This is a genomic window from Acinetobacter sp. CWB-G5 (genome assembly GCF_019209785.1).
GTDB classification, from domain to species: Bacteria; Pseudomonadota; Gammaproteobacteria; order Pseudomonadales; family Moraxellaceae; genus Acinetobacter; species Acinetobacter johnsonii.
Map to the genome: position 1 here is coordinate 173,015 of NZ_JAHUTF010000003.1, position 57,671 is coordinate 230,685.

Genomic DNA, 57,671 nt, shown 5'->3' on the forward strand with positions numbered 1-57,671 from the left:
ATGCTTCTAAATTGGGTAAAATGCCATTCCCTGTCGTGCCCATTACAGCACAAGACTGACCTTGCAACATCAACAGTTCAGCGACCAAACGAGAAATGGTGGTTTTACCATTGGTTCCCGTCACCGCTAAAATGCGAGCAGGCTGTACTTGGCTAGTGGTCAACAAAAATTGCTTTTGCCAGCCTCCCATCAAGTGGCGTACATTCGGCACCACAATACTGTTTTCAAGTGCAAGCTCAGTTTCACTCACCACCGCTAAAGCCCCTTTGTCCAAGGCTATTTGCGCAAACTGCTCTGTTTTCTCAGGTTGTGAAAGTGATGTCAGCGCAATAAAAATTTGCCCTACCTGTACTTTACGACTATCAAGAACAAAACCTTGAAATGGCTGTGCCATCCATTCAGCGTTTTGGTTAGCGGTGTAGAGTTGTTGAAATGTAATGGACATTCATCACCTATCTCTTGATTACAGGAGCATCTAAAGGTTTATCTAAAGGCACGTTCATTAAACGTAAGGATTCTTGCATAACACGGGCAAATACAGGCGCAGACACCGTACCACCATAGTAGGTCCCTTGCGGATTTTCGACCACAACCACCATCGCTAAACGCGGGTCGCTAACGGGTGCAACACCAGCAAAAAGTGCACGATATTCATTGGTTGAGTAGCCTTTACGGTCAGCACGCAACTTATGTGCGGTTCCTGTTTTACCCCCCACACGGTAACCCGGAATAGTCGCACGCGTCGCAGTACCACCTGGTAAGGTTGCTGTTTCCATCATCAACAAAACTTGATCCGCAATTTTTGGATCAATCATTTGTTCACCACGGGGAGGCGCATCTAACTTATACAAACTCAAAGGCATTTTCACACCTTTGTTAGCCAACATGGCATAAGCATCCACCATTTGCAGCACAGTCGCATTTAAACCGTAACCATATGCCATGGTCGCCACTTCCGATACATTCCATTTACTTGGCGGAAGAATTAAACCACCACTTTCACCCGGGAATTTAACCGCAGAACGCTGACCAAAACCGAGACGTTTATAAAAAGTCGGTAAAGTTGCATAAGGGAGAGACAAAGCAATTTTAGCCACACCCACGTTAGACGATTTTTGAATAATTCCACCCAAAGTCAGTGGACCATAGTTATGCGTATCTCGAATGGTGTGGTTACCGACCCGCATTGAACCCGGAGTGGTATTGACCACAGTATTCGGCATATATTTGCCGCTTTCCAAGGCCATTGAAATGGTCAAAGGCTTCATGGTTGAACCCGGCTCGAAAGAGTCAACCGCACCACGGTTACGCATGGCGTCTTTATTGGACAAACTGTTTTTATCGTTCGGGTTATACGACGGCCACGACGCCATCGCTAAAATTTCACCCGTTTTCACATCGACCGCAATCGCTGTTGCAGAACGAGCATTATTGGCTACACCCGCAGCGGTCAGTTCACGGTACATAATGTATTGAAGGCGCGAATCAATACTGAGCGTAATATTTTCGCCTGGCTCAACTTCTTTAACCACCTCGGCATCTTTAAAACGATTGCCCTTTTTATCTCGAACAATTTGCTGCTCACCATCAATACCCGACAGGCGTTGATTCAGCTGCATTTCTAAACCTTCAATGCCCGAACCTTCACTGTTGGTCAAACCAATAATTTGCGCATTCGGTTGTGGCTGCGGATAGTAACGCTTGTAGTTCTTTTCGGTATACACCCCTTGGAACTCACGTTTCGCAATCAGTTCAGCTTGCTGAGGTGGCACTTCTTTTTTCAAAACCAAGTAGCGCGAACGCGGACGTTCATTCAGTTTCCGCTTCAGTTCCGCACGATCCATGCCCACGGCATCAGCCAGTTCATCCAGATTTAAGTTTTTGTCTGGTAATTGACGCTTCAATTTACGATTGTGTGGATCTTTGGCTAATTCAGCAGTAATTTCATCAAACAGTTTTTTATTATCAAAATAATCACGTGGATCAATCACCACTTTCATAATCGGCGTACTGATCGCCAAAGGCACACCATGACGGTCATAAATCACACCACGCATGGCTTTAATTTTTTCGGTTCTTAAAATATTGGCATTGGCTTTATTTTGCAAAAACTCAGTATTAATAACCTGTACGTAAAAAGCACGTCCAACCAAAGCAATAAAGCAAGCTAAAACCACCGCCCACATGAGATAAAAGCGCCACATTTCAACCTGTAGAGCCGATTTTTCAGTCACCGCTTGCTGTTTTTTACGAGTGGGTTTACGCTTTTCTACCATGTTACAGCGGCCTTATTTTTTGTCTTCTGAAGTCGTGGGTAAAGAAATCACTACGGTTTGCGCCGCAGGTGGTGAATACATCCGCAGTTGCGTCACCGCGCGCGTTCCAATTTGTGCAGTTGCGCCAAAAGTTTGCTGTTCAATCAGCAAACGGCCCCACTCTGCATTTAAGTCATCACGCTCGCGCATAAAAGAGCTCATTTCGCGATAGTCATGGCGGTATTCAAACACTTGGAACACCACCATCATGGCACTGATAAACACCAGCACCAATAAAATGACATAGGCAATCAGCTTCTTAAACTTTAACTTTGTTGGAATTTTTTCAACGACTTCAGTTTTCATTATTCGCCTTTAAGTGCTAAGCGCTCTGCAACTCTAAGCCACGCACTACGTGAACGTGGATTGGCTTTAACCTCGGCATCACTTGCTTTCACACGTGATACTTTCTTTAAACGACGTGTATCTGGTCGTTGTTGTGGCATACCCCAACCCATATCTTCCTCAAGTGTCGACTCTTTTTGAATAAATTGTTTAATTAATCGATCTTCTAGCGAATGGAAGCTAATCACAGCCAAGCGACCATTCGGTTTTAATACGTCTACCGCTTGCGGTAGGAAAACTTCAATATCTTCTAATTCTTTATTAATGGCAATACGAATTGCTTGGAAAGTTCGTGTTGCGGCATGTTTATTTTTTTCCCATTTCGGGTGCGCTACTTTCACAATTTCAGCCAACTGCGCTGTGGTTTCAATCAACCCAGCCGCTTTAATGGCTTTGGCAATACGACGGCTATAACGCTCTTCACCATATTGGAAAATAATATTGGCTAACGCCTCTTCTTCAATATTGACCAACCACTGCGCTGCGGTTGGACCTTTTGAATTGTCCATACGCATATCCAGTGGTCCATCTTTCATAAAACTAAAGCCACGCTCCGCCTGATCAAGCTGCGGTGAAGACACCCCCAAATCGGCCATGACCCCATCGACCAAGCCAATGCCGCGTACTTCTAACTCATGCTTAAGGTCAGCAAAGCTGGCATGGATAATTTTAAAACGTGGATCTTCTTGTTCTAAAATCGCGGCTGTTTCCAGTGCTTGCGGGTCTTTATCAAAACCATAGACACGTGCATTTTCATCCAGCTTAGACAACAGCAAGCGTGCATGTCCGCCACGACCAAACGTCCCATCAATGAAAATCCCTGTATTGCGATCTGCTACCAAAGCATCAACAGTTTCGTGAAGTAATACAGAAATATGCGACATAAAGACTCAATATGATCGGAAGGAAAAATGTAACTGCACATTATTACCTTGTTTTAACAAAGCTCCAAACGACTTTTTGTAGGGAAATATTACTTTTCATAGACAAAACCGTTTTTAAACGGCATTCATTATCAAAAAAGCCTCCCAAGGGAGGCTTTTTAAGCAGCAGCTGAAATAATTAACTGGATTATTTACGGCTATTATAGATTTGGTCGAAGGTCGCCCCATTCACAAAGTGGGTCTTTTGAGCATTGGCCCAACCACCAAACACTTCATCAATGGTGAAGGTTTTTAACGGTGGAAATTGCGCTTTATATTTTTCTAAAACCGCAGTATTACGTGGACGATAGAAGTGTTTCGCCGCCATTTCCTGACCCAGTGGTGAATATAAATAGTTGATATAACCCTGTGCTAACCACTTGTTGCCATTTTTCGCCACGGTCTTATCCACGATTGCCACCGAAGGCTCAGTTAAAATCGAGATCGATGGATAAACAATATCGAATTGATTTTTACCTAAAGTTTTTTGTGTCACTAAGGCTTCATTTTCCCAAGTCAACAACACATCACCAATGCGACGTTCTGCAAAGGTGGTCATAGACGCCCGTGCCGCAGAGTCCATGACTTTCACGTTATGATACATTTTACCCACGAACTCTTTGGCTTTGGCCTCATTGCCACCTGGTTGTTTCAGTGCATAACCCCAAGCAGACAGATACACCCAACGTGGTAGACCGCCTGTTTTAGGATTAGGCGTAATAATTTGTACACCCGGTTTGGTTAAATCAGACCAGTCCTTAATTTTTTTCGGGTTGCCTTTGCGTACCATGAACACAATGGTCGACGTATAAGGTGCAGAGTTATTTGGGAACTCTTTTTGCCAACCCGGCTGGATTTGACCCGATTTGACAATTTCTTCAATGTCATTGGCTAGGGCCAAGGTCACCACATCCCCTTTTAGACCATCAACGACCGAACGGGCTTGTTTACCTGAACCCCCGTGTGACTGTTTAAAATCGACCGTTTGTCCTGTACGACTTTGCCAATAAGCACCAAAGGATTTATTGAACTCATCGTAAAATTCACGTGTTGCATCATAGGAGACATTGAGCATAGTACGATCAGCCGCTTGAGCTGATGTCATACTGAATGTCAGACCTGTTGCCACTACGGCAGCAGCCCAGAGAGATTTCAAATGCATTTTCATGGCGTATTAAATTAAATATCAAGAATTATGCTAAATATATGAAACAAAATCATAAATCGCAATTCACTTTTGTTTTTTAAATACTCGTTACTTTAGAATCACTGAGACTTAATGAATTGTTTTTATTTAAAATAATAGCAAACACTTTACTTATTCTTATTATATACATTTTTATGCTTAAAATATAATAAAAGTGGATATGCGTATATCCACTTTTATGTTCGAACGTGATCTCATTAAACCACAGCACGTTTATTTTTCAGCATAAATTTGATCAAAAATCGCACCATTTACAAAGTGAGTTTTCTGCGCTTTGGCCCACCCTCCAAAGACATCATTAATATTAAAGGTTTTTTGCTTTGGAAATTGCGTAAGGTATTTGTTCGCCACTTGTTTATTTCGTGGACGGAAGAAATGCTTCGCCGCCAACTCCTGCCCTTTTGGCGAATACAGATAATTTAAATAGCCCTTGGCCAAATTTCGATTGCCGTTTTTGTCGACGGTTTTGTCCACAATCGCAACCGATGGCTCCGCTAAAATCGAAATAGACGGATAAACAATATCGTATTTGTCTTTACCGAGGCCTTGGGTTGCCAGTAAGGCTTCATTTTCCCAAGACAACAACACATCTCCTATGCTTCGTTCAGCAAACGTGGTCAATGAACCTCGCGCACCTGAATCAAGGACCTTGACATTTTGATAAAGTTTTTTCACCAATTCTTTGGCTTTCGCATCATTACCTCCCGGTTGTTTTAATGCATACCCCCAAGCCGATAAATAGATCCAACGCGGCGCACCGCCTGTTTTTGGATTTGGGGTAATGATCTCAACCCCCGGTTTGGTTAAATCATTCCAGTCTTTAATTTGTTTCGGATTACCCTTACGCACTAAAAAAACAATGGTTGACGTATAAGGTGCAGAATTATTTGGAAATTCTTTTTGCCAATTTTTATCAATTTGTCCAGTATTCACAATTTCATCAATATCATTGGCCAAGGCCAAGGTCACCACATCTGCTTGTAGACCCGTTGCAACGGCACGTGCTTGCTTGCCCGATCCACCATGAGACTGTTTAAAGTTGACCTCCTGCCCAGTTTTGCTTTTCCAATACTGTCCAAAGGCTTGGTTATATTCTTGATAAAACTCACGGGTCGGGTCATAAGACACATTTAAAAAATCTTTTGCCGCATAAGCACTGGCTGCCAAGCCCCCAAGTAATACTAAAATAGATGTCGCTAATATTTTTTTCATTGCTTTATACTCGAACTGAATTTGCTTACTATATAAACAACAAAAAATCAACACAATCATCTAGTTATAATTAATTATGGCTTTTATATCTGATAAAAAGATATCTCTAAAAGGACTATTTTTTGCACTTTTAAGGATAACCCCATATCCATCCTCCACAGATCAAGCTCAAAATCTCCATGCTATCTCCACAGTTATTTGGTACAAAAAGCCAAATGATTTATATTTGATGTTTAAATGTCAATTTAGCCCAAATTTGTTTATAATTTTGTAAATTGTGTGACACAGTTCTGCTTTTTTATTTGTAAAATCGGTTAAATTGAAACTAGATTACCAATGACTTTAATAAAAATCTGTTCCAATACCATGTTGAGAGGGGGAAAAGGACATGAAAGCAACATTTTTACATACCGTTACATTGAGTATCGGCTTGGCTTGTTTTAGCCAACTGGGACATAGTGCAGCCATTCAAAGCAATGACAAAGCGACGATGCCCACTGAGAAAACATCGTTGATCGAAAAAGCGCTCAGCCAACAAAAAGGCAGTGACCGAACCACGATGACGGATAATGATTTAAAAATCATGACTTCAATCAAAGTTGCACCGACACAAAATTTCTTTGCTACACAAAACCAGCGCTTTAGCCGTTTTGTGCAATCATTGTTCCTCTAAACTAAAAATAGGCAACAGCGTCATAACCCCTCTCAAGTTATGACATTTGCACATAAAAGCCTGATCACTGAATGTTGAATTAAGCATTAAGTGGTCGGGCTTTTTCGTTATAATAGACCTCAATTTACATTCTGAATCATAATTGGCTATGACTGTTCGTACTCGTATTGCACCCTCTCCAACTGGCTTCCCGCATGTGGGCACAGCGTATATTGCGTTATTTAACTTATGCTATGCCAAGCAACATGGTGGTGAATTTATTCTGCGGATTGAAGATACCGACCAACTTCGTTCGACTCCTGAATCTGAAAAAATGATTTTAGATTCATTGCGTTGGTTAGGATTGAATTGGTCTGAAGGTCCAGACATTGGCGGGCCACATGCACCGTATCGCCAGTCTGAACGCATGCATATTTATAAGCAATATGCACTGGATTTGGTTGAAAAAGGTCATGCGTTCTACTGCTTTGCAACGAGCGAAGAGTTGGATCAAATGCGTGCAGAACAACAGGCCCGTGGTGAAACACCAAAGTACGATGGCCGTGGTTTAAAATTATCTGCTGAAGAAGTCCAAAGTCGTCTTGCCGCAGGTGAGCCACACGTGATTCGTATGAAAGTACCCGAAGAAGGCATTTGTACAGTCAATGACTTACTGCGCGGGGAAGTGGAAATTCCTTGGGTGCAAGTGGACATGCAAGTGTTGCTTAAAACAGATGGTTTACCGACCTATCACCTTGCCAATGTAGTCGATGACCATTTGATGCAAATCACCCACGTTTTCCGTGGCGAAGAATGGTTACCTTCTGCACCTAAACATCAGTTGCTGTATCAATACTTTGGTTGGGAAATGCCTGTACTGGGTCATATGCCATTATTACGTAACCCAGACAAATCAAAACTGTCGAAACGTAAGAACCCAACCTCTATTAACTACTACAAAAATATTGGTGTCTTGCCTGAAGCCTTGTTGAACTACTTAGGCCGCATGGGCTGGTCGATGCCAGATGAACGCGAAAAATTCACATTGGCCGAGATGATTGAACACTTTGACATTCAACGGGTATCCCTCGGTGGTCCAATTTTTGATGTGGAAAAATTGAATTGGCTCAATGGTCAATGGATCAAAGGCTTAAGCCCTGCTGAACTGTTAGATACTTTATTGGCATGGAAAGCAGATCGTAAGATGCTCGAAGACATCGCCGCAGCGATTCAACCTCGTATCAACTTACTTTCAGAAGCGGTGAATTGGTCTGCACATTACTTTAACCAGTTCCCAAGCTTGACCAAAGAACAGTTTGAAAGCAAGAAACTGAGCGAAGAACAAGTTCGCCAAAGCCTTCAATTTGCAATTTGGCGTTTGGAAAGCATGTTCACATGGAACAATGACACTGTAAGTCAAACCTTGATGGACTTAGCCAGCCAAATGGAAATTAAGCTCCGTGACTTTATGCCAGCGTTCTTTATTGCGATTGCCGGTTCGACCGCTTCGACCCCTGTGATGCAAACTATGGTCACCATTGGCCCTGACTTAACCTTCGCACGCTTACGCCATGCCCTTGAAATTGTGGGTGGTCCAAGCAAAAAAGAAGCAAAAGTTTGGGAAAAACTCAATGAAAGTCTAAAATTGCCGAAAAATGACGCAGTTGATGAAGCTTAATTGATTTTTTAGTTGACGCATGAGCGTTATATCCCTAATATAGCGCTCACACAGAGAGACGGTGTTAACCACTCAACGTGATGCCTCAATAAGTCCCTATCGTCTAGAGGCCTAGGACATCGCCCTTTCACGGCGGTAACCGGGGTTCGAATCCCCGTAGGGACGCCATATTTAAGATGACAACATCTAGTAAAAAACCCAAGCATTATGACTTGGGTTTTTTATTGCCTCAAAATTATCAGCACTTCATTACCACGCTTTTTTGGCTTTCTGCTCCAATCCGATTAGAATACAGCATAGATTCGAATTTTGGAGTTGTAATGCAATATCGTTGTCCTCAATGTCAAAGCCCAAAAATTATGCCTGTTGCTCAAGCAGGGGCTCCAGCAACACGCCCTGTTGTGCCTAAAAGCCTAGTTTTTTTGGTTCCAGCCATTTTTGTATTATTACTTTTGGTGCTCATTAGCATCGCAATGTGGCTGTTCGGGGATGGCGCTGGCTCAACATTACAAATTGCAACGGTTGTGGTTTTCATCGTGTGTGTAATTGCAGGCTTCCTATTTTACCGCGACCTTCCTGATTTTAAGATTTCAATGCAAGGCTTCATGCAGTCTCAGAAAAAATGGAAATGCCGTGAATGTGACCATGAGTGGGAAATCTAAGCCTTGACTTAGAACCCGCATCCAAAAAGGGAGTCTATGCACTCCCTTTTTATCTACTCAAATAATAAATAATAATTATTATCACCTGTTAGTTTTTCTCGATATAATCAAAAACCTCATCTTACGAAATATTTTTAGGCCTAGTCTCTATGAAAAACGCTCTACTCTGCACACTTTTATTCTGTTCAGTGGCTCAAGCACATGAACCCTATGTCGCTCCACTGGCGTATCACACTGAAAATACCCAAGTCCCTGTATTGAGCGCCTATGCAGAACAAGCCTTTCATCCTGAATATGCCCTAAAAGATATTTCATTCAGCGTTTTCCAACCAAACCAAACACAGACGACGATTCAAGCACAGAAGCACTTAGAATCTGCAACTGCATTTGATCTTAAGCTACCAGAAAAAGGCACCTATACCATTTTTGCCAAGACCTCATATCCAATTGAATATGTACAACATAATCGTCAATGGAAAATCTTTGTTGATGTCGCAGCAGATAAAGTCCCTACTCTAAGCGAGCGTGACTATGTCATACCAAGTGACTTTAAAGGAAAAGTACCAAGCAAGGTCTCTACGGTTCGCGAATGGAGCATTCAAAGCTATGTGAGCAAAGACAGCACCACACCTGTCGCTGTAACGCCAGCCCCAATTCAAGTCAAATTCAAAACCCATCCAAACCAAATCACGGTGCAACAGCCTGTACAACTGCAAATTACTCAAGCAGGCAAAGCCCTTGCACACGCAGAACTCATGGTTCGCGCTCAAGGTGAGCTTGAGCAACAAGCGAAAAGCACACCTGTCGATGCACAAGGCAATGCCACACTCACGTTTGCACAAGCTGGGCAATACCTGATTGAAGTGAGCGAAAAAGTCGATGCCAAAGCAAAACCTAAAAATCAGTATTACACCATTATCAGCTTACAAGTGAATGCCCCTAAAATGCCTTAAGCGGCAATTGCTAAGCATAAAAAAACCAGCCCGAAGGCTGGTTTTCTTATGCGGGAAAATTAACCGCCAATTTTCTTGTATTTGGTACGTTTTTGAACCGCAGCATCACCTAAACGCGCTAAACGATAAGCTTCATACTCAGCATAGTTACCTTCGTAGAATTCAGGCTGTTCGTTCTCAAACGACAAGATGTGCGTTGCAATACGGTCAAGGAACCAACGGTCGTGCGACACCACCATTACCGTACCTGGGAATACAAGAATTGCATCCTCAAGTGCACGTAAGGTTTCGATATCCAAGTCGTTCGATGGCTCATCCAGTAAGATGACGTTTGCGCCCATTTGCAGAATTTTCGCCAGTTGTAAACGGTTACGCTCACCACCTGACAGCTCCCCTACACGCTTCTGCTGGTCTTGACCTTTAAAGTTAAAGCGACCGATATAAGCACGTGATGCAATTTCATAATCGCCAATTCTTAAGATATCCAAACCGCCAGAAACTTCTTCCCAAACGGTTTTATTGTTATCTAAGGTGTCACGAATCTGACCCACATACGCTACTTTAACCGACTCACCCAAAGTCACCGTACCTGTATCTGGCTGTTGTTCACCAGTCATCATACGGAACAGTGTGGTTTTACCCGCACCGTTTGGACCCACGATACCCACAATTGCTGTAGGCGGTACGGTAAAGCTTAGGTTTTCGTACAGTACGCGACCATCAAATGATTTGCTGATGCCTTCCACTTCTACGACTTTATTCCCTAGACGTGGGCCAGGTGGAATATAGATTTCAGAAGTTTCGTTACGCTGTTGGAATTCGCGTGAGTTAAGCTCTTCAAAACGCTCCATACGCGCTTTGTTTTTCTTTTGCTGACCTTTGGCATTTGAACGAACCCATTCAAGTTCTTTCTTCAATGCTTTAGCAAAAGATTCTTCTTGCTTGTTCTCTTGTTCTAGACGCGCATTCTTTTGCTCTAACCAAGAAGAATAGTTGCCTTGATATGGAATACCCATACCGCGGTCAAGCTCAAGAATCCATTCCGCTACGTTATCCAAGAAATAACGATCGTGCGTAATCGCCACAATCGTGCCAGCAAAGTCTTTCAAGAAACGCTCTAACCAAGACACAGATTCTGCATCCAAGTGGTTCGTCGGTTCGTCTAGAAGCAACATGTCTGGCTTAGATAAAAGCAAACGACACAATGCAACACGACGACGCTCACCACCGGAAAGTAGTGTGACATCTGCATCCCAAGCTGGTAGGTTCAAGGCAGCTGCAGCTTGATCCATTTGGTTGCTCAGGTTATGCGCATCCCATGAATGGATAATCGCTTCAAGTTTTTCTTGCTCTTTTGCCAATGCATCAAAGTCTGCATCTTCTGCTGCATATTCAGCAAATACTTCATCCAAACGCGCCAAAGCATCCAATGGTTCACGTAAACCATCTTCTACGTTTCCACGCACATCTTTATTTGGATCAAGTGGCGGCTCTTGCTCTAAATAACCGATTTTGATACCCGGTTGCGCACGAGCTTCACCAGAGAAATCTTTGTCTACGCCCGCCATAATACGAAGCAAGGTCGATTTACCTGCACCGTTTAAACCAAGTACACCAATTTTTGCACCCGGGAAAAATGACAAAGAGATGTCTTTTAAGATTTCGCGCTTAGGCGGAACCATCTTAGACACTCGGTTCATCGTATAAATATATTGGGCCACGTAGGACTCCTCAATAGAAAAACCAAAAAATCGCAAGAAGCGAAAAAATATTTGCGGGCATTATACGATGAATACGTTGAAAAAATAAGGCATGAAACCGATCTTCAATGCAATGTTACAACTTTCAGTGCGGTTGTTTTTTAAACACCCTCTTTATCTCACTTTTCCGCAGACAAGTAGCTGATCGCAGCTCATCTTTATGAATTTTTTAGATAAATATTCATTATTTTCACACTTTCACTCATATTCATTGATGGTAGACTGTGCAATATTTAACTCACGCAGATGAAGTCCCATGACCTATAAAGATGAAACTTTGGCTATCCATGCTGGTTATAGCCCCGAAGCCACCACCAAAGCAGTGGCCGTACCGATTTATCAAACCACGTCTTATGCCTTTGATAATACGCAACATGGTGCGGATCTATTTGACCTAAAAGTTCAAGGCAATATTTATACCCGAATTATGAACCCGACCACTGCGGTGCTAGAACAACGTTTGGCTGCACTCGAAGGCGGTATTGGCGCGTTGGCCTTAGCCTCTGGCATGGCAGCCATTACTTATGCGATTCAGACGATTACCGAAGCAGGTGATAACATTGCTTCCGTCTCGACCTTGTACGGTGGCACTTATAACCTATTTGCCCACACTCTACCGAAGCAAGGCATTGAAGTCCGTTTCTTTGATTATCAAGATCCAGAAGCCCTACGTGGTTTAATTGATGAAAAAACCAAATTGGTCTTTGTTGAATCGATTGGCAACCCACTCGGCAATATCATTGACCTAGAAGCGATTGCCAAAATCGCACATGAGTATGGCGTGCCTGTGGTGGTCGATAATACCGTCGCAACCCCTGCGCTGCTGAAACCCTTTGAATATGGGGCAGACATTGTGGTGCATTCATTAACCAAATATATTGGCGGGCATGGTAACTCGATTGGTGGAGCGATTGTCGATAGTGGTAAATTTCCTTGGGGCCAATATCCTGAGCGCTTTAAAGTGCTAAATACGCCAGACCCAAGCTATCACGGCGTGAACTATGTCGAAGCTTTAGGCGAAGCAGCTTATATTGCACGTGCCCGCGTGGTGCCATTACGCAATACCGGAGCTGCGATTAGCCCTTTAAGCGTGTTCTTGATTCTACAAGGCTTAGAAACGCTAAATCTGCGTATGGAACGTCATACTGAAAATGCGCAGAAAGTCGCAGAATATTTACAAGCCCATCCCAAAGTGAAATGGGTCAACTATGCTGGCCTGAAAGTTCACCCTCAGCATGGCTTAGCGCAAAAATATGTCAAAGGAAAACCTTCGGCAATTTTATCCTTTGGGGTACAAGATGGCCGTGAAGGTGGCACCCGCTTTATTGATGCTCTGCAACTCTTCACTCGCTTGGTCAATATTGGCGATGCCAAAAGTCTGGCCTGCCACCCCGCCACCACCACACATCGCCAACTGAATGAAGCGGAATTAAAGTCTGCTGGAGTAAGTCTTGACATGGTGCGTTTATCTGTAGGCATTGAACATATTGATGATTTGATTGCAGATTTAGAGCAGGCCTTGGCTCAAGTCTAAAATACAGACCACTAAACTTAAAACCTCAATCACATGATTGAGGTTTTTTATACGCTTGTCTTTTATATTTATAGCCCTTTCACTTCGCTTGAATTCATGGTAAAAACAAGTCATTAGAACCAATAAAATAGAGTTTTTGCTCTAAAATTATTTATTATTTCAATAACTTATGCCGTGATATTTTTAAGCAGTTTAGGTATTATACCGTGAAGGAAAGCCGCTACATTTCTCCGAAAATGCAGCCTAAATAATCGAATACAAAAACAGCCATAACCCTCAAATATTTGACTTAGATCAGGAATGATAACGTGAATTCAAGAATAGATAGACTTTTTAAAGAACGTGTAAATGGAAAAACCGTCTTAATTACAGGCGCTTCAAGTGGTATTGGTTTAACCGTTGCACACAAACTGGCTGACGCAGGAGCACACGTCCTTTTAGTTTCGCGCACCAAAGAAACATTAGAAGAAGTTAAAGCAGAAATCGAAGCCAAAGGGGGTTCAGCTTCTGTTTTTCCATGTGACCTAAATGATTTAGACTCGATTGATGAAGTTTCTAAGCAGATTTTAGCTTCAGTCGATCATATTGATATTTTAATTAATAACGCAGGCCGTTCAATCCGCCGCGCGGTGCACGAGTCAGCGGAACGCTTCCACGACTTTGAACGCACCATGCAGCTCAATTACTTTGGTGCGGTACGTTTAGTCATGAACATCCTGCCACAAATGATGATTCGTCGTGATGGGCATATTATTAACATTAGCTCGATTGGCGTATTGGCAAATGCCACTCGTTTCTCGGCTTATGTGGCGTCTAAAGCGGCATTAGATGCATTCAGTCGCTGTCTTTCTGCCGAAGTGCATTCACATAAAATTGCGATTACCTCGGTGTATATGCCTTTGGTACGCACCCCGATGATTGCACCGACAAAAATTTATAAATACGTCCCGACTCTTTCGCCTGAACAAGCAGCAGATCTGGTTGCTTATGCGATTGTGAAGCGTCCGAAGAAAGTGGCAACTAACTTAGGTCGTTTGGCATCGATCACTTATTCAATTGCACCAGACATCAACAATAAGCTGATGTCGATTGGTTATAACTTATTCCCAAGTTCTACCGCGTCTGTGGGTGAACCACAAAAACTTAACTGGGTACAAAAAGCGTATGCACGCTTATTCCCAGGTGAACATTGGTAAGTTTTCTTACAATTTACCCAACCTTTGATTAAAGGTTGGGTAGCTAAATTTTTCGCAACTCTTTTATAGTTCTTAATATTCGCTTAAGAAAAAAAGTCCACCATAAGAGCAACAATAAAAGGGGAAAAGAAATGCAGGCACTTTATTTATTCAAGCTTTTTTGCTTCATCTTTGCTGCAATCACTGCTTTTAATCTGTATACAGAACTCACCCTCTCTCATATTTCAATCTGGCAAGTGCTGATTCATGGTGGTTTGCTGATGATCTTACTCGAATTTGGCTTTAAGAGCCAACGCGCATCTCAACAGCCTACCCCACTGACGAGTGAAATATACTCGCTAGAAACAAAAAATAAGCCAACCTCACAATCAGCAAGCATGTATTGCAATATTTTTTCAAAAATAGGTTTAGTCTCCATTTTTTCCAGCCTAATTGCACAAAGCCTAATCAGTTAAGACTCATACTTTTTTTGTGGACAAAAGATAAAGACGACGTGACCCTTCTACTTTTTGTGTTATAAACAGCCGTCTTTTTTTATTTTGTGAATTTATGCGCGCTTTTACTTTCGTACTGCAATATGTGTGTATCGCTTTTGCGATTTATCTCTGCTACCGAGTAGGCAGTAGCCTGTATTTACAAGATTATGTGATGATGGATATCGTGGCCAATGTCGGGACGATTCTAATCTGTATCGATCTTGCTGTTTTCCTGTGGCATAGCCGCAGCACCCAAGCCATAAGCCTCAAAGATTATGCGACGAGACTAGAACAACCCGCTCCAACTTTTGTCAAAGTTTGCCGAAAGCTTGGGCACTTTGGCATTATGCTGATTATCACCAGTTGGATCGTGCCCATCATCAACGGATAAAAGTAACCATAAAAAAACCTCCCACTTGGGAGGTTTTTTTTATTCAAATCTTAAAGATTATTTCGAACCTTTAATCCCTGCTTGAAGTAACAATGCACCTAAACCACCAATTTTATTTTCTTGAGGTTTAGCCGTTTGCGGCTTCTTGTTTGTTTGAGCACGCTCGCCTTGCAAACGTGCTTGTTGTGGACGTTTACCTTGTGGTTTACGTTCACTACGCTCTGTATTTTCACGACGTGGTTGACGCGGAGCTTTAGGCGCTTCAGCACCTTCAGGGCGCATCGACAAATTCACACGATTACGCTCAGCATCTACAGTGAGTACACGTACTTGCACAATTTGCCCCGGCTTTACCACTTTATGCGGATCTGCAACGAATTCATTGGCCAATTCTGAAATATGGACTAAACCATCTTGGTGTACACCCACATCCACAAAAGCACCGAAGTTCGTCACATTGGTCACGACGCCTTCAAGCTGCATGCCTTCAGTCAGTTGCGCAACTTCCGTAATGTCTTCACGGAATTTTGCTGTACGGAACTCTGGACGCGGATCACGACCTGGTTTTTCCAGTTCAGACAGTACATCTTGAATAGTTGGTAAACCAAATTTCTCATCTGCAAATTCTTCAGCATTCACTTGGCGAATGATTTCAGAGTTACCAATGATATCTTTCACCGTCGTCGCTTTCGCTTCAACAATTTTACCCACCAGCGCATAAGACTCTGGGTGAACAGCAGAAGCATCCAGTGGCTCTGAACCATCTTGAATACGTAAGAAACCTGCCGCTTGTTCAAAAGTACGCTCGCCTAAACGTGGCACTTTTTTCAAATCTTGGCGGTTGTCAAAACGGCCATTTTCTTTACGAAAATCGACAATTTGCTGCGCAATCGACTTATTCAAACCTGCGATATAACCCAAGATAGCAGATGATGCAGTATTAACATCCACACCCACTGAGTTCACACAGTCTTCAACGACTGCTTCAAGGGTTTTCGCTAAACCAGTTTGGTTCACATCATGTTGGTACTGACCTACACCAATCGATTTTGGATCGATTTTCACCAGTTCAGCCAATGGGTCTTGTAAACGACGTGCAATCGACACTGCACCACGAATCGACACATCTAACTCTGGTAACTCCGCAGAAGCCAATTCAGATGCTGAATAAACCGATGCACCCGCTTCTGATACAGAAACACGTGTCAGTTTTAAATCACTGTTTGCAGCCATCATTTCAGCCACAACGCTTTCTGTTTCACGGCTTGCTGTACCATTGCCAATGGCAATCAGGTCAACATTAAACTCGCGGCATAAACGGGCAAGTTCTGCAATTGAACCCGCTTTATCATCTTTGGGTGCAAATGGATAAATCGTGCTATGTGTAAGTACATCACCCGATGCATTCACCACAGCCAATTTCACCCCTGTACGGATACCAGGGTCCACACCTAGGGTTGTACGTGCGCCCGCGGGTGCAGACAACAGCAAATGACGTAAGTTTTCAGCAAAAACATCCATGGCTTCAGATTCAGCTGCAAGACGTTTTTCGGTGAGCAACGAATGTTCGATACTTGGACGAACCTTGCCTAACCAGAACAATTTAGCCGTTTGTTTTAAATAGTCTTGACGTGCTTGCGGCTGTGCAGTTTCAAGGCTGTATTCTGTTTCAATACGCGCCAATGGTGCATCATCTTCGCCATCAACTTTTAAACCTAAAACATTTTCTTGACGACCACGTAACATAGCCAATAAGCGGTGTGACGGGACTTTATTTAAATTTTCAGAAAAGTCGAAGTAATCGCGGAATTTTTTGCCAACTTCTTTTTTCTCATCACTTGCCACTAAACTTTTTAAAGTGGCCGTTTTTGCAAACGTGGCCTTAAGTTCAGTGGTCAGTGCAATGTTCTGCGCCCAGTCATCAATTAGAATATGTTGGATCGCATCCAACTGACTTTCTAGATCTTGATAATCTTCATGGCTAAAGTCTGCCAATGCTTCAGCTGGATCAACCGCTTCTGCAAAGATTTTTTCTGCAATCGGGCCTAAGCCTGCTTCTTTGGCTTTAAATGATTTACTGGTCCGTTTTGGACGGTATGGTGCGTAAATTTCTTCTAAGGCATTTTTAGTTTCAGCAGCATTTACACGTGCCAATAAATCATCAGACAATTTGTCTTGTTCTTTTAATGATTCGATTACCTTGTCGCGACGTTCAAATAAGTCACGTAAATAAGCCAAACGTGTATCGAGCTGACGTAACTGCGCATCATCTAAGCCTTGCGTGACTTCTTTACGGTAACGCGCAATAAATGGAACGCTAGCACCCTCATCAATCAACTTGATGGCAGCCTCGATTTGATTTGGACGTACGGCAATTTCTTTTGCCAACTGCTGAACTAAGTCAGTCATCGTATGTGATCCCACAAGGATATGTACTAAAAGCCATGATTATAAAGACCAAGACTATAAAATCCACAACTGTTTTTATTAATTTAATGGCTTAAATGTGACATATTTCAGGCAAATTTCATAAATCCATCTCATTTTCAGTGTTAAATCTTATTTTTAGGTATTCTTTGCCATTTTTTTCTATGGGCTAAGATGTATACATTTGGTATCTATGTCTTGATTTTACCTGCAATATTTGTTGCTTTAGAGCATAGTAAAGACATACAAATGAGTCGTATACTCAAGACTATCCCGACTTTTGTTTACGATGACAATAAAGAATAAAGGAGCACTTCAATGAGTTTAGTTGTACCTGCTGAAAAAACAGATGCTGTACATAGCGATGCAGATCGCGTTGAACGCATTTTAGTGGTAGATGACGATGTGCGTTTACGTACGCTACTTCAACGCTTTTTAGAAGATAAAGGCTTTGTGGTGAAAACAGCGCATGACGCAACTCAAATGGATCGTCTCTTACAGCGCGAACTGTTTTCACTGATTGTGCTCGACTTCATGCTCCCTGTTGAAGATGGTTTAAGTATCTGCCGTCGTCTACGCCAATCCAATATTGATACGCCTATTATTATGCTCACCGCACGTGGCAGTGATTCAGACCGTATTGCAGGTCTAGAAGCGGGTGCAGATGATTACTTACCGAAACCATTTAATCCAAATGAGTTGTTAGCACGTATTCGCGCCGTACTGCGCCGCCAAGTGCGTGAAGTTCCAGGCGCACCAAGCCAACAAATGGAAGTGGTCAGCTTTGGGCCATGGTCACTTGATTTATCAACACGTACCCTAACGCGTGAAGGTCAAGTCGTAACCCTAACTACAGGTGAGTTTGCGGTACTGAAAGCCTTGGTACAACATCCACGTGAGCCTTTGACTCGCGACAAATTGATGAACCTTGCACGTGGCCGTGAATGGGGTGCAATGGAACGTTCGATTGATGTTCAGGTATCGCGCCTACGTCGTCTTGTAGAAGAAAACCCTGCTCGTGCACGTTATATCCAAACGGTTTGGGGTGTGGGTTATGTGTTCGTTCCAGATGGCGCGGAATAATTCAAAACTAAAAAATACGGCTTCGGTCTTTTTAAGCTGAGTAGCAATAATCAGCACGACGGAGTCCTAAAATTAAGCTCAACTTTATCGATTAACCTGCGGTTCGCCTTACTTTTGTTTCGACAAAAGTAAGCAAAACCATTGTCATCTGCAAAACTCGGCATATTTCTGCATTTCAACATCATGCTCGCAGAAACTTTATAACACCCAGACCTCCTGCCTCGAACAATTGCAGATGACTTTTCGCGTATCGCATACCTGTCACCATTGAACTATGTCTCTTACATAGAAACAGGAAATCACGTGAAACTCGAACCCATCGACCCTCAAAAATTTACAGATTACGAAGCGTATTCAGAACGGAAACGCACGCGTTGGGAACGCTTTTTAGATAAAATCAAGCCGCGTTCTGCTGCCATGCGCACCACCGTACTGGTACTCTTCATTGTATTTTTCAGTTTATTTATGTCTTTGTGGTTCTTTTGGCGAACTCTATATCTTCCAGAAATCCAGCAACATGCTCGCTATCTTGCTGTTGAAATAGAAATTCTCAACAACCCCGATTTACGGATTTATCATCAAAATACTGAAGTCGATGTCGATGACTGGCTAAGAAGCCGCGTCGGGATTGAATACGTCACCGATCCCAAAGAATATCCCAATGTTAAAGATAAGGTGATTGCCGAGTTCTTTACCAACCAAATTGAAGCTAAGCTGGCCAAAGAATTAAAAGTCGAACATGCCACAGTATATTTCCAATTTAAACCTAGCCCGCGCATTTGGATTCAAACGCCTGAAATGAACGGCAACTGGGTACGGGAACCACTAAAAACCTATGCCAACTACAGCCCTGAGTTAATTTTCGGTTGGCTGCTTGGCGTACCCCTTATTGCAGCAGCCATTATTTTAACCTTGGTTCGTCAGCTCAATCGCCCACTGCGTCGTCTGCAAAATGCTGCCAACAGTTATAGTAAAACAGGCACAGCGCCGTATTTAGAGACCAATCACGGCCCCCAAGAAATTCGTGAGGTCAACCAAGCGTTTAATCATATGATCTACACCCTAGATCAGACTGAACGTGACCGCCGGATTATGTTGGCGGGGATTTCACATGACTTACGCACCCCACTGACCCGTATTCGACTCAGTGCAGAAATGATGCCCGATGATGATTTTTTAAAAGAAGGACTGATTTATGACGTTGAAGATATGGATGCGATCTTAAATCAGTTCATTTCCTATATGCGTGATGGTTCGGATGAGGAAATCCAAGACACCGATTTAAATATGCTGTTACAAGAATTGGTGGTGCAATTCAAACCGCTGGATATTCGTTTTGAACCTGCTGAATTACCGATTATTCAGGCACGTAGTCTGTCTCTTAAACGCCTGATTGGTAACTTGATTAATAATTCAAAACGCTACGGTGCTGAGCCGATTGAACTTTCCGCAACAGTGGAAAATGAACATATTTTAATTAGCGTAGCAGACCATGGTGAAGGCATTCCTGACGATCAAATTGAAGAACTTATGCAGCCTTTTGTTCGTGGCAATGAAGCCAGAACAGTCCAAGGCAGTGGTTTAGGTCTCGCCATTGTAAAGCGCATTGTCGACATTCACCAAGGTCAACTGACTATTCATAATCGAGAACAAGGCGGTCTTGAAGCAATTATTTCGCTGCCTCTTCATCACAATCAAGATGCTGAAATTTCCAGCAACAACCCACTCGAAAAATTAAAGCAAACCTTGGTTGAGCATTTTTAAACTTTGTACAATAGTTGATCAAACGATTTTGTTCAACTATTCAACAATTTAATTTTACCAAATATATTTCAAACACTTACAAATCATCAGAATCCCTTATACCCACATTTTTTCAAAAAATTAGACCTTAGCCTAACAGGTATGCACAATGTCGTTCTTGATCGGTACAATCGGTGCCAGATCCAGAATATTAACGAGAGTAAACCATGTCTTTAGATCGTATCCGTTTAGCTTCACTTCACGATAAAGTCATCAGTGCAGAAGAAGCGTCTGCTTTTATTGAAGATGGCATGACTGTAGGTATGAGTGGCTTCACTCGTGCTGGCGAAGCGAAAGCTGTACCTTTGGCATTGGTTAAACGTGCGCACACAAATCCTTTAAAAATCACATTAATCACTGGTGCTTCTTTAGGTAATGACCTAGACAAGCAATTGACTGAAGCGGGTGTATTGGCACGTCGTTTACCGTTCCAAGTGGACAACACTTTACGTAAAGCCATCAACAATGGCGAAGTGATGTTCATTGACCAACACTTGTCTGAAACTGTTGAGCAAATGCGTAACCTTCAGTTGAAAAAGCCAGATGTAGCGATCATTGAAGCGGTTGCGATTACTGAAGATGGCGGCATCATTCCAACAACGTCGGTAGGTAACTCTGCAAGCTTCGCAATTTTCGCAGAAAAAGTGATTGTTGAAATCAACACCAACTTAAGCCCTGCATTTGAAGGCTTACACGATATTTACATCCCAACTTACCGTCCAACACGTCAACCGATTCCATTGACTCAAGTGGATGAGCGTATTGGTACGCACGCGATCAATATCGATCCTGCAAAAATCGTCGGTATCGTCATCAACAATGACTTGCACGACTCTCCATCAACTGTGACAGCGCCAGATGATGAAACTCAAGGCATTGCAGATCACTTAATCGCATTCTTTGAAAAAGAAGTGGCGGAAGAGCGTTTACCGAAAAACTTAGGTCCACTACAAGCAGGGATTGGCTCAATTGCCAATGCTGTACTCACAGGCCTTAAAGATTCGAACTTCGAAGACCTCGTCATGTACTCAGAAGTCCTGCAAGACTGTACGTTTGAATTGATCGATGCAGGTAAAATGAAGTTTGCTTCAGGTTCATCAATTACCCTTTCTGCAAAATACGGCGAGAAAGTATTTAATAACCTTGAAGCGTACAAAGATAAATTGGTTTTACGTCCACAAGAAATTTCGAACCACCCTGAATTGGTTCGTCGTTTAGGTATTATCGGCATCAATACTGCGCTTGAATTTGATATTTACGGTAACGTAAACTCAACTCACGTTTGCGGTACGAAAATGATGAATGGTATCGGTGGTTCAGGTGACTTCGCACGTAATGCACACTTGGCGATCTTCGTAACCAAATCAATTGCGAAAGGTGGCGACATCTCTTCAATCGTACCGTTTGCATCGCACATCGACCATGCTGAACACGATGTTGACATTCTTGTGACTGAACAAGGTTTGGCTGACCTGCGTGGTTTAGCACCGCGTGAGCGTGCTCGTGCGATTATCGACAACTGTGCACACCCACTTTACCGTGATGCATTAAATGATTACTTTGATCGTTCATGTGCAAAAGGTGGTCATACTCCACACTTACTTCGTGAAGCGCTTTCTTGGCACTCTAACTTCGAAGAAACAGGTCACATGCTTCCTGTTCAAGCAGAAGCGAAATCTGCTTAATTTAAAGTTTTAAAAAACGCCCGATTGGGCGTTTTTTTATGGTTGATGAAAAGTGTAAGAAAACACTTATCAAAATAAAAAAACTCAATTAATCTAAAGGCATCCAAAAAATAAAAATGCCAAGCTCATGTTCATTATTCGCCCCTATCTCGAAACAGATTTAGAAGACGTCATTGCACTTTGGGAGGTATGCGACCTCACTCGCCCTTGGAACAACCCTGAAATTGATATTTTTAGAAAAACCGCACAAAAAGATGGTTTATTTTTACTGGCCGTTAAAGATGAACAACTCATCGCCACGTTGATGGGTGGTTATGATGGCCATCGCGGCTGGATTAATTATTTGGCGGTACATCCACACTTTCAACGCAATGGGGTCGCAACTGCACTCATACAGCAGCTCGAGAAGCGCCTGATTGCGTTAGGTTGCCCCAAACTACAACTGCTTGTACGTAAAGAAAATATCGACGTGCAAAGCTTCTATGAGCAACTGGGCTATGAGGAAATCGAAGTCGTATGCTTTGGTAAACGTCTGATTGCCGATTAAGCTCAGACACTCAATGCGCCGATCCAGGTAGACGACCCAATCTTAAAAAAATTGGAAATTTAAGCGCAAAAACTTGGTTCGCGTGATCATCCAACGCAAAGAATGCTTTGAACTCATATAAGGGGTCATCTGAATTTTTTGCTCGATAATGTTTCAGTGCAGACCATGTATTTAAATAATCCAACAATTGAGCAGCAGACCATTGAAATAACATCGACAATTCAGACGTCGCTATTTCCTCAAAGGGAAAAGGAATGGTTTGATAGGCCTCGTCGATATAACGACGTTCGGCATCCCAATAGCCTTTCAAAGTCTTAAAATAAAGTCGTTCAATACAGCCCTGTAACTCAGGTTGCTGCAGCTGAATTAAACCATAACCAATGACCGCCAAAATGCCGTCAGGTCGTAAAGTCCGCCGCACTTCTGCATAAAAACCATCAAAATCAAACCAATGAATGGCTTGAGCCACCGTGATTAAATCAAAACTCTGCTCGGCAAAACTGGTGTGCTCTGCAGACTGAACTTGATAACTAACATTTTCAAAATAAGGTGCATGTTGTAACTGATGCACACTGATATCTGTCGCCACCACGGCATCAAAATGCGGCGCCAACAATTGAGTTAATTGCCCCGATCCTGCACCACAGTCCCACGCAAATTGAGGAGTTACTACATGCTTGAGTATTTCTTGAATCAAACTCGCTGGATAACTCGGACGTGCGAGTTGATAAAGCTGACTTCCCGATGAAAAGCGGTCTTTCATAAGCCATTCTCAGTCTTATTTTTGACTCAAAATTAGCACATTTTCCATTAACTAAAGCATGATGTTGTCCAACATCTTATACAATCGCACTTTTCATGGGACAAAAAAAAGCCCCAAACATTGTTTGAGGCTTTTTTGAATATGGTGGCGAGACCCAGGATCGAACTGGGGACACACGGATTTTCAATCCGTTGCTCTACCTACTGAGCTATCACGCCGATGCCGTGTATTAAGCCGTATCTCGGATGAATAGTCAATAAAAATCATCACTTTTTTATTTGATCGGATAAATTTCAGACAAAAAAAATCCCTGATGGGATCAGGGATTGAAATCTTTAAATAAGATTTTGAATATGGTGGCGAGACCCAGGATCGAACTGGGGACACACGGATTTTCAATCCGTTGCTCTACCTACTGAGCTATCACGCCGATGTCGCGTATTAAACAGTTTAAGCGAAGCAGCGTCAAGTCCGTTTTCAAAAAAATCATTTGAGTGTTTACTTTTACAGCAAACCCAGCACCCTTCGTACATTTTTTGAGTCATTCTTTGTACTTAGAGCGCATCACCATGGCTATTAATGAATAAAAGCAGCCCAAAGACTGCTTTAAAAAAGCTTAAATTTTACCAATGTGCTCTAAGCAACGGTGAATCGCACCACAACCCGGCTCGAATACTTTGACACCTTTGGCTTCTTCCATACGACAGACTTCTTCAACCAGCCGCTCCGCAACCCCTCGTCCACGGTTAGCAGGATGTACTACGATGTATTCTAAGGTTTTATTTTCACCCTGCCCACTACACCAAATGGCGCCAATGACTTTAGTATTAAATTCTGCGGTGTAAAGTAAGGTATACTGAGCTAGATTTTGCTCAAGTTGTTCTACGGCATCATGCCCATCGCCAAATTCAGGACTGGTGTCGTACAGTCGCTCTAGCTGGCTGCGCAACTCTTCTTTTTCCACTGAAGTATAAGCGTGTACGGTAATAGGCATTGATAAACCCTCCTGAGCAATCTAATATGCGGTGACTTCGTTACGGCGAAACATTTTACATCAATTATTTGACGTCTTTGAGGAACGTGTCTATGACAGAACGTATCAGTGAAGTGGTAAGAAATACCAACGAAACCAAAATTCGAGTTCGTGTAAACCTCGATGGTACGGGTCAAGGCACGCTCAACACAGGTATTCCCTTTTTAGATCATATGATTGATCAAATCAAGCGACATGGCTTATTTGATATTGATATTGAATGTGATGGCGACTTGGAAATTGATGATCACCACACGGTTGAAGACTGTGGTATCACGCTTGGACAAGCTTTTGCCAAAGCTTTAGGTGACAAAAAAGGTTTACGTCGTTATGGTCATTTTTATGCACCGTTAGATGAATCTTTAAGCCGTGCTGTGGTGGACTTATCGGGCCGTCCGGGTTTGTTTATGGATATTCCATTTACCCGTGCCATGATTGGTCGTTTTGATGTGGATCTATTCTCTGAGTTTTTTCAAGGCTTTGTGAACCATGCACTCATGACAGTACACATTGATAACCTCAAAGGTAAAAACAGCCACCACCAAATTGAAAGTGTGTTCAAAGCGTTTGCGCGTGCACTACGCATGGCCTGTGAAATTGACCCACGTGCAACCAACACCATTGCTTCAACCAAAGGTAGTTTGTAATGACCCGTATTGCCCTTCTTGACTATGGTATGGGTAACCTACACTCAGCAGCAAAAGCGCTTGAGCATGTTGGTGCAACAGTCGATGTGACCAATGATCCCAAGTTAGTGGCTCAAGCTGACAAAATTGTATTCCCCGGCGTAGGTGCTATGCGTGACTGTATGCAAGGCATGCATGAAGCAGGGATTGATGAAGTCGTTCGCCATGCGGCATTTAATAAGCCTGTATTAGCAATTTGTGTGGGTATGCAAGCGCTAATGCAACGCTCTGAAGAAAATGGCGGAGTCGATGCTCTCGGTATTTTTGAAGGCAGTGTGAAACGCTTTCCTGATGTAGACGGCTTGAAAGTCCCACATATGGGTTGGAACCAAGTTCATCAGGCTGATCCGAGTCATCCAATGTGGAAAGACATTGAGCAAGATGCACGTTTTTACTTCGTACACAGCTTTTATGTTGAACCGAAGAACTCTGGCATTGTGGCTGCAACTTGTGACTATGGTTTAGAGTTTTGTACCGCGATTCACCAAGAAAATTTGTTTGCGACACAGTTCCACCCTGAAAAAAGTCATACCGCAGGTTTGCAACTGCTGAAAAACTTTGTGGAATGGAAAATTTAATTTATTCCTGCTTCTTTTTGATTGAAAAAGCTCAACTTCGGTTGGGCTTTTATTTATCCAAAATTGATGCATCTAGACTCAAAATAAATCAGAAACAGCTTAAGTAAATAAGGCATGTGACCCTACTCCTGTGTCTTTCAATGTATAAAATCTTTGCTTTACAGCACACTACTACACTCAAGATGACTACCATGCCTTTTCATTGTCACCAAATTTGATTATGATTTGCCTGCTTTTTAGACATTTTTATTTATAAAAAACTTAATTTACAACGATAAGGTAAGTCATTATGACTCAATATGCACAAGAATCTGCGCTGAATGCCGCAGGTCGTTTCGGACGTTTTTCATACCTAGCATGGAACTGTCTACTTGCCATTGTAGCGTCAATTATTCTTGGTATTTTCATCGCCATCTTTCCTAATACATTTGTGAACTTGGAAACAGGTAACTTCGGTGGCGGCATGATTTTTATCGTCCTGATCTATGTTGCGCTGATGTACTTCACGTTTGTATTTACTATTCGTCGCCTACATGACCGCAACCATACGGGCTGGTTATCACTGTTGATGTTGGTGCCTCTTGCCAACGTGATCTTAATGCTTTACCTGATTTTCGCACCAGGCGATGATCGTAGCAACAGCTATGGCTCACCACGCCCAACCGCAGGCTGGGAAGCCGTTTTGGCATGGATTTACATCGTGATTTTCGTTTTAGCAATTATCGGCGGTATTGCGGCTGGTTTTATGTCCTAAAATCACCTGTGTAAAACAGCCTGCCTAGGTCGGCTGTTTTGCTAAATCAACGCAAAAGCTTTAGGCTTAAGCAACAATGGCATAGTCAAAGCATGATGGATTCTTCTTTTCAACACATCCTTCCCAGCAAAGTCGAAATTCAACAATTTCCTCGTTTTCAAAATTTGCCAAAACAAGCAATTCATGTCATTCAAAACTTAGAACAGTGTGAAGCAATCCGCGCTGAACTGGAACAGGTTTCCATCTTCGGTTTCGACAGCGAGTCCAAGCCGACCTTTCAAGTGGGAGAAGTTTCCACGGGTCCGCATTTAATTCAACTGGCCAGCGTCGAGCGTGCTTATTTGTTTCAAATGAGCCCACCCATTTGGAGCTTCCTTGCGCCATTTTTGGCGAATCCCGCCCAGCTCAAAGTGGGTTTTGGTTTAAAAAATGATGCCCATCTGTTCCGTAAAAAAGGTTTTGAGCTCAAGGGTTTGGTTGAGCTGTCAAAATGCTTTGCCAGCTTTGGTTTATCCAACCCTGTCGGCATTAAAAATGCCATCGCCCTGCTGTTTCAACTCAACTTCCCCAAAAGCAAAAAAGTCAGCACTTCAAATTGGGCGAGGAAAGTACTCACGCCTGAACAAGTTGACTATGCCGCTGCCGATGCCTATGCGGCGCTGTTGGTTTTTGAAGAATTGCGGCGTTTAGAGCGACTCCCAAAAGATATTTCCAAAGAATTAGAAAAAACAACAAAACCTTGTCGTCATGAAAAGCTGTAACAGATGCTTAGAAAATTGCCAATACTTTGCTAAGATGACGGACATTGATTTTATTTAAGATTTGGCTAGGAGCGAAAGCATGCTGATCATCCCTGCAATTGACCTGAAAGATGGCAAATGTGTTCGTTTAAAACAAGGTCGTATGGAAGACGATACGGTTTTTTCTGATGATCCTGTTGCAACTGCACAGCACTGGGTAAATGAAGGCGCGCGTCGCTTACATTTGGTCGATTTAAATGGTGCTTTCGCTGGTACGCCAATTCATAAACCTGTGGTTGAAGCCATTGCTCGCGCACAACCTGAACTGCCAATTCAAATTGGCGGTGGTATTCGCTCACTAGAAACCATTGAACACTACTTAGAAGCGGGTGTGTCTTTTGTCATTATTGGCACCAAGGCAGTTCAAGACCCTGAGTTTGTTGAAGAAGCTTGTAAGAAATTTGCAGGTCATATCATTGTCGGTATCGATGCCATGAATGGCATGGTGGCCACCGATGGCTGGGCCAATGTGACCGATGTGAAAGCAACCGATTTGGCCAAACGTTTTGCCGATGCGGGCGTATCGAGCATTGTCTATACCGACATTGCACGTGACGGGATGATGCAAGGTGTGAACGTTGAGCAAACTGTTCAACTGGCACAATACTCTGGCCTACCTGTGATTGCGTCAGGTGGTGTGACCAACCTTGATGACGTACGTAACCTCAAAGGTCAACCGGGTATTTTGGGTGCAATTACCGGTCGTGCAATTTATGAAGGCAGTTTAAACCTACGTGAAGCACAATTGCTGTTAGATGAACAATCGCTCTAATTGTAGAAGTTAAAAAAGAGGTCTTTTGACCTCTTTTTTATGCGCTAAATATCAGTATGTAAGATCTGCATCTTATTTAATAAATCGCATTACGAATAAACTTTAACGGTACAGTTCCACGGTTGATATATTGGTATTCGATGGCACTCGAAAACACAATCGACTCACCTACACCTAAGACTTTCATGTCACCCGCCAAATCCAAAGTTAACTCCCCCTCCATCACATAGAGCATCTCACGCCAACCGACTGGGTCGGGTTCTGCACTATAGTGCTCATTTGGGGCAAGTACCCATGTCCACAGTTCAACTTTTTGTGTTGCTGCCGCCGAGGCCATTAATTTTGCTTCACTGTGTGCTTGTGTACCCTGCCAAGCCAAAATATTGACCACCGCTTGCCCTTGCTGTTCAGGCGCAGCAATAATCTGTACAAAATCGACCTCAAGCACATCGGCAATCAAGCTGAGTTTCGCCAAACTAATATTGTCCTGCCCTGATTCAACTCCAGCCACCATACGACGGCTTAAACCAGCCAAATCCGCCAGTTGTTGCTGGCTCAAGCCTTTTAAACTTCGATAATGACGCACATTTTGACTGACGTGTTGTAGTACCGCAGGAGACTTCATAGAGATAAATCAAAAAAACATTGAGCAATATATTGCACATAAAAACAAAGCATGACAAGCTATGTGCAATATATTGCACACCAATTCTTTTATGTTGAATACTCAGCTCGGCTCTAAAGCACCTGTCATTGCACTGATTTTAATTACCTTTATTTGGGGCGGTACCTTCTTGGCCGTGAAATACGCCTTAAATTACAGCGCCCCCATGTTCTTTGTGGGCTGTCGTTTCGCCTGCGCCGCGACAATTATTGGCTTATTTTCCTATCAACATTTAAAACACATTACCCGACAGGACTTGTGGGCAGGTGCACTCATTGGCTGTATGGTCACTATTGGCTATGGCACACAAACGGTCGGACTACAAACAGTCAGTAGCAGTGAGTCTGCCTTTTTAACTGCACTGTATGTACCCCTAGTACCCGTACTATTATGGTTAATCTTTCGTAAAGTGCCCCATTTTATGATTTGGATTGGTGCGCTCTGTGCGTTCATGGGCTTAGTCTTACTTACAGGCAATAGCCTGAATTCAATTTCACTGAACTTTGGCCAGACCTTAACCCTACTCGGTGCAATTGCTATAGCGATGGAAATTATCCTAATTGGTTATTTTGCCCCAACAGTCGACATTGGTCGAGTGACGGTCATTCAACTGGCAGTTGCCTCTGTGCTCGCCTTTGCAGCCATGCCATTGGCAGGTGAACACCGCATTCCAGACTTTTCATGGCCTTTACTGAGTATTGCACTCGGCTTGGGGCTTGCCAGTGCCGTGATTCAATATGTAATGAATTGGGCACAGCGCTCAGTCAATCCATCTCAAGCAGCGATTATTTACGCAGGAGAGCCTGTATGGGCAGCACTGTTTGGGCGTCTTGCAGGAGAACGCTTAGCACCACTGGCTTTGTTGGGCGGGCTTTTGGTGGTGTTTGGCATTATGATCAGTGAATGGAAACCGAAACTGCTGAAGTCGAAAAAGAACCTCGAACAACTTTAGCCGATCTCCGAAACGAAAAAACTGCTGAATCGAGTGATCAATGGTCACCAATTCAGCAGTATGGTCAGGTGGTTAGAATGACACCATCTTGCCCGGATTAATCATTGCTCCAATTCCATACATGCTTTTGGCTATTGGAATGACCAACGGCGCCAGTGCACGACCAAAAGGAATGTTCTGATGTTGAATACGGGTCAACATATTAAAGTCATCACTTTGACCGCAGAAATCATCCGCAATGGCTTTACCAATACGCACTGTTTGCGCAACACCATGTCCACTCCACCCCTGAACAGCATAGATTGGGTATTGGCTACCAAATTTGCGACTATCCGCGGCACCATTAACGGTTAAATCTGTCGTTCCACTCCACACAAAATCAAGCTGGACTTGCTCTAACTGAGGAAAGACGTGTTGAATACGTCCTAGCAAATAGTCATGAGTTTGTTCAGGACTCCAACACGAACCCGTGCCTTCACCGCCAAATAACAATCGGTTTTTTGAGACCCCGCGGTAGTAGTCAATTTGAAACTGGGTGTCGTATACAGGCAGATCCGTCGGCAAAAGTTCTTGCAAATCTAATGCTAAAGGCGCAGTGGTACACACATAAGTATAAAAAGGAATGGTGGTTTGATTGCGTTCTTCTAAGAGTTTAAATGAGGCATGGTGTACACCCATTACCACACTTTTACGTGCTTTAATCATCCCTTGGGCTGTGGTCACATAAATACCATCGGCACGTTCTTGGATTGACTGTACTTCCGTCTGTTCATAAATCGTGCCGCCGTTTTGGCAAAAGCCATAAGCCAAACCTCGCGTCAGGGCTAAGGGATGAATATGTCCCCCGAGCTGATCCAACTGACCGCCAAAATAGTTGTCGGATTGCACATGCTCACGTAATTCATCCTGGGTCAACATTGAGGTATTTTTTTCATCTAAATACTGACGTGCTTTCATCCCTTCACGCAGTGCATCTAAATGTCCAGGGTGTACCGCAGCCGTCAAGTGTCCATGTTTACGTTGCACATCTAAGTCATATTTTTCAGTGATGCTATCAATCAAAGCCATCGCTTCCGTTGAGGTAAAGTGCCATAACTTTTTAGCCTCTTCAAAGCTGAAGTGCTCAATCATGGTTTCGGCTTCCCAACGTGCCAATCCCGGTGTGAGTTGCCCACCATTACGCCCTGAGGCAGCACTGCCCACTCGGTTTTTTTCAACCAAGACTGTATCAACACCCTGCTCCGACAAATGCAGTGCAGCCGATGCTCCCAGTAAGCCACCGCCTATCACGACCACGTCACATTCGATATCCGCATTTAAAGGCTCAAACTCATGCCATGCTTGTAACGAACTTTCGTAGTAATTGGCTGGATGACTAAACGCAGCACACTGCGGGTTCAACCAATTCCACTCTTTACCACTTTGTGCCGCAGAACTGGCTTTGTATTCAACGTCATCTAAAAATGTCGGTTTATTCATCTTCATTTCATTCACACTCAATATTTATCTCATTTTCATGCAGGTTTTAATATGCATTTCCAATCACAATGTTTTGTCTTTTCAATTTCTTATAAATAAATAGGCCAATGCCTATCGCCAGCCAAGAGCAACCAAAAATTAGCGCATTTCGTTCTAAATTGACCCAAAGGCAAAGCATCACCAATACAGATAACAAGGGAAGAATCAAATTGAGGCATTTGTTTTTAATGCCTTGGGTTTGTTTTTCCAACAGATAGAACTTCACAAAAACTGAGAAATTCACCGCCGTAAAGGCAATCAAAGCACCGAAGCTAATCATGCTGACCACCGTCGCAAGATCTAGAAAAATGGCCGATAGCGAAATCAAGCCAATACTTAAGACGGCATAAAGTGGCGTACCTAATTTTGCATGGAGCTGCCCAAAGGTTGCTTTGGGAAAAATGCCATCTTTCGCCATAATATGAATCAGACGTGAAGCGCTGGCATGGGTGGCTAAACCTGAAGCGAAGGTATTCATGATTTGGGCACATAAAAATACGGCTTGGAAAAGTGCTCCTCCCACATAGAGGACAATTTCAGGTAAGGCTTCGTCAGGGTTGTTAAAACGCACATTGCTTGGAAAATACAGCTGGATAAACCATGAGGCACTAATAAAAATTCCTCCCCCGAGCAACGTGGTAAGCAGCACGGCACGTGGAATATTCTTTTGGGGATCTTTGGTTTCATGGGACATGGTCGTGACCGCATCAAAACCCAAAAATGAAAAACATAAAATCGATGCACCCGCAATCAAAGGCAAAACAGAACTGTCTCCATTAAACAGAGGGGCTAAAGTCAGTACATGATCATAGCCTTGTTCAGAACCCACGCCTTGAATGACTAGATAGATAAATAAAACCATCAGCAGTAAGGGTAAAAGTACAAACAACAGACTTAAATTCGCCAAAATATTGATTCGGAAACAGTTAATCAGCGTAACCAAACCCGTGAATACAACCACCCATAGCCAATACGGCACATTCGGGATCACAGCTTCTAAGTAAATACTTGCCAGTAAGGCATTCACCAAAGGCAACAAAATATAATCTAGCAGTGAACACCAGCCGACAAAAAAGCCTGCTTTGGCTCCACACGACTGTGCCGTGTAGTTATAGGCAGAACCTGAGTCACCACTGATTCGGCTAAAACGTGCATAACTAAATGCGGTCAGTAACATTGCAACCAACGCCAAAATATAAGCCAATGGCACACGACCATCGGTGATCCCAGACACAATCCCAAAGGTATCAAACACGACCATCGGGGTCATATAGGCCACACCAATAATGACCACTTGCCATAGTGACATTTTCTTTAAAGAAAAATCTGCATTTTTCACCGAAATCACCATCTTTCATTTTTTAATCTAGTGATTTTGGTTTTTGCAACAACTATGCCATATAATAACAGATTCGCTATTTTAAAAATATTGAATTAAATGCCAAAGTACGATTTAGAAACTCGAAAAGCAGCGATTCAACGCTATAAACTCACGGATTATAAGGTTGCCGTTTGCAAGGAATTTAACATCTCTCGTGTGACCTTAGACGCATGGATTAAGCTCGAAGAGGAAACAGGCGGCTTGTCTCCAAAAGTAGCCAACAGCCGTGGAGCACCCAGCCATATTAAAGACTGGAGTGCATTTCAAACCTTTGTTAAAAATACAAAATTTCAAAATATTAGCGATTTAGTTCCACTTTTTGAACAACACTTTGGCTATTCGGTTTCTTATGCAGTTTTGGTTCGTGCCATCCATGTTTTGGGGCTAAAACGTCGTCGAGGAAGATTCTACGCTTAGTCAAAAAAGGACTATTTTTTATAATATTCTCTACGCATTAATTCATATAAATAACTGTACATTAATGTAAAGTTAATTTATTAAAAATGTAAATTAAAATTATTAAAAAAGTAATTATTTATAAACAAAAATGTAAGTTATAAATATTAAAAAAGTAAATTTATTAATATAAAAAGGTAAATATTGAAATTCAATTTAGTAAGGTGCTTTTTAAAAGCCTGCGCAAAAATAGAGACTCTGCTGCATCAGCTTGGTTCATCTCGGTGCATAAACCTTGTTATGAAAAAATAAAGTCATAAAAAAAAGGGCACACTGCCCTTTTTAAATCCCATCACTTGTTATTGATACATCGGTTGATTGTCATTTAAACGAATAATGCCTTTAATGGCACGATACACAATCCACACCCATGACAACCCAATCACAGACACGCAGAAGGTTGAAGCACCGAGTGCGACACCTGCGAAAGCGGTGGCATTTTCACCCGTAAAGAATAAGAAAATAAATGGCACAAAGGCAATCACGTTCCAAATCAAATACCACCAAAAGGTGCGAATCTGCCAAGTAAAATGGCTCTCAAAAATGGAACCACGCACAGAGCCACGCTTCACATAATTAATCACTAAAGCAATGATGGCTAAAATCCCTGCGGAAAAAATCGCAACGATATACAAAATATAAAGAATAAAAGTCAGACTACGATTCGGATCTTGATCGACTGAATAATTCATATTGTCCCTCATAAAGTGGGCTTGAACTTTAAATAGGCAAACTATTGAAAGGAGAAATAAGCCATAAAATTAAAAGAATATTGAATAGAATTGTACAAAAGTAAATCTTTCTAAACGGTTGTTTTTGTGTTTTATGTCGTAGCTTTTGCTGCGCTAACCATGCTGCAGGCCAACCGCCCAAAAATGAAAGGAGATGCAACGTGTTTTCAGGTACACGGCGCTGTCCATTTTGCGCAGCCTCTTTGTCTTGTGCATAGAACCAATAACTGGCCGCATTCATCACACTAATCAACAGCAGCACCAATCCACTCAAACGCCCCAGCAATACCAATAGTGCCAAAAACACGATGTATGCCACCGACGCAATTTGCATTGGACTCCAGCGTTGACCCTGTTCGGTCTTTTTCGGTGAGACTTTTGAGGTACGACTCTTTTGGGTTTGTGATGCTTTTAAATAACTGACTTGCTGTGCACGATAACGCCCTTGCGCATCCACAAGCACGTTGTATTCCAACGCACAGCCCAAAATAGGACGAGGACCTTGCCGTGCAAAGTCCTTGATATGTAAAAACACGCGATCTTTGCTGTCATCGTTGGGCTGAATAAAGCCATAGCCTTTTTCATCAAACCATTCAACGAGTCGTCCTTGGTCACGCATTTTTCTTTCCTATTTAAGCAGTTACAAACTTTAAGCGGTCAATCACCATATTACGCATTTCGGCAGGATTTTTCTGCAAAATGTCATCCCCAGTACGGCCTTGTTCTGCATTTTTTTGTGCCACTTGTAAACGCATCATCCAAAAACGCGCAGCGGCCATTGCAAGATACAACTCTAAGCAAGATTTTTCATCAGTCGTCAAAGGACGAATGCTTTCATAGGCGTTTAAGAATGCGATGGCCTTGTCTTCATTTAAATGCACACTTGGATATTCGGTACAGAAGTCATTTAGCGTAATCGCAATATCAAACAAGAACTCATCTTTATTCAGTTCATAAAAGTCTAAAATGCCTTTGAGCTGATTGTCCTCAAACAAAGTGTTGTCACGGAATAAATCCGAGTGGATAAAGCCCTTTGGACGATTCGGATAAACCGCCGATAATGCATCATATAACCCCAACAACTTATTGAGTAGTGCTTGATCCGCCTCACTTAATGTCGGTTTCATTTGTAACGCTACAGCAAGCCAGTAGTCATGGTCACGGTATTCTGCACGCTCCAATGGAAAATCTTGCAGTGCGACATGCATTTGCGCTTGCGCAACCGCAATCGCCTCGGCTTGCTCAAGGGTCGCAGGCATAGGGTGTTTGCCCATCATCCGTGGGGCAATTTGCGCAGGTTTATCTTTTAAACTATGAATGGCTTTGCCTGAGTGACTTAAAGGTACAGGAACCGCTAAACCAGCCTGACCTAAATGCTCAAGTACAGGAACTAACTCGCCTGCGCCCTGCTCATCCATTTCTTCAAATACAGTCAATACATACTGCACAGCATTTTCACACACAATAAAATAGTTCGTATTTTGAATACCGCCTTGAATTGGGATCAGATCGATTACCTCAAGTCCATAAGGTGCTGCAAACGCCTGAACTTCCTGTAAAGTCAAAGTGGTATAAACCGACATATAAAACCTGCAAAAAAACTTACATAAGTTTGATAGAATACCCGCTCCGACTATTAAGGTGTAGCATCTAAGTCGCGAAGTTTCATAATCGGCTGTTATTTTTGGAAAAAATTATGCTAGCTAAACGTATTATTCCTTGCCTCGACGTAGACAACGGTCGTGTAGTGAAAGGTGTTCAATTCCTTGATATTCGTGATGCAGGTGACCCAGTAGAAGTAGCACGTCGATATAACGAACAAGGTGCTGATGAAATTACCTTCTTAGACATTACCGCAACTTCGAATGGTCGTGACACGACTTATCGTACGGTTGAACGTATGGCTGAAACGGTTTTTGTTCCCTTAACGGTCGGTGGTGGCGTTCGCAAAGTTGAAGACATTCGCCTCTTACTCAATGCTGGCGCGGATAAAGTGAGCATTAACTCAGCAGCGGTGTTTAACCCAGAATTTGTACAAGAAGCATCGCAACGCTTTGGCGCACAGTGTATTGTGGTTGCCATTGACGCAAAAAAAACGGGCGAGAATAAATGGGAAATTTTTACCCATGGCGGCCGTAAACCAACGGGTATTGATGCAATTGAATGGTCCGTGAAAATGGCCGGCTTTGGTGCAGGTGAACTGCTGATTACTTCGATGGATGCCGATGGTACCAAAGCAGGTTATGACCTTGAGCTGATGCGTCAAATCAATGACCGCGTGACTATTCCAACCATTGCTTCGGGCGGTGTCGGAAACTTACAACACTTGGCCGATGGTATTTTAAAAGGTGGCGCAGACGCTGTACTGGCTGCTTCGATTTTCCACTTTGGACAACACACCATTCCTGAAGCGAAGAAATACCTTGCAGAGCAAGGCATCGAAATGCGTCTATAAACAGACCATAACCGTAAAACCTATGAAAAGAGTGCTTTCGAGTACTCTTTTTATCATTTTAAAGATGAGAAAAAATGTATCACTTAGAACTAATCTTATTTATTTGTGGTCTATTGATCTGTTTTGTTTTCATCCTTTTGATGAAGAAATATGTTGACCGCCCTTTCGGTATGCTGGCTGTACTGCTACTCCTCGGTTTATGTCTGTTTAGCTATATCAGCTTCTGCAAATACCAGTTTAAACACTATTATGAAAAAGCGCTGATTGCACCTGATCAAATTCGGGCTTGTGGTATTTTTACACAATGGTCGGAGGTCACCCATTATCGACGGCACAACATCAGCACTGAAAAAGTGTTTTACTTTCAGAGTGATCAAGAAGCTTTTTTATTTAGCAATAGTCCGCGTGCCAGACAAAGCTTCCCTGATCTCAAAACCTTAAACATCAACGAGCATGTTTGCTTTCAGTTTTCCCCAAAATATAAAGATGAAATGGATCGCTATATTTTAACCGACTTTAAAAAGCAGGCGAATTAAAAGACTCAATTACGCTGTACTTCGGCACAGCTGAGCTAATGCTGAGTTGAACAGTACTATCGATTATGCAGCAGATGTTAAAGTTTAGAATGCTCGTTGGCTCTTGACCGAACTTATGCTCTCAATTTTTGAGATAAAAAAAGGGAGTCTTGCGACTCCCTATAAACCTAGAATAACTACAACATTGACTTGTTAAACTGGAAAATGAAAAATGACGTACTAGTGCTCATGAGATGATTTCACCTCATCAACAGCTTTACTATAGAATGTTCAAATGACGAAATATTGACAATACATACCAATATTATTGACAAATCACGACAAAAATACCTATTCCGTTATCCTGCAACCGTTTCAGTCGTCTGCGCTGAGTTCAGTGGAATCGCTTCAGGCGCCTTAACCCATTTTGCAGGGAAGACCTGATTGACCCACTGGGTGAGCTTTTTCGACACCACTTGAGGTAAAGCAATACCCAACGGATTTTGCTCTTGCAAATCCAATGAGGAAATGACCCGCGTTCCTAAAATATAATCAAACCACGGTTTGGTCACACACCAGTTGGCATCCTGATTGGAGTTCATATGATGATCATAATGCCAAGGAATCTTACGCATTGCCCAGTCTGGCTCTAAGTGCGCACGGCGGTGGATATAATAATAATTTCCTGCACTGTACAACACAGACAACGTCATGCCTTTGGAGACAGGATAAAATAACGTCCCAAACACACCCGCCACGACAGCGAGTGATACGATTTCATTTTTAGTGCGCCAATTGCTCCAACCTTCAACATAACCATGATCATGAAATGTGGTTTTCCGCACTTCTCGGTGATGCTCCCAATGCGATTTCATACTGTCAGGCACGGGGCTATAGCGTGGCTTTCCAGCACGGTGTGTTCCATGCAAAATATATTTATGTGCAACCCACTCAAACGCATTGGCAACCACTAGTCCTGCGACAAAACCCTTCCACATGGCAAATTCCTCCTATATTCAGATTGAATATAATGTGGAAACTATGCTAAATATTGACCCTAGCATTCAAATTCATTGACAAATTACGACAAGAACAATAGAGCCAATAAATGCAACATTTCAAAGACTACACAGGTTCTGTCTACGGTGGACTGGGGCATTTACTCTATGCCTATTGCCAAGCCGTGGGCTATCCAATTTCTGAACAACTTGAAAAAGCACAGAACTTAGAACGTTTTGATTATGCCCTGTGGTTAGAGTTACTGAATGATCTTGACAGCCATCTGCACATCCCTGCGCTCGGACTTGAGATTGCAAAGTATGTACAGCCCAAGCATTTAGGCATTTTGGGCTATATTGCGCTGTCCTGCGAAAATTTAGGCGAGGCGCTCACCCGTTATCATGACTTTCACCGCCTCATTTATGATGGCAGTTCACTATATGTTGCAATTGAAGGTGAAAATCTATGCTTTGGTTGGGTGGAGATGCCAATTGAACTGACCACACAACTCAGCAATGAAGTGGCAATGGCGCTGATCATTCAGTTTATGAAACACTTTGTCGCCCATGATGACATCCAGCTCAGCGAGGTTCATTTTACTCACCCTGCCCCGAAAAATACGGCACTGTATGAGCAGTACTTTAATTGTAAAGTTCGCTTCTCTCAAAGCCGGCCAATGATGATGATTCCCCTCAGCGAATTATCCATGCCCTTTCAGCAAGGTGATCAAACCCTGCAAAAACTGCTCTTACAACAAGCAGAAGCCTTACTGGAAAAACTTCCCAACTCTACTCACATCGACCAGCGCTTACAGCATGCGATTTTAACGGGCCTACAAAAAAACCAATATCAAATTGAACATATTGCACGGCAACTGAATTTTTCAGTCCGACAGCTGCAACGTTACTTACAACAACAAGGCACGACCTACCAACAGCGGATGCAAGAAGTCCGACGTATTTTGGCGGAGCAATACTTAAAAGACCCACACCTCAGCTTACAGGAAATTGCACTGTTGCTGAGTTACTCTGAACAAAGTGCTTTTCAACGTGCCTTTAAACACTGGACCCAAGTCACACCTCAGCAGTGGCGTATCCAGCATTTTCACTAAAATCTGATCTGTTTGATCCACGTCATCAGGATGTCATGCTTTTTTTGTTAAATTGATTGAAAAACGAGCATTTTCTCGTTAAATATAAAGTTCTACGCGAATAAAACATCAATAACTACAAAAGGCGCATTATGAATAAATATCTTGCTGAATTTATCGGAACGTTTTGGTTGGTCTTCGGAGGCTGTGGCAGTGCCATTTTTGCAGCAGCTTTTCCCGAGTTAGGCATCGGCTTTCTTGGCGTTGCACTTGCCTTTGGTTTAACCGTTTTAACGGGTGCCTTTGCACTTGGACATATCTCTGGCGGGCACTTTAACCCTGCGGTCAGTGTTGGCTTATGGGTCGGTGGACGCTTTGATACCAAAGATCTGATCCCTTATGTGGTCTCCCAAGTGGTCGGTGCAGTTTTAGCCGCTTGGGTGCTATACCTGATTGTACAAGGCCAAGCGGGTTTCGCCGGTACAGGAGGCTTTGCGACCAATGGTTATGCCGAGCTGTCACCAGGAAAATACTCCTTAATCTCTGCTTTAATGATTGAAATTGTACTGACCGCAATGTTCTTGATCGTGATTATGGGCGCCACAGATAAACGTGCGCCTGCTGGTTTCGCACCGATTGCGATTGGTTTAGCCCTAACCTTGATTCACCTGATCAGTATTCCTGTGACCAACACCTCGGTTAACCCTGCACGAAGTACAGGTGTTGCAATATTTGCTGAAACAGCCGCGTTAAGCCAACTCTGGTTGTTCTGGGTTGCTCCGATCGTCGGTGCCATTATCGGCGCAATTATTTATAAAATTTTAGAAAAAGAGGATTAATTTTTTCTATATCCATTAAATAAAAAAGCCCACAATCTGTGGGCTTTTCTTATTGTTCCACATGGAACATAGATAGGCTTATGTTATAAAAATGGATTGTCAATTTCACCCGAATGCGGATGTTCAATTTTCTCAGGAAGCTGAGCTTCACTTTCAAGCTGTTGCACAATGGCATTCAGATACGCCTGCAATGCTTTGGCCGCAGCTAAACCGGCTTGATCTTTGGTGAGTTGTAAATTGCCATAAATACTGACGCAGTCCGTGTCATTTTCAAGGGTCAAATCATGGATGGCATGTGACTCGTTACCTTGTACAAAAGGTTTAAACATTTTATTTTTTACTCTTCTTTATTTTTCAGGCATTGGGCACTGCAGTCGAATGTCTATACATCCAACTGCCTAGAACTTTAACGTAACAGCTGCAAAATATATTGCAATAAGGCGTCGACCAATTGTTTCACAATCGCATCTTGATCCGCCGCATCAATACCTGTGCCCTTTGTGACTGTGCTACCACTACTCGACTGAGTAGAACCCGATTTAAAGTTTTTTTGTAAGGCTTTGAGCTGCTCGGATGAAACCTCTTCTGCACACTGACTTTCCGCATCCCAATGTGAGTATTGAATTGCGCTATTGGCTTTTACCGCCGTTGCTGTCAACGGTAGTTTATAGGTATTACGTTTTTGCTCTTCTGTCAGTTGCGGAAATAAATTCACACCCAACTGCTCTTCCAAATAGCAGACACTGACAATTCTTACTTGCTGTGAATTATCATTCGGTGCGTAATAAGCGCCGATTGCACCCGTTTTTGGCATATAGACCGCTTTGTACACCGCACTCGGAACAATCACTCCCTGACCAATGGTCTTGAGCTTTTTGCCCTGAAATACAGGCCCAGTTACCACAAAAACATCCAGCTTTTGCTTGGTCACAAGCGCCCGTGTGGCTTCTTCCAATTCACGCCACACTTGCTGATTATTTTTAGGGGCCTGTGGCACCATGTTGGCCAAAGAAAAACTGTCAAATTGTGCGGCTTTATTGGGCATATCAGCATTCGGTGCCATATGTCCACGGTCATAGCCTGAACCACGGTAGTCCGACAATGTCGCTCGATGTTCGGTTGCAACATTATTTTCTTCGTGAAAACTATCTTCACGTGGAATTTTTTGACTCAGGCGCTGCGGCGTCAGAGCCTCTGCAACCCAGAGGGGGGTTTTCGAAACGCCCGAATACATCACATTAAAACCGTTAAAGCACAGTGCATAGCTGTGTTTACTTAAACTTTCTTTGAGTAAATAAGGCGGAATTTCCCGATAAAATTGTTCTAAACAGGCTGAATTTGAGCTTGGGCTTAAAGACACGTATTGCTGAATTTTTTCTTGACCAAAGGCAATCGCAAAACTTCCCGTTGCCACCAATCCTAAAATCACTTTCAGGCCATTTTGATTAAACATGTTAAAGACTGACTTACCTGAACTACTTTTCTTCTTCGCCATCACAACTACAATAAACATCGGTTTTTCACGAGCTTAACAATCAGCGTATACGAAGTATATCGCTCGAGTTCTATTCGCATAACAATTAAACAAAACGCCATATTTAGATAATTTTGCATGTAACAAAATGTCTTTTTTGTAGAGTTTTTCTACGGCAACGTGATGCGATTGCGTATCTTTGATTGCTGTCGCTTCAAAAAATATGCCAAGGTAAAAATGAATCGAACGAAATAATACATGCAATTTACGGAGTTCTTATGCATTCTAAGATTTTAGCTTCTCTTGGTTTAATCGGCACAGTGATAAGTGCTTCAGCCTTCGCCGAGCCCCCTATCCAACCGGGTGATACCTTAGAAAGTCTCTCTCAAGCCAAAGTCACTACTACTGTTAATGGTCAACCTGGTTCTATTCAAGAACTCGTAAGCTCAGGGCAAATTAAATTGCTTGATCCAAATGCAGCACCTATCAGCCCAGCAGGCCAAGGTGCACCCAATGACCAAGTCGTGATGCCAACAGCACCACAGAGTGAAGCTCCTGTTCAACAGGCCGCACCTGATACCACAGCGCAACAACAAGTCGCTGCGACTCCAACAGAGCAACATCCGCTGGTCCCAAATGCAGAACTCTCAGCACAACAAGCTGAAGCGGCGTTAAATGATGCTGTCGCACCCACGGCAAATGCAGACATGAATGCTGCCCCAGCTGCTGCACCTCAATTAGATTCATCATCAGAGGCACCCGTCAATGCGGTTGAGCCTGATTCACTGCCATCACCTGATGCCCCTGCACAGGCACTTCCTGATGCTTCAGCAGAACAGCCTGTCCAAGCGATGCCTGAAGCACCTGTAAATGATCCAATGAACTAAGACTTCAGCTGATTTATCCTCCAAAAAAAACCAGCATAATGCTGGTTTTTTTATTGAGGTTTTAAATCTCGATCTGACTACCGAGCTCAACCACACGGTTAGGTGGAATCTGATAGAAGTCACTCACAGGACTGGTATTCCGTTGCATTGAGATAAAGAGCTTTTCACGCCACGGCGCCATACCATCACCCACGGTACTGATAATTCGTTCACGCGATACAAAGAAGCTGATCTGCATTAAGTTATATTCCAAATCAATCGCTTGATACACCGCTTCAAGTGCTTGTGGAATGTTCATTTCATCTTTAAAGCCATAGTACAATTCAAGACGATAAAAATGCTGATTCATGGTTTCAACATGGAAGCGATTGGACTCTTCCACATAAGGAACATCTTGAATTTTAACTGTGAGAATGATGTTCTTTTGATGCAGTACTTTATTGTGCTTCATATTGTGCAACATCGCATGTGGCACAACGGTTGGCGTTCCTGTTAAAAAGACCGCCTCGCCTTCAACCCAATTGGCTTGATCACCAATACTTTGTACAAATAAATCGAGTGGCAATGTATCTTGCTGAAGCTTGGCAAAGGTTAACTCGCGACCTTGTTTCCATGTCATTAATAACATGAATGCAATACCGCCAATCAGCAATGGAACCCAACCGCCCGATAATACTTTAAGTGAGGTCGCACTCACCAAGACCAAATCTAAAACAAGGAATGGAATAATCAGCAGCACCAATTTTGGCATGCTCCATTTCCATGTATAACGAATAAATACCGCAATCAATAAGGTATCGCACAACATGGTCATGGTGACCGCTAGACCATAGGCATGCGAAAGCTGTGAGCTGGTTTGGAAGATTAAAATTAAGACAATAATCGATGCCAACAATATCCAGTTCAGTAAAGGTACATAAATCTGCCCCTGTTCCGAATCTGAAGTATGCTTCACATTTAAACGTGGTAAATAGCCCAATTGAATGGCCTGACGCGCTAAAGAGAAGACGCCTGAAATTACAGCCTGTGAAGCAATAACGGCGGCCATAGTGGCCAAGAAGATCATTGGGTACAAGCCCCACTCCGGCACCAACAGGTAAAATGGATTTTCGATCGCAGTCGGATCACGCAGTAGCAATGCACCTTGTCCTGCATAATTGAGCAGTAAACACGGCAAAACCACAATAAACCATGCCAAACGAATCGGCACAGGACCAAAATGGCCCATATCGGCGTACAGGGCTTCGCCACCTGTGACGGTCAACACTACCGCACCCATAATGAAAAAGGCCATTAAAGGATTGGTCACGATAAACTGAAATGCCCAATGTGGGCTCAGCATGCCCAAAACCAAAGGCGTTTGAATAATGCTCGAAATCCCAAGAAGACCGAGAGAGAAGAACCACAATAAGGTCAGTGGGCCAAAGAACTTACCGACAAAGGCTGTCCCATACTTTTGCATGACAAATACAGCAGTGACGATACTAATTGCAATCGGCACAATATAAGGGTCAAGTGCATCGGTTGCGATGGATAAGCCTTCTACGGCAGACAAGACTGAAATGGCTGGGGTGATGATCCCATCCCCAAAAAATAGTGAAGCCCCAATAAAGCCAATCGAAATTAACAGTAATTTTTTCCGATGGCTAAAATTGGTATTGCGCAAATTGAGTGCAAGCAAAGCCATAATCCCGCCTTCACCATTGTTATCTGCACGCATGACAATTGCAGAATATTTAATGGTAATGACCATAGTCATGGTCCAGAAGATAATGGACAAAATACCCAATACGTTTGCAGGGGTGATGCCCAAGCCATGTGCAGCGTGGAAGGATTCTTTCAATGCATAGAGTGGACTGGTTCCAATATCCCCGAACACGACCCCTAATGCTGCCAAGGTCATCGCAGGCAAGGCGGCTTTTTTTGCAGTACTTTGCATAAGCTTGTCTTCAATTATCGACACTATTTTTGCGAATCATATCATTGAGCTAAAACTTTTGCTCGAATTCAATTGTTTCACCTTGTCGATGGCTATGTTTTTCGATATTATCCTCCGCCATGGTGAAGTGTCCGAGTGGCTGAAGGAGCACGCCTGGAAAGTGTGTAAACGTTTATAGCGTTTCGAGGGTTCGAATCCCTCTTTCACCGCCAAAATTTTAAAGACCTTAATCGAAAGATTAAGGTCTTTTTTTATGCTGAATATTCTTATTTAGACTTGGCACAAAGTCTGCTTCATAAAAACGACTCTTCACAAAACAGGATAATTTGCACCACAAAGTGAAATATTTATTCAAAAATAAACGCTTGAACCTGATTCAAACTTGAGCTAAAACAATTTCTAAGGGAGGTTAAAATAAATCATCAATGATCATCTAGATGCAATGTTTATGAAGCACAATTCATTTGCGGTATATAACTAGCGAAACACTAAATTGACCAATAAAACTGCTATTCGGGAGTCAGAATGAATAACAGCACCAATTATGTCAAACAAATTAAAAACGCTAAACGAGGCGGTTATACCCCAACCCTTGCAAAGGATGTCAACAAACATAAAATTCAAAAAGCAATTCGTCTGATTGAACAATGGAGAACGCTGGCCAATGAACTCAAACCTCAAATGCAACTCGACATGGCTTTTACGTTGGAAGAATGTGCCCAAGACCTCGATCAAATTTTAAGGAGCAAATAAGTTCCATGTTTTCATTTAACCCTATTTAAAAACAGTTTCATCACAGCCCCCGAATTTTATTCTTAGCTTTCACCCACCCTTTGGTGGGTGAAGTTTGCACAAACAATCATGTGCATTTCAATCGCTCACTTTTTGGCTTGCGTTTTCAAGAAAATCCGCTATTATTCTCACCACGTTGCCGGCATAGCTCAGTTGGTAGAGCAACTGACTTGTAATCAGTAGGTCCACAGTTCGAATCCGTGTGCCGGCACCATTTTATACTTAGCCTCGCTTTTTAGTGAGGCTTTGTTGTTTCTGGCCCTTTGGTTTTTTATTTCATTTTAAATGTCTTTAACTGCTGTAATTTGAACATAGCGCACGATGCCCTGTTCAAATAATTTTTGGCAAAGCTTAGCCGTCATTTTAATTTTGAAATAATCCAAATTTTGAGCGACCTGCTGTGCTAAATGCACATGATAATAGCGAGAAAAACCAGCCAAAACTGCATCTGATAAATCTTCAATAGCAACCTGCTGATAGCCTTGCGCTTCTATCGAATGCTGCAAATTCTCTTCTAACTGAAGATGTTCCAAATGAACATCGGCTGCTTTTAACAGCATTTTCAGTTGAAACTTCTCAAAACGATTTAATTTCAAAAATGCATTACTCAGCATCAGATAGTGAAAACCAATCCGACCTTTTGAATTTAAAACAGAATGGGTTGATCTCAGAAATGAATTTAAATCACTGTGATAAGCGGCATCGAGGCAAAACACCACATCAAAAGGCACTGAAAATAGCTTTGAATTTAAATTTAAAAATGACGTTTGAATGATGTGTATCTTTGAATTTAACTTGTGTTGTATACGCTGAACACATTCGGCTTGTAACTCAACCGCATAAAGTTGCTGAACATGGTAATGCTGCTGCCACAACAATAGACTTGCGCCCTGTCCACAGCCCAAGTCTAAAACACGGTCATTTGATTTTAGCTGTAATCGATCAGCAAGATGCGTTGCCAGGGTTTGGCAAGCTTCAGGATAGGATGACCTTGCATCATCCCAATAGCCAAGATTGCTCCAAGCCAATACAGCGTGATCTCCCAATTGCTTTGCATCAATTGCATATTTATGTTTGGGCAAATGTCGCTGTAAGGTTTGGAGCCATTTCATGCTTTAGTAGCCGAGTTGTGGGGCAACCTCAACTTTAGGTTTTAATCCAACAAACGGCAATGGTGCACCAAAAATTTCTGCAATATGCATTGCTGAAGTGACGGCAGACTCTAAAATAGGCAGACCATCGCACGACCATGAACCACAGAAAAAGACTTTTCGGTTAGCACTCTTATGGCGTTGTTGTAACTCTTTATTCAAAGCCACAGTTTGCGAGTCCACCACCGCACGGGTCAAAGTTACTGTTGAAATCACTTTTTTCGGGTCAATCTCGGTTACAGGCTGCCACGTTTGGAACACGGCGTTTTTACCGACCAGACTTGGTTCGACTGAATTGAGCCAAACCGTGAACTGTTGACGGGTAAACTTACGGTCCATCATATAGCTCAGCACCGACCAGTCTTTACGCTTAGGCGGCATCACGGAAGGATCAGTATGGATCACCAGTTGACCTTGCTCAAAACGGAACTGTTTTAACAGCGCAATATCATCTGCAAACTGAACAGGATCTAAAAACTCTTCAATTTTTGTGGTTGGCGTTGCCACCACCACACGGTCAAACAGTTGTTGTTCGCCCTTATTATTTTCAACCAAAACTTTGTCACCTTGTTCAGTGACTTTGCTAATAGCCGATCCGCTTTGGATATTGATGTTTTCAATCAATTTATCGACCAAGGCAGGTGTTCCACCTTGTATACGCAATAAAGCATCACCATCCGTCAACTGACGTAAAAAGATCAGCAACGGTTTCGCTGGCCATTCGCCAATGGTTTTTGGATTACAGGTACAGATGGTGTAGAGCACAGGCATGACTGCGCCATGCCAAAACACTTCTTCAATGTCATGCTGGTTGATAAATTCAGCCAAGGTAATGTCTTGATCTTTAGATTTGAAGAATTTAGCAATCGCGGTTTTAAGTTGCAACATACCTTTAACCAAGCGCCATCCATACTGCTGCAGGCCTTTGCGGTTATTGATAATCGGGAAATTGCCAATGCGACTACGTGTAGTGGTTAACCATGTTTCTGTACGGTCTTCAAACAACCAACTACATGCCATGTAGGTGCGTACTGGATACGTTTTGATGCCTAAATAAGTCGCAAGACTTAAGGTATTTTTCCATAAGTGTGGGTTCATGACACGTAACGGAGCATCAATCAGACCACCTTCAAATTCTGTACTGTGGCTATCCATCCCTCGCCCAGTCAGTGCTTCGAAAATAGTAATATTATGCCCAGCATCCTTTAGAATTCTTGCGGTAGCAAGACCGGCCATGCCGCTACCAATAACTGCAATATCCAAAATTATGATCCGTCAGTCTGACTTATATTGACTGAAATTATGACCCAATGTCGAAAAAATAGGGCTATTAAAAAATACCAGAATCACATTTTTTCATGTGCCGCAGCGATAGGACGATATTTGCTTAAATTACATTTCATTACACTAAAAGAGCACTCAAATAAGCACACGTTTTTTATACATTTTATTTGAAATAAAAATATAAATTGTTTAAAAACAAAGTATATAAATTAACTATTTTTATAACATCTGTTTTACAAACTGGCGAAAAGACGCTAAGATACGCCCCGCATAAAAACGATAACCACATCACATAATAATTCATGACCAACTATGCAAAACAAGAAGACTACAGCGCCTAAAAAATCCCTACCCTTGACCGAGTAGGGATTTCTTCTTTTTAGCGACAAGATTTTAGTCCACCACAGCAACAGGGATTTCACCAAACTTGCCACGATTAAAATCATCAAAGGCTTGCACAATTTCTGCTTTGCTATTCATCACAAACGGACCATAACCTTGAATCGGTTCATTCAGGGGTTCACCGGTCAACACCAAGAACTTAGTGTCTTGCAGCGCTTGTAGTTGAATTGCAGCTTCGCCATCTTGAGCAAACATCACAATGGAACTATCCACCACTTTTTGCGTGCCATTAATCAGCACTTCACCACTGAGTACCACCACAATCGTGTTATGCATGACGGGCACATGGATAAAAGTTTCATATTCTGCTTTTAATTCACCATCCCAAACATTGACAGGGCTATACGTTTGAGCAGGGCCATGATGACCACCAAACTCACCCGCAATCACACGCAGGTGTCCAGCATTGTCATCCATTTCGATACGTGAAATATCCGCCACGGTCAAGGCTTGATAACGTGGTGTGGTCATTTTGTCTTTGGCTGGCAAATTCACCCAAAGTTGTACCATTTCAAACAGACCACCATGCTCAGCAAAGGCTGGAGAATGAAACTCTTCATGCACCACACCAGAACCCGCAGTCATCCACTGTACATCACCAGTATTGATGGTACCGCCGCCGCCGCTAGAGTCTTTGTGCGTCACTTCACCACTATAGGCGATGGTGACTGTTTCAAAACCACGATGCGGGTGTGAACCCACACCACGTTGCGATGTGGTTGGATCAAATTTGTAAGGTGCAGCATAGTCCAAAAGTAGAAACGGACTAATCGCTTGTCCTAAGCGGTCATATGAAAAGAGGTTTTTGACAGGAAAACCATCACCCACCCAATGCATGTCTTGATTACGATAAACACCAATTACTTTTTTCATCTTAGAACTCCTATATCGATAGGATGAATATGCAATCTATACTACCCCTTTCCTCAGCCCTCTTATAGCTCTGCGCTAGCACACACAATCACACAGATAGGACAATCCCGCTAAAATCATCTCACCTGCATAAAAATCAATTTAAAAACAAAGCCATTCCTTATTTTTATGGCATAATTTTGCTCAAATTTTCCTATTTTTAAGATTAAGCATCTCGTTTGGGTTATTTTATTGTCTCATTTTCCTACCTATGATGATGTTCAAGCTCAAGGCACTAACCTTCTTAGTGATTGCCTTGAGACTCGACTGATAATCACAACGAGGACAGAAAAATGGCGAAACCTTATATTCGTTTAGACAAAGATAATGCAGCGGTTCTTTTGGTTGACCACCAAGCGGGTCTACTTTCACTGGTCCGTGACATTGACCCAGACAAATTTAAAAACAATGTGCTGGCACTGGCTGCTGCCGCGAAATATTTTAATCTTCCAACCATTCTGACCACTAGTTTTGAAGAGGGTCCAAACGGCCCTTTGGTCCCTGAATTGGTCGAAATGTTCCCCGATGCACCCTATATTGCACGTCCTGGACAAATCAATGCATGGGACAATGAAGACTTTGTTCAAGCCGTAAAAGCCACAGGTAAAAAACAATTGATTATTGCTGGTGTGGTGACTGAAGTGTGTGTGGCCTTCCCTGCACTGTCGGCACTGGAAGAAGAGTTTGACGTCTTTGTGATTACCGATGCTTCAGGAACCTTTAACCCCATCACCCGTGATGCAGCATGGGATCGCATGTCTCAGGCAGGCGCGCAACTGATGTCATGGTTTGGTGCAGCTTGCGAATTACACCGCGACTGGCGTAATGATATTGAAGGCCTCGGTTCACTCTTTGCAGCCCATATTCCAGACTATAAAAACCTGATTCAAAGCTATAGCAAAAATACGGCTCAGAAATAATTCGACCTCAGTAAAAGCGATCTTCGGATCGCTTTTTTGTCGTGCGGAATCGTTAGCAATGATACAGTATCAAATCATCCATCACAGACTGCCTTCGGTCACAAATCAATACAGGCTTGAACCCATCATGCATTCATTTGACGACTATTATTATTTTTATCTTGTGGTCAAGCACGGCGGTTTCAGTGCTGCAAGTGATGCCTCGAACATCACCAAGTCTAAGCTTAGTCGCCGCATTTTAGACCTTGAAGCCAAGTACAACGTGACCCTGATTCAGCGTTCAACACGACATTTTAAAGTCACACCTTTGGGACAAGAGCTGTTTGAAGAATGTCGTCAAATCATTCAGCAAGTCGAAAGTGCACACAATGTTTTACTGAAACAGAAAAGTGAACCCCAAGGTTTAATCAAGATCAGCTGCCCTTCTGTGATGATGCGCTATCAAGTACGAAACTTACTCAATCATTTTTTAAAACAATATCCCAAAGTCCAAGTGGAAATGGAACTGACCAGCCGTCGTGTCGATGTCTTGCATGATGACATTGATCTTGCCATTCGGACCAATTTTAGTGCTAATGAAGACTCGAGCATTGTGGTCCGTGATGTGGTCAAAACCACGCATTGTTTGGTGGCCAGTCCTGATCTGCTACAAGGCCGTGAAATTCAATTTGCCACCGAGCTGAATGATTTTCCAACACTCGCACTGGGGGTACAAAAATCCAATTATCAATGGTTACTGCATCATACCCAGAGTAATGAACAGATCGTGATTCCTTTAGAACCACGGGTCAAAAGTAATGATGTCGCAGGTGTGTATTACTCGGCTCTGGATGGACTCGGCATTGCCAACCTACCTTACTTAACGGTAGAGGCAGATATTGCTTCAGGTCGCCTGATTCACATTTTGTCCGACTGGTGTTCCAATATTGGAACCGTACAGTTGGTCTATGCTTCACGTAAAGGACAACGTTTGGTCATGGAAAAACTGATTGAGCATTTGATTCAGGGTTTAAGAGGCTTTGCCAGCACCAGCAAGGGTTATCATCTGTAGAACCGAAAAGAATCCCGCATAAAAAATCAGCCACTTGGGCTGATTTTTTACAGGTATCATGCTCATGACTCAGCACGATGCAACCATCGAGGTTGACTTAGATTTTACCAACCAAGTCGATTGACGGCGCAAGCGTTGCTTCACCTTCTTTCCATTTTGCAGGACATACTTCGCCTGGGTGCGCATGCACATATTGTGCTGCTTTCACTTTGCGTAATAGTTCAGATGCATCGCGACCAATACCGCCGGCATTAATTTCAATAATTTGAATTTTACCTTCAGGATCAATCACAAAAGTACCACGGTCCGCTAGACCTTCAGTTTCAATCAGCACGTCAAAGTTTTTAGACAAAGTCCAAGTTGGATCGCCAATCAATGGATACTGAATTTTACCGATCACATCTGAAGTATCGTGCCATGCTTTATGAGTAAAGTGGGTATCAGTCGATACGCCGTATATTTCCACACCGAGTTTTTGAAATTCAGCATAGTGATCGGCTAAGTCGCCCAATTCTGTTGGGCACACAAAGGTGAAATCAGCAGGATAGAAAAATACGACAGACCATTTGCCTTTCAAGTTTTGCTCAGACAACTCAATGAATTCACCATTTTGGTAAGCTGTTGCATTAAACGCCTTAACTTCAGTATTGATTAAACTCATGTATTCGTCCTCAAAAGATTTGTGAGAGTGCTTAAGTGATGAAGAAAGAATACGCACAAATCTAAAATTGGTAAAACAGTAAGTTTTTATTATTTTTATCGGATTTTTAGATTTATTACTTCCCGACACTATTGCCAGACTTTCACCATCTTGTGGTCTAAATGAAAACCTTTCGACTTTTTAAATGAGCGCAATACAGTCAAATCTAGAGTCAAGCAGTGGAAAATCTATGATTTGGGAAGCCATTTCAGAGCCTTGATGTTCAATAAAAAGTGAAATTAAGCCGTTTCGGTCTGCCCCACCTGATGATAAGCACGATTAAAATAAACTAAACTTTGCTCATGTTGGCTTTGTTGAATCGCGACAATACGGCACATAAAAACCGTATGTGTTCCCACTTCTTGAATATCATCAATTTCACAATCAAAATTGACCAAAGCATCCTTTAAAACAGGTGCGCCCGTTTCTAGCTCGGTCCACACACCATGTTTAAAACGCTCTTCAGACGTCATTTTAGATGCGAAGACATTCGAAATATGCTGATGTTGTGCACCTAACACATTCACAGTTAAAATTTTATTGTCGACAAAATGTGCATGTGAACGCGATGCTTTATTCATACAGACCAATAATGTCGGTGGTGTATCCGTCACACTGCATACGGCAGATGCTGTGAATCCATGACGATCAGCCATGCCTGCCGTAGTTACGACACTCACTGCACTGGTTAACAAAGACATTGCATCTCTAAAGTCTGTTGCCTCAATCATCATTTTATTCCTCAGTAGAACGGACACATGCTTTGACTCAGATAAAAGCTACCTATTTTATCAAACAGGTAGCCCTCTCACATCACGCGCTTGCTGCGTATGAAGCCGAAAGTTCTTTACGAATAATTTCTGCACCTGCGCTTAACGCATTCAGCTTACCACGTGCCACTTCACGTGCTAAAGGGGCCATGCCACAGTTGGTCGATGGATAAAGCTTATCTGCATCGACAAACTGAAGCGCCTTACGTAGTGTATTCGCAACTTCTTCTGGTGTTTCAACGGTGTTGGTTGCCACATCAATCGCACCGACCATCACTTTTTTACCGCGAATCAGTTCAATCAGATCCATTGGTACACGCGAGTTTTGACATTCGAGTGAGATGATATCAACTTTAGATTGTTGCAGTTTAGGGAATGCTTCTTCGTATTGACGCCACTCTGAACCCAAGGTCTTTTTCCAATCGGTATTGGCTTTGATACCATAGCCATAGCAAATATGAACCGCAGTTTCACATTTCAGACCTTCAAGTGCTCGTTCAAGCGTTGCAACACCCCAGTCATTCACTTCATCAAAGAACACATTAAATGCAGGTTCATCGAACTGAATGATATCCACACCAGCAGCTTCTAACTCACGTGCTTCTTGATTCAAAATTTTGGCAAATTCCCAAGCCAGTTTTTCACGGCTTTTATAGTGACCATCATACAGCGTATCAATCATAGTCATTGGACCAGGAAGCGCCCACTTAATCGGCTGATTTGTTTGGCTACGTAAAAACTTAGCATCTTCTACAAATACTGGTTTTTGACGGCTTACAGCACCTACCACTGAAGGTACACTCGCATCATAACGATTACGGATACGAACCGTTTCGCGTTTCTCAAAATCAACGCCATCCAGATGTTCAATAAACGTCGTCACAAAATGTTGGCGGGTTTGTTCGCCATCACTAACGATATCAATGCCTGCATGGAGTTGTTCTTGCAATGACAAACGTAAGGCATCTTGTTTCGCTTCGAGTAATGCCTCCCCCTCGAGTTTCCAAGGTGACCAAAGTTTCTCAGGCTCAGCAAGCCAAGAAGGTTTCGGTAAACTGCCCGCAGTTGATGTTGGTAATAAAATGGCCATTTTAAATCTCTATTTCAATATTCTATTTCAGTTAAATTAAGCAGCGTTGCTGTTTACGGTGTAATTCGCAGCCCATTGTTCAAGGATGTCTTGATAAGGCTTAATAAAGTTCTCTTCCGTCCATTTACCTTGCTTGACCGCGAGCTGACCACGTTCAACACGGTCATAGACAATTTGTGTCAAGGAGTAATCTGGGTACTCTAGGCTGGCTTGATAGACTTGAGCCGCTGATGAATTTGCATTGTAAATTTCAGGGCGATAAATCTTTTGGAAGGTTTCCATGGTGCTAATCGCACTGATCAACTCAAGATCGGTGTAGTCCCGTAGTAAATCACCCGCAAAATAGAATGCTAAAGGTGCAGCGCTCCCTTTTGGCATAAAGAAGCGAACCTGTAAACCCATTTTATGGAAATACTCATCGGTACGTGAATATTCATCTTGTTTATACTCAACACCTAAAACAGGATGCTCATTGGCAGTACGGTGATACTTCTTCGCTGTTGAAACACTCAAACAAATCACAGGCTGTTGATTAAACTCTGCTTTAAAAGTCTCTGAGTTCACCAAGTATTGATACAGTTTGCCATGTAGATCACCAAAACCTTCAGGTACATACGACGTCGAATTCTCTTTATTATGTTCTTTCAGCACCACGCTAAAATCGTAGTCACGTACATAAGAGGAGAAGCTATTGCCAATCATGCCTTCAATACGTTGATGGGTATGATGATCATTAATCGTGCTTTTCAGCATTTCAATGATTGGGAAAGTTTGACCATTTCCCTCAATGTCTAAATTTGCAGAAATAATATCGATTTCAAGCGAATAACGATCACCATTCGGGTTATCTGTTTGTGCTAAGGCATTGAAACGATTATTAATCATACGAAGTGTATTACGTAGGTTCTGCTCACGGCTTTCACCGCGCGCCAAGTTAGCAAAGTTCGTCGTTAGACGTGTGTTATCTGCTGGTTGATAGTTTTCATCAAAACGAATGCGTTTAATTGAACATGCAAACTCTGTACTCATGGCGATCTGTTACCCTATATTTCTGCGATAAAACTGAATTTCTTTCATGCTCTTTCTAGACTATCCAATTTTATTTTTGGATCTTTCTAGCGAATCGTCTTCCAGCCTTTTCAGTTTTTTTCTGATCCTCAGGCTAAGAAGTAACGATGAATATGATCTATCGTTAAGAGCGTGGTTTAATTTATACCTGAATGATCACATGAATAAAAATGATTTAATCTCACACCAAAGTGAACTAAATTCATGTTTGGAAATTCTGTCGCTTTAACAATGAATTGTGCGTGGATAATTTTTTGTGGATGTACGAAAGGAAAGAATGAAAACATCAGCCCTCGTGCGCGAGCTGTGAAAAGTCATGAAATTATTCAATAATGCTGAATTAACGTCATCAACACGCTACCTCTATATTTTAATTATCTATTTATATCAGCAACTTAAAATCATGAGCTGATTATTAGAAGATTAGATAAACCTGTCAATTCAATGGTTTTTGTCCGTGTGAAAATGATGAGCGAAAGCTTAGTTTTGAGTTCGTGTATTCATTAACTTTGGTTTCGCTTTCAGACCTTGGCTCTTCCTCACAGAGTCAGGAAATTTAGTATCTTTCCTATCACCAATCAGAATTAAAAAAACAAACATTCGGTCTTTATATTAAGAACAGCTCATCTATATCAAGTAAAACTAAAGAATCATCTCATGCATTTTTTGCATAACTGAATTAAAAATTGCATTGTCGTTTTTTTTAAAAAAAAGTAACACTTGCCACAGTTAAATCCCCAATCGACGATTTAGCACTCAATATCTAAAGCAATGCCTATATAAATTGATCAACATGGAATGTCATCAATGCCTTGCTACATCAGGCCAAAAGTTGATGAAAAGAAGATTAAAGAAGGAACGATAAGTATGAAGCAGAAGAAATTACTGAAATATATTCTGATTGCCATGATCTCTGGAATACTGATTGGTTGGGCTTTTCATAGCACTTTAACGACCGCACAAACCACAGAACTTGCCGCCTATTTTAAAATTGTGACCGATGTATTCTTAAGATTAATTAAAATGATTATTGCACCCTTAGTGTTTGCAACAATCGTTTCCGGTCTTGTCTCGATGGGAAAATCCTCTTCTCTGGGATCAATTACCTTAAAGGCCATGAGTTGGTTCATTGGTGCATCATTTATTTCACTTTTACTGGGCATGGGCTTAGCCAATTTATTCCAACCTGGCGCTGGGATGAATCTCACCGTTCCTCAAACAGCAGTTGATATCGGTGTCAGTGCGACAAGTCTGAGCTTAGAAACCTTCATTACGCATATTTTCCCGCGTAGTTTTGCTGAAGCCATGGCCAATAATGAGATATTACAGATTTTGGTTTTCTCAATTTTCTTTGGTTCTGCACTGGCCTATGTGCAACATCAAAGTGAAGTGACCATCATTGGTAAAATTATTGATGAACTCTGTAAGGTGATGTTCCGAATTACAGATTATGTCATGGCGTTTGCACCTATTGCCGTTTTTGCAGCGATTGCTTCCGCGATTACCATCCAAGGCCCTAAGCTGATTATTGATTATAGTATTTTCATTGGACAGTTCTATGTGGGACTACTGGCGCTTTGGACTCTCCTGATTGCTTTCGGCTATATCTTCTTGAAAAAAGATATTTTTAGATTGATGCGAATCGTACGTGAACCCACCATGTTGGCCTTTGCGACCGCAAGTAGTGAATCGGCTTATCCAAAAACTATGGAAGCTTTGGAGAAATTCGGTGTACCTAAACGCATTACCAGTTTCGTGCTCCCTTTAGGTTATTCTTTCAACCTCGACGGCTCGATGATGTATATGGCATTTGCCGTGTTATTTATTGCACAAGCCTACAACATTGATTTAAGTTTTTCCCAGCAAGCACTCATACTCTTTACCCTCATGATTACGAGTAAAGGGATTGCAGGTGTTTCACGGGCTTCCATAGTGGTGATTGCCTCCACTCTGGCTATGTTCAAGCTTCCTGAAGCCGGTATCCTATTAATTTTAGCGATTGATCAGTTTTTAGATATGGGCCGTACGGCAACCAATGTGATTGGAAATAGTATTGCAACTGCCGTGATTGCACGTACTGAGGGCAATAAAGATGAGCTTACGGAGCAAGAAGGTATCATGGTGAACAACATTCCTCCCGTAAACCAATTGGCCGATAATAGTTAGAACTATTTATAGAGAAAATAAAAGGTGATTTTTAAATAGTAAGTAAAGTCCTTTATTTACTATTCATAAAATCACCATATTTATTATTAATAACGATTAACTAAAATAATTCATAAAATCCAATTATTTATTTTTCTGAATTAAAATATTCCAAATATAATTAATTCGATTTGAAAATGACATTTCTCGTTTAACCAGATAGACATCTTGAAATAAATAGTACTGCTTACCGTCCATTACTTTTAATTTATTTTCTTGGATTTCTCTTTCAACCAATAATTTAGGCAACCATGCCACACCTAAACCTTGTAATACCAACTCTTTTAAATCACCTGCATTATCAGTCTCATATAAAGTTCTATAATCCAATTTATTTTCAATCGCTTCATCCACACAGTTTCTTAAATATGCTTGTTTACTATAAGACAACAAAGGAAAAGACTGATCGAGTGAATATTTGGCCGTCCCGTCATGATCTAAGGCCGTCACCGGGAGTATTTCCATTTCAACAATTTTATGAAATTCGAACAAAGAACGATCGAATTGTTCCAATGTTTTTTGATCGCAATAGCTGATTAAAAAATCACACGAGCCATCTTTTAATAAGCGCATCCCCTGTTTGAAATTTGAGGCAATAATTTCCAATTTTAAGTCCGTCATATCCATCGATAACTCATGAATAAAGCGGGGGAAAAACTGGGTAATGAGCGAGTGTGACACTGCAAACTTGACGGTTAACTCATCATGTTTCACATTCTTTTCTAAATATTTTATTGTTGTAGTGAGTTGATTTTGTATGTTTTTTGCCGAAGCCAGTAAAACTTGACCTGCTTCTGTGAAATCAATGTTTTTACTATATCTTTTCAAAATTTGGAAACCCAATGAGTTTTCAATATTCTGAATTCTGCGCGTAAAGGCAGACTGTGTGACATGTCGTAGAGCTGCTGCTTGAGATATTGATTTTTCTTGCTCTAATGCAAGTAAATCTTCAATCCATCGAATTTCTAAAGTCATAACTCATTCTTCACTCACCCTTTGATCAATTATAATCTATTATGCAAAAAATGCATGTAGTAATATATTTTTACATTAGAAAAAAAACCGTGCGCACTTTAATATCGATTTATTCGAGATTAGAGTCTATTTAAATGAACATTAAGATTAACACACGCGTTGAAAAGGATTTATTAGGACATAAAGAAATTCCTGCTCATTGCTATTATGGTGTAC

Annotated in this window: 56 protein-coding genes and 5 tRNA genes (2 of these 61 running past the window's edge); 31 read left to right on the forward strand and 30 right to left on the reverse strand. The window is 42.2% G+C overall.

Annotated elements, in window-relative coordinates:
* The 6 genes from KVY11_RS07675 to KVY11_RS07700 all read right to left on the reverse strand — a co-directional run.
* On the reverse strand, window positions 1–445 hold the 5' end (the start) of the coding sequence (locus tag KVY11_RS07675) for a UDP-N-acetylmuramoyl-L-alanyl-D-glutamate--2,6-diaminopimelate ligase (protein ID WP_218288588.1). It extends 1,052 nt beyond the left edge of the window; 445 of the gene's 1,497 nt are visible here — the first part of the coding sequence; its start codon is at window positions 443–445; its stop codon lies off the left edge, out of view.
* A gap of 7 nt (window positions 446–452) precedes the next feature.
* Window positions 453–2,276, reverse strand: coding sequence for a penicillin-binding protein PBP3 (ftsI, locus tag KVY11_RS07680; protein WP_010327652.1), 1,824 nt, complete (start codon window positions 2,274–2,276; stop codon window positions 453–455).
* Between the two features lie 12 nt (window positions 2,277–2,288).
* Window positions 2,289–2,621, reverse strand: coding sequence for a cell division protein FtsL (gene ftsL / locus KVY11_RS07685; RefSeq protein WP_004691506.1), 333 nt, complete (start codon window positions 2,619–2,621; stop codon window positions 2,289–2,291).
* A complete protein-coding gene (rsmH, locus tag KVY11_RS07690; protein ID WP_218288589.1) occupies window positions 2,621–3,544 on the reverse strand; it encodes a 16S rRNA (cytosine(1402)-N(4))-methyltransferase RsmH in 924 nt (307 codons plus the stop codon). The genes ftsL and rsmH overlap by 1 nt, the downstream gene beginning before the upstream one ends.
* Before the next feature lie 187 nt (window positions 3,545–3,731).
* Window positions 3,732–4,751 (reverse strand): sulfate ABC transporter substrate-binding protein, encoded by a 1,020-nt coding sequence (locus KVY11_RS07695; protein ID WP_218288590.1) that lies wholly within the window; start codon window positions 4,749–4,751, stop codon window positions 3,732–3,734.
* Between the two features lie 252 nt (window positions 4,752–5,003).
* A complete protein-coding gene (locus tag KVY11_RS07700; protein ID WP_218288591.1) occupies window positions 5,004–6,002 on the reverse strand; it encodes a sulfate ABC transporter substrate-binding protein in 999 nt (332 codons plus the stop codon).
* A 388-nt stretch (window positions 6,003–6,390) separates the two neighbouring features.
* On the opposite strand from KVY11_RS07700, the gene KVY11_RS07705 reads away from it, so the two are divergent.
* From KVY11_RS07705 to KVY11_RS07725, 5 genes are all read left to right on the forward strand, one after another.
* Entirely contained in the window at window positions 6,391–6,675 is a 285-nt protein-coding gene (locus tag KVY11_RS07705) for a hypothetical protein (RefSeq protein WP_004978106.1), read from the forward strand.
* 148 nt (window positions 6,676–6,823) lie between these two features.
* Window positions 6,824–8,332: a glutamate--tRNA ligase gene (gene gltX, locus KVY11_RS07710; protein ID WP_126035030.1), complete on the forward strand. Its 1,509-nt coding sequence runs from the start codon at window positions 6,824–6,826 to the stop codon at window positions 8,330–8,332.
* Window positions 8,333–8,424: 92 nt separating this feature from the next.
* A tRNA-Glu gene (locus tag KVY11_RS07715) sits at window positions 8,425–8,500 on the forward strand.
* 152 nt (window positions 8,501–8,652) lie between these two features.
* Window positions 8,653–8,994, forward strand: coding sequence for a membrane protein (locus KVY11_RS07720; protein WP_010327661.1), 342 nt, complete (start codon window positions 8,653–8,655; stop codon window positions 8,992–8,994).
* A 149-nt stretch (window positions 8,995–9,143) separates the two neighbouring features.
* Window positions 9,144–9,947, forward strand: coding sequence for a DUF4198 domain-containing protein (locus KVY11_RS07725; RefSeq protein ID WP_218288592.1), 804 nt, complete (start codon window positions 9,144–9,146; stop codon window positions 9,945–9,947).
* 59 nt (window positions 9,948–10,006) lie between these two features.
* Here KVY11_RS07725 and ettA read toward each other — a convergent pair whose 3' ends face one another.
* A complete protein-coding gene (ettA, locus tag KVY11_RS07730) occupies window positions 10,007–11,668 on the reverse strand; it encodes an energy-dependent translational throttle protein EttA (protein WP_004691537.1) in 1,662 nt (553 codons plus the stop codon).
* A 295-nt stretch (window positions 11,669–11,963) separates the two neighbouring features.
* Here ettA and KVY11_RS07735 point away from each other — a divergent pair, with 295 nt between their 5' ends.
* From KVY11_RS07735 to KVY11_RS07745, 3 genes are all read left to right on the forward strand, one after another.
* Window positions 11,964–13,241 (forward strand): O-acetylhomoserine aminocarboxypropyltransferase/cysteine synthase family protein, encoded by a 1,278-nt coding sequence (locus KVY11_RS07735; RefSeq protein WP_218288593.1) that lies wholly within the window; start codon window positions 11,964–11,966, stop codon window positions 13,239–13,241.
* 308 nt (window positions 13,242–13,549) lie between these two features.
* Window positions 13,550–14,437 carry an SDR family NAD(P)-dependent oxidoreductase gene (locus KVY11_RS07740; RefSeq protein ID WP_159152664.1) on the forward strand — a complete coding sequence of 296 codons (888 nt, stop codon included), beginning with the start codon at window positions 13,550–13,552 and terminating at the stop codon, window positions 14,435–14,437.
* Between the two features lie 549 nt (window positions 14,438–14,986).
* Window positions 14,987–15,304 carry a hypothetical protein gene (locus tag KVY11_RS07745; protein WP_004691542.1) on the forward strand — a complete coding sequence of 106 codons (318 nt, stop codon included), beginning with the start codon at window positions 14,987–14,989 and terminating at the stop codon, window positions 15,302–15,304.
* A 57-nt stretch (window positions 15,305–15,361) separates the two neighbouring features.
* Here the strand turns inward: KVY11_RS07745 and KVY11_RS07750 are convergent, their stop codons facing one another.
* Entirely contained in the window at window positions 15,362–17,713 is a 2,352-nt protein-coding gene (locus KVY11_RS07750; protein ID WP_218288594.1) for a Tex family protein, read from the reverse strand.
* 336 nt (window positions 17,714–18,049) lie between these two features.
* On the opposite strand from KVY11_RS07750, the gene ompR reads away from it, so the two are divergent.
* The 4 genes from ompR (at window position 18,050) to KVY11_RS07770 (ending at window position 22,849) form a co-directional block, all read left to right on the forward strand.
* The gene (gene ompR / locus KVY11_RS07755; protein WP_004691545.1) at window positions 18,050–18,814 is read left to right on the forward strand and encodes a two-component system response regulator OmpR; all 765 of its coding nucleotides are present in this window, start codon (window positions 18,050–18,052) and stop codon (window positions 18,812–18,814) included.
* Between the two features lie 303 nt (window positions 18,815–19,117).
* Window positions 19,118–20,578 carry an ATP-binding protein gene (locus KVY11_RS07760; protein WP_078425529.1) on the forward strand — a complete coding sequence of 487 codons (1,461 nt, stop codon included), beginning with the start codon at window positions 19,118–19,120 and terminating at the stop codon, window positions 20,576–20,578.
* Between the two features lie 206 nt (window positions 20,579–20,784).
* Entirely contained in the window at window positions 20,785–22,302 is a 1,518-nt protein-coding gene (locus KVY11_RS07765; protein WP_004978127.1) for an acetyl-CoA hydrolase/transferase family protein, read from the forward strand.
* Window positions 22,303–22,429: 127 nt separating this feature from the next.
* Window positions 22,430–22,849, forward strand: coding sequence for a GNAT family acetyltransferase (locus tag KVY11_RS07770; protein WP_004691549.1), 420 nt, complete (start codon window positions 22,430–22,432; stop codon window positions 22,847–22,849).
* A gap of 10 nt (window positions 22,850–22,859) precedes the next feature.
* Here the strand turns inward: KVY11_RS07770 and KVY11_RS07775 are convergent, their stop codons facing one another.
* The 4 genes from KVY11_RS07775 to KVY11_RS07790 form a co-directional block, all read right to left on the reverse strand.
* Window positions 22,860–23,612, reverse strand: coding sequence for a class I SAM-dependent methyltransferase (locus KVY11_RS07775; RefSeq protein ID WP_218288595.1), 753 nt, complete (start codon window positions 23,610–23,612; stop codon window positions 22,860–22,862).
* Window positions 23,613–23,754: 142 nt separating this feature from the next.
* Window positions 23,755–23,830 (reverse strand) — tRNA-Phe (locus KVY11_RS07780).
* 136 nt (window positions 23,831–23,966) lie between these two features.
* Window positions 23,967–24,042 (reverse strand) — tRNA-Phe (locus KVY11_RS07785).
* A gap of 186 nt (window positions 24,043–24,228) precedes the next feature.
* Complete coding sequence (locus tag KVY11_RS07790; protein ID WP_218288596.1) at window positions 24,229–24,606, reverse strand: GNAT family N-acetyltransferase; 378 nt, start codon at window positions 24,604–24,606, stop codon at window positions 24,229–24,231.
* Between the two features lie 92 nt (window positions 24,607–24,698).
* On the opposite strand from KVY11_RS07790, the gene hisB reads away from it, so the two are divergent.
* From hisB to hisA, 5 genes are all read left to right on the forward strand, one after another.
* Window positions 24,699–25,292, forward strand: a complete 594-nt coding sequence (hisB, locus tag KVY11_RS07795) for an imidazoleglycerol-phosphate dehydratase HisB (RefSeq protein WP_004691554.1) — start codon at window positions 24,699–24,701, stop codon at window positions 25,290–25,292.
* On the forward strand, window positions 25,292–25,909 hold the full coding sequence (hisH, locus tag KVY11_RS07800; protein ID WP_004691555.1) for an imidazole glycerol phosphate synthase subunit HisH: 618 nt from the start codon (window positions 25,292–25,294) through the stop codon (window positions 25,907–25,909). Before hisB ends, hisH begins: the two co-directional genes overlap by 1 nt.
* A gap of 289 nt (window positions 25,910–26,198) precedes the next feature.
* Window positions 26,199–26,663, forward strand: coding sequence for a DUF805 domain-containing protein (locus KVY11_RS07805; RefSeq protein WP_078389530.1), 465 nt, complete (start codon window positions 26,199–26,201; stop codon window positions 26,661–26,663).
* Window positions 26,664–26,758: 95 nt separating this feature from the next.
* Window positions 26,759–27,424, forward strand: coding sequence for a 3'-5' exonuclease (locus KVY11_RS07810; protein WP_218288686.1), 666 nt, complete (start codon window positions 26,759–26,761; stop codon window positions 27,422–27,424).
* Between the two features lie 79 nt (window positions 27,425–27,503).
* On the forward strand, window positions 27,504–28,235 hold the full coding sequence (hisA, locus tag KVY11_RS07815; protein ID WP_004691558.1) for a 1-(5-phosphoribosyl)-5-[(5-phosphoribosylamino)methylideneamino]imidazole-4-carboxamide isomerase: 732 nt from the start codon (window positions 27,504–27,506) through the stop codon (window positions 28,233–28,235).
* A 76-nt stretch (window positions 28,236–28,311) separates the two neighbouring features.
* Here hisA and KVY11_RS07820 read toward each other — a convergent pair whose 3' ends face one another.
* The gene (locus tag KVY11_RS07820; protein WP_184117962.1) at window positions 28,312–28,860 is read right to left on the reverse strand and encodes an XRE family transcriptional regulator; all 549 of its coding nucleotides are present in this window, start codon (window positions 28,858–28,860) and stop codon (window positions 28,312–28,314) included.
* A gap of 91 nt (window positions 28,861–28,951) precedes the next feature.
* Here KVY11_RS07820 and KVY11_RS07825 point away from each other — a divergent pair, with 91 nt between their 5' ends.
* Window positions 28,952–29,851, forward strand: a complete 900-nt coding sequence (locus tag KVY11_RS07825) for a DMT family transporter (protein WP_218288597.1) — start codon at window positions 28,952–28,954, stop codon at window positions 29,849–29,851.
* A 72-nt stretch (window positions 29,852–29,923) separates the two neighbouring features.
* Here KVY11_RS07825 and KVY11_RS07830 read toward each other — a convergent pair whose 3' ends face one another.
* Together KVY11_RS07830 and KVY11_RS07835 are read right to left on the reverse strand one after the other, a co-directional pair.
* Entirely contained in the window at window positions 29,924–31,336 is a 1,413-nt protein-coding gene (locus tag KVY11_RS07830; protein ID WP_218288598.1) for an FAD-binding oxidoreductase, read from the reverse strand.
* A gap of 40 nt (window positions 31,337–31,376) precedes the next feature.
* Complete coding sequence (locus KVY11_RS07835) at window positions 31,377–32,678, reverse strand: APC family permease (RefSeq protein WP_256350721.1); 1,302 nt, start codon at window positions 32,676–32,678, stop codon at window positions 31,377–31,379.
* Window positions 32,679–32,807: 129 nt separating this feature from the next.
* On the opposite strand from KVY11_RS07835, the gene KVY11_RS07840 reads away from it, so the two are divergent.
* The gene (locus KVY11_RS07840; RefSeq protein WP_218288600.1) at window positions 32,808–33,167 is read left to right on the forward strand and encodes a helix-turn-helix domain-containing protein; all 360 of its coding nucleotides are present in this window, start codon (window positions 32,808–32,810) and stop codon (window positions 33,165–33,167) included.
* A 338-nt stretch (window positions 33,168–33,505) separates the two neighbouring features.
* On the opposite strand, the gene KVY11_RS07845 is transcribed toward KVY11_RS07840, so the two are convergent.
* The 3 genes from KVY11_RS07845 to KVY11_RS07855 are packed head-to-tail and all read right to left on the reverse strand — an operon-like array spanning window position 33,506 to window position 35,520.
* A complete protein-coding gene (locus KVY11_RS07845; RefSeq protein ID WP_004691561.1) occupies window positions 33,506–33,898 on the reverse strand; it encodes a hypothetical protein in 393 nt (130 codons plus the stop codon).
* 28 nt (window positions 33,899–33,926) lie between these two features.
* Window positions 33,927–34,556, reverse strand: coding sequence for a DUF1294 domain-containing protein (locus KVY11_RS07850; protein WP_125281398.1), 630 nt, complete (start codon window positions 34,554–34,556; stop codon window positions 33,927–33,929).
* A 13-nt stretch (window positions 34,557–34,569) separates the two neighbouring features.
* Entirely contained in the window at window positions 34,570–35,520 is a 951-nt protein-coding gene (locus KVY11_RS07855; RefSeq protein WP_218288601.1) for a homoserine kinase, read from the reverse strand.
* A gap of 110 nt (window positions 35,521–35,630) precedes the next feature.
* Here KVY11_RS07855 and hisF point away from each other — a divergent pair, with 110 nt between their 5' ends.
* The gene (gene hisF, locus KVY11_RS07860; protein ID WP_371315984.1) at window positions 35,631–36,392 is read left to right on the forward strand and encodes an imidazole glycerol phosphate synthase subunit HisF; all 762 of its coding nucleotides are present in this window, start codon (window positions 35,631–35,633) and stop codon (window positions 36,390–36,392) included.
* A 74-nt stretch (window positions 36,393–36,466) separates the two neighbouring features.
* Window positions 36,467–36,928, forward strand: a complete 462-nt coding sequence (locus KVY11_RS07865; protein WP_218288603.1) for a hypothetical protein — start codon at window positions 36,467–36,469, stop codon at window positions 36,926–36,928.
* A 338-nt stretch (window positions 36,929–37,266) separates the two neighbouring features.
* Here the strand turns inward: KVY11_RS07865 and KVY11_RS07870 are convergent, their stop codons facing one another.
* Window positions 37,267–37,905: a hypothetical protein gene (locus tag KVY11_RS07870; protein ID WP_183174177.1), complete on the reverse strand. Its 639-nt coding sequence runs from the start codon at window positions 37,903–37,905 to the stop codon at window positions 37,267–37,269.
* 110 nt (window positions 37,906–38,015) lie between these two features.
* Between KVY11_RS07870 and KVY11_RS07875 the strand changes: the two genes are divergently transcribed.
* Complete coding sequence (locus tag KVY11_RS07875) at window positions 38,016–39,017, forward strand: AraC family transcriptional regulator (RefSeq protein ID WP_218288604.1); 1,002 nt, start codon at window positions 38,016–38,018, stop codon at window positions 39,015–39,017.
* 131 nt (window positions 39,018–39,148) lie between these two features.
* On the forward strand, window positions 39,149–39,835 hold the full coding sequence (aqpZ, locus tag KVY11_RS07880; protein ID WP_087011827.1) for an aquaporin Z: 687 nt from the start codon (window positions 39,149–39,151) through the stop codon (window positions 39,833–39,835).
* Window positions 39,836–39,918: 83 nt separating this feature from the next.
* Here aqpZ and KVY11_RS07885 read toward each other — a convergent pair whose 3' ends face one another.
* On the reverse strand, window positions 39,919–40,164 hold the full coding sequence (locus tag KVY11_RS07885) for a hypothetical protein (protein ID WP_218288605.1): 246 nt from the start codon (window positions 40,162–40,164) through the stop codon (window positions 39,919–39,921).
* A 77-nt stretch (window positions 40,165–40,241) separates the two neighbouring features.
* A complete protein-coding gene (locus KVY11_RS07890) occupies window positions 40,242–41,330 on the reverse strand; it encodes a DNA/RNA non-specific endonuclease (protein ID WP_026056401.1) in 1,089 nt (362 codons plus the stop codon).
* A gap of 257 nt (window positions 41,331–41,587) precedes the next feature.
* On the opposite strand from KVY11_RS07890, the gene KVY11_RS07895 reads away from it, so the two are divergent.
* Window positions 41,588–42,196 (forward strand): hypothetical protein, encoded by a 609-nt coding sequence (locus KVY11_RS07895; RefSeq protein ID WP_218288606.1) that lies wholly within the window; start codon window positions 41,588–41,590, stop codon window positions 42,194–42,196.
* A 61-nt stretch (window positions 42,197–42,257) separates the two neighbouring features.
* Here KVY11_RS07895 and KVY11_RS07900 read toward each other — a convergent pair whose 3' ends face one another.
* Window positions 42,258–44,135: a potassium transporter Kup gene (locus tag KVY11_RS07900; protein WP_168158698.1), complete on the reverse strand. Its 1,878-nt coding sequence runs from the start codon at window positions 44,133–44,135 to the stop codon at window positions 42,258–42,260.
* Window positions 44,136–44,256: 121 nt separating this feature from the next.
* Between KVY11_RS07900 and KVY11_RS07905 the strand changes: the two genes are divergently transcribed.
* The 3 genes from KVY11_RS07905 to KVY11_RS07915 all read left to right on the forward strand — a co-directional run bounded on the left by KVY11_RS07905 (window position 44,257) and on the right by KVY11_RS07915 (window position 45,141).
* Window positions 44,257–44,347, forward strand: a tRNA-Ser gene (locus KVY11_RS07905).
* 313 nt (window positions 44,348–44,660) lie between these two features.
* Window positions 44,661–44,888, forward strand: coding sequence for a hypothetical protein (locus KVY11_RS07910; protein WP_004691623.1), 228 nt, complete (start codon window positions 44,661–44,663; stop codon window positions 44,886–44,888).
* Window positions 44,889–45,065: 177 nt separating this feature from the next.
* A tRNA-Thr gene (locus KVY11_RS07915) sits at window positions 45,066–45,141 on the forward strand.
* A gap of 67 nt (window positions 45,142–45,208) precedes the next feature.
* Here KVY11_RS07915 and KVY11_RS07920 read toward each other — a convergent pair.
* The 3 genes from KVY11_RS07920 to KVY11_RS07930 form a co-directional block, all read right to left on the reverse strand.
* Window positions 45,209–46,039, reverse strand: a complete 831-nt coding sequence (locus KVY11_RS07920) for a cyclopropane-fatty-acyl-phospholipid synthase family protein (protein WP_218288607.1) — start codon at window positions 46,037–46,039, stop codon at window positions 45,209–45,211.
* Window positions 46,040–46,042: 3 nt separating this feature from the next.
* The gene (locus tag KVY11_RS07925; protein WP_004978178.1) at window positions 46,043–47,341 is read right to left on the reverse strand and encodes an FAD-dependent oxidoreductase; all 1,299 of its coding nucleotides are present in this window, start codon (window positions 47,339–47,341) and stop codon (window positions 46,043–46,045) included.
* Window positions 47,342–47,755: 414 nt separating this feature from the next.
* Window positions 47,756–48,637, reverse strand: coding sequence for a pirin family protein (locus KVY11_RS07930; RefSeq protein WP_218288608.1), 882 nt, complete (start codon window positions 48,635–48,637; stop codon window positions 47,756–47,758).
* A gap of 332 nt (window positions 48,638–48,969) precedes the next feature.
* Here KVY11_RS07930 and ycaC point away from each other — a divergent pair, with 332 nt between their 5' ends.
* Both ycaC and KVY11_RS07940 read left to right on the forward strand, forming a co-directional pair.
* Entirely contained in the window at window positions 48,970–49,596 is a 627-nt protein-coding gene (ycaC, locus tag KVY11_RS07935) for an isochorismate family cysteine hydrolase YcaC (RefSeq protein ID WP_004691629.1), read from the forward strand.
* 127 nt (window positions 49,597–49,723) lie between these two features.
* Window positions 49,724–50,647: a LysR substrate-binding domain-containing protein gene (locus tag KVY11_RS07940; RefSeq protein ID WP_218288609.1), complete on the forward strand. Its 924-nt coding sequence runs from the start codon at window positions 49,724–49,726 to the stop codon at window positions 50,645–50,647.
* A 97-nt stretch (window positions 50,648–50,744) separates the two neighbouring features.
* Here the strand turns inward: KVY11_RS07940 and ahpC are convergent, their stop codons facing one another.
* The 4 genes from ahpC to KVY11_RS07960 form a co-directional block, all read right to left on the reverse strand.
* Window positions 50,745–51,308: an alkyl hydroperoxide reductase subunit C gene (gene ahpC / locus KVY11_RS07945; protein WP_005401564.1), complete on the reverse strand. Its 564-nt coding sequence runs from the start codon at window positions 51,306–51,308 to the stop codon at window positions 50,745–50,747.
* A 278-nt stretch (window positions 51,309–51,586) separates the two neighbouring features.
* Window positions 51,587–52,078, reverse strand: coding sequence for a flavin reductase (locus KVY11_RS07950; RefSeq protein WP_035326242.1), 492 nt, complete (start codon window positions 52,076–52,078; stop codon window positions 51,587–51,589).
* A gap of 82 nt (window positions 52,079–52,160) precedes the next feature.
* Complete coding sequence (locus tag KVY11_RS07955) at window positions 52,161–53,207, reverse strand: methionine synthase (RefSeq protein ID WP_004691635.1); 1,047 nt, start codon at window positions 53,205–53,207, stop codon at window positions 52,161–52,163.
* 36 nt (window positions 53,208–53,243) lie between these two features.
* Window positions 53,244–54,236 carry a DUF1852 domain-containing protein gene (locus KVY11_RS07960; protein ID WP_218288610.1) on the reverse strand — a complete coding sequence of 331 codons (993 nt, stop codon included), beginning with the start codon at window positions 54,234–54,236 and terminating at the stop codon, window positions 53,244–53,246.
* A 906-nt stretch (window positions 54,237–55,142) separates the two neighbouring features.
* Between KVY11_RS07960 and KVY11_RS07965 the strand changes: the two genes are divergently transcribed.
* Window positions 55,143–56,441, forward strand: coding sequence for a dicarboxylate/amino acid:cation symporter (locus tag KVY11_RS07965; RefSeq protein WP_218288611.1), 1,299 nt, complete (start codon window positions 55,143–55,145; stop codon window positions 56,439–56,441).
* Between the two features lie 123 nt (window positions 56,442–56,564).
* Here KVY11_RS07965 and KVY11_RS07970 read toward each other — a convergent pair whose 3' ends face one another.
* Window positions 56,565–57,455, reverse strand: a complete 891-nt coding sequence (locus KVY11_RS07970) for a LysR substrate-binding domain-containing protein (protein WP_218288612.1) — start codon at window positions 57,453–57,455, stop codon at window positions 56,565–56,567.
* A gap of 134 nt (window positions 57,456–57,589) precedes the next feature.
* On the opposite strand from KVY11_RS07970, the gene KVY11_RS07975 reads away from it, so the two are divergent.
* On the forward strand, window positions 57,590–57,671 hold the 5' portion of the coding sequence (locus KVY11_RS07975; protein ID WP_218288613.1) for an aspartate ammonia-lyase. Its footprint extends 1,337 nt past the window's final position; the window shows 82 of its 1,419 coding nt (coding positions 1–82); the start codon lies at window positions 57,590–57,592; the stop codon falls past the right edge of the window.

Excerpts from the sequence above, each read along its gene's own strand:
- ftsI (WP_010327652.1), bottom strand. The coding sequence starts at position 2,276 with ATGGTAGAAAAGCGTAAACCCACTCGTAAAAAACAGCAAGCGGTGACT.
- ftsL (WP_004691506.1), bottom strand. The coding sequence starts at position 2,621 with ATGAAAACTGAAGTCGTTGAAAAAATTCCAACAAAGTTAAAGTTTAAG.
- rsmH (WP_218288589.1), bottom strand. The coding sequence starts at position 3,544 with ATGTCGCATATTTCTGTATTACTTCACGAAACTGTTGATGCTTTGGTA.
- KVY11_RS07695 (WP_218288590.1), bottom strand. The coding sequence starts at position 4,751 with ATGAAAATGCATTTGAAATCTCTCTGGGCTGCTGCCGTAGTGGCAACA.
- KVY11_RS07700 (WP_218288591.1), bottom strand. The coding sequence starts at position 6,002 with ATGAAAAAAATATTAGCGACATCTATTTTAGTATTACTTGGGGGCTTG.
- KVY11_RS07705 (WP_004978106.1), top strand. The coding sequence starts at position 6,391 with ATGAAAGCAACATTTTTACATACCGTTACATTGAGTATCGGCTTGGCT.
- gltX (WP_126035030.1), top strand. The coding sequence starts at position 6,824 with ATGACTGTTCGTACTCGTATTGCACCCTCTCCAACTGGCTTCCCGCAT.
- KVY11_RS07720 (WP_010327661.1), top strand. The coding sequence starts at position 8,653 with ATGCAATATCGTTGTCCTCAATGTCAAAGCCCAAAAATTATGCCTGTT.
- KVY11_RS07725 (WP_218288592.1), top strand. The coding sequence starts at position 9,144 with ATGAAAAACGCTCTACTCTGCACACTTTTATTCTGTTCAGTGGCTCAA.
- KVY11_RS07735 (WP_218288593.1), top strand. The coding sequence starts at position 11,964 with ATGACCTATAAAGATGAAACTTTGGCTATCCATGCTGGTTATAGCCCC.
- KVY11_RS07745 (WP_004691542.1), top strand. The coding sequence starts at position 14,987 with ATGCGCGCTTTTACTTTCGTACTGCAATATGTGTGTATCGCTTTTGCG.
- KVY11_RS07750 (WP_218288594.1), bottom strand. The coding sequence starts at position 17,713 with ATGACTGACTTAGTTCAGCAGTTGGCAAAAGAAATTGCCGTACGTCCA.
- ompR (WP_004691545.1), top strand. The coding sequence starts at position 18,050 with ATGAGTTTAGTTGTACCTGCTGAAAAAACAGATGCTGTACATAGCGAT.
- KVY11_RS07765 (WP_004978127.1), top strand. The coding sequence starts at position 20,785 with ATGTCTTTAGATCGTATCCGTTTAGCTTCACTTCACGATAAAGTCATC.
- KVY11_RS07770 (WP_004691549.1), top strand. The coding sequence starts at position 22,430 with ATGTTCATTATTCGCCCCTATCTCGAAACAGATTTAGAAGACGTCATT.
- KVY11_RS07775 (WP_218288595.1), bottom strand. The coding sequence starts at position 23,612 with ATGAAAGACCGCTTTTCATCGGGAAGTCAGCTTTATCAACTCGCACGT.
- KVY11_RS07790 (WP_218288596.1), bottom strand. The coding sequence starts at position 24,606 with ATGCCTATTACCGTACACGCTTATACTTCAGTGGAAAAAGAAGAGTTG.
- hisB (WP_004691554.1), top strand. The coding sequence starts at position 24,699 with ATGACAGAACGTATCAGTGAAGTGGTAAGAAATACCAACGAAACCAAA.
- hisH (WP_004691555.1), top strand. The coding sequence starts at position 25,292 with ATGACCCGTATTGCCCTTCTTGACTATGGTATGGGTAACCTACACTCA.
- KVY11_RS07805 (WP_078389530.1), top strand. The coding sequence starts at position 26,199 with ATGACTCAATATGCACAAGAATCTGCGCTGAATGCCGCAGGTCGTTTC.
- KVY11_RS07810 (WP_218288686.1), top strand. The coding sequence starts at position 26,759 with ATGGATTCTTCTTTTCAACACATCCTTCCCAGCAAAGTCGAAATTCAA.
- hisA (WP_004691558.1), top strand. The coding sequence starts at position 27,504 with ATGCTGATCATCCCTGCAATTGACCTGAAAGATGGCAAATGTGTTCGT.
- KVY11_RS07820 (WP_184117962.1), bottom strand. The coding sequence starts at position 28,860 with ATGAAGTCTCCTGCGGTACTACAACACGTCAGTCAAAATGTGCGTCAT.
- KVY11_RS07825 (WP_218288597.1), top strand. The coding sequence starts at position 28,952 with ATGTTGAATACTCAGCTCGGCTCTAAAGCACCTGTCATTGCACTGATT.
- KVY11_RS07830 (WP_218288598.1), bottom strand. The coding sequence starts at position 31,336 with ATGAAGATGAATAAACCGACATTTTTAGATGACGTTGAATACAAAGCC.
- KVY11_RS07835 (WP_256350721.1), bottom strand. The coding sequence starts at position 32,678 with ATGTCACTATGGCAAGTGGTCATTATTGGTGTGGCCTATATGACCCCG.
- KVY11_RS07840 (WP_218288600.1), top strand. The coding sequence starts at position 32,808 with ATGCCAAAGTACGATTTAGAAACTCGAAAAGCAGCGATTCAACGCTAT.
- KVY11_RS07845 (WP_004691561.1), bottom strand. The coding sequence starts at position 33,898 with ATGAATTATTCAGTCGATCAAGATCCGAATCGTAGTCTGACTTTTATT.
- KVY11_RS07850 (WP_125281398.1), bottom strand. The coding sequence starts at position 34,556 with ATGCGTGACCAAGGACGACTCGTTGAATGGTTTGATGAAAAAGGCTAT.
- KVY11_RS07855 (WP_218288601.1), bottom strand. The coding sequence starts at position 35,520 with ATGTCGGTTTATACCACTTTGACTTTACAGGAAGTTCAGGCGTTTGCA.
- KVY11_RS07865 (WP_218288603.1), top strand. The coding sequence starts at position 36,467 with ATGTATCACTTAGAACTAATCTTATTTATTTGTGGTCTATTGATCTGT.
- KVY11_RS07870 (WP_183174177.1), bottom strand. The coding sequence starts at position 37,905 with ATGTGGAAGGGTTTTGTCGCAGGACTAGTGGTTGCCAATGCGTTTGAG.
- KVY11_RS07875 (WP_218288604.1), top strand. The coding sequence starts at position 38,016 with ATGCAACATTTCAAAGACTACACAGGTTCTGTCTACGGTGGACTGGGG.
- aqpZ (WP_087011827.1), top strand. The coding sequence starts at position 39,149 with ATGAATAAATATCTTGCTGAATTTATCGGAACGTTTTGGTTGGTCTTC.
- KVY11_RS07885 (WP_218288605.1), bottom strand. The coding sequence starts at position 40,164 with ATGTTTAAACCTTTTGTACAAGGTAACGAGTCACATGCCATCCATGAT.
- KVY11_RS07890 (WP_026056401.1), bottom strand. The coding sequence starts at position 41,330 with ATGGCGAAGAAGAAAAGTAGTTCAGGTAAGTCAGTCTTTAACATGTTT.
- KVY11_RS07895 (WP_218288606.1), top strand. The coding sequence starts at position 41,588 with ATGCATTCTAAGATTTTAGCTTCTCTTGGTTTAATCGGCACAGTGATA.
- KVY11_RS07900 (WP_168158698.1), bottom strand. The coding sequence starts at position 44,135 with ATGCAAAGTACTGCAAAAAAAGCCGCCTTGCCTGCGATGACCTTGGCA.
- KVY11_RS07910 (WP_004691623.1), top strand. The coding sequence starts at position 44,661 with ATGAATAACAGCACCAATTATGTCAAACAAATTAAAAACGCTAAACGA.
- KVY11_RS07920 (WP_218288607.1), bottom strand. The coding sequence starts at position 46,039 with ATGAAATGGCTCCAAACCTTACAGCGACATTTGCCCAAACATAAATAT.
- KVY11_RS07930 (WP_218288608.1), bottom strand. The coding sequence starts at position 48,637 with ATGAAAAAAGTAATTGGTGTTTATCGTAATCAAGACATGCATTGGGTG.
- ycaC (WP_004691629.1), top strand. The coding sequence starts at position 48,970 with ATGGCGAAACCTTATATTCGTTTAGACAAAGATAATGCAGCGGTTCTT.
- KVY11_RS07940 (WP_218288609.1), top strand. The coding sequence starts at position 49,724 with ATGCATTCATTTGACGACTATTATTATTTTTATCTTGTGGTCAAGCAC.
- ahpC (WP_005401564.1), bottom strand. The coding sequence starts at position 51,308 with ATGAGTTTAATCAATACTGAAGTTAAGGCGTTTAATGCAACAGCTTAC.
- KVY11_RS07950 (WP_035326242.1), bottom strand. The coding sequence starts at position 52,078 with ATGATTGAGGCAACAGACTTTAGAGATGCAATGTCTTTGTTAACCAGT.
- KVY11_RS07955 (WP_004691635.1), bottom strand. The coding sequence starts at position 53,207 with ATGGCCATTTTATTACCAACATCAACTGCGGGCAGTTTACCGAAACCT.
- KVY11_RS07960 (WP_218288610.1), bottom strand. The coding sequence starts at position 54,236 with ATGAGTACAGAGTTTGCATGTTCAATTAAACGCATTCGTTTTGATGAA.
- KVY11_RS07965 (WP_218288611.1), top strand. The coding sequence starts at position 55,143 with ATGAAGCAGAAGAAATTACTGAAATATATTCTGATTGCCATGATCTCT.
- KVY11_RS07970 (WP_218288612.1), bottom strand. The coding sequence starts at position 57,455 with ATGACTTTAGAAATTCGATGGATTGAAGATTTACTTGCATTAGAGCAA.